The organism is Dyella marensis, from assembly GCF_049532885.1.
GTDB classification, from domain to species: domain Bacteria; phylum Pseudomonadota; class Gammaproteobacteria; order Xanthomonadales; family Rhodanobacteraceae; genus Dyella_D; species Dyella_D marensis.
Genome location: NZ_CP064029.1, coordinates 2,215,741 through 2,273,411, shown reverse-complemented (window position 1 = coordinate 2,273,411; position 57,671 = coordinate 2,215,741). Strand labels below are relative to the sequence as shown.

At 68.3% G+C, this 57,671-nt stretch carries 40 protein-coding genes (1 of these 40 running past the window's edge); 7 read left to right on the top strand and 33 right to left on the bottom strand.

Annotated elements, in window-relative coordinates:
- On the top strand, positions 1-2 hold a 2-nt sliver of the coding sequence (locus tag ISN75_RS10025; protein WP_343821194.1) for a LysR family transcriptional regulator. The gene continues 916 nt to the left of window position 1, outside the view; just 2 of its 918 coding nucleotides fall inside the window; its start codon lies off the left edge, out of view; its stop codon straddles the left edge of the window (only 2 of its three bases are visible, at positions 1-2).
- A 24-nt stretch (positions 3-26) separates the two neighbouring features.
- Here ISN75_RS10025 and ISN75_RS10020 read toward each other — a convergent pair whose 3' ends face one another.
- The 4 genes from ISN75_RS10020 to ISN75_RS10005 form a co-directional block, all read right to left on the bottom strand.
- A complete protein-coding gene (locus tag ISN75_RS10020; protein WP_343821195.1) occupies positions 27-1,406 on the bottom strand; it encodes a serine hydrolase in 1,380 nt (459 codons plus the stop codon).
- A gap of 900 nt (positions 1,407-2,306) precedes the next feature.
- Positions 2,307-3,068, bottom strand: coding sequence for a LytTR family DNA-binding domain-containing protein (locus ISN75_RS10015; RefSeq protein ID WP_343821197.1), 762 nt, complete (start codon positions 3,066-3,068; stop codon positions 2,307-2,309).
- The gene (locus ISN75_RS10010) at positions 3,065-4,153 is read right to left on the bottom strand and encodes a sensor histidine kinase (protein ID WP_343821199.1); all 1,089 of its coding nucleotides are present in this window, start codon (positions 4,151-4,153) and stop codon (positions 3,065-3,067) included. Before ISN75_RS10010 ends, ISN75_RS10015 begins: the two co-directional genes overlap by 4 nt.
- 2 nt (positions 4,154-4,155) lie before the next feature.
- Complete coding sequence (locus tag ISN75_RS10005) at positions 4,156-6,132, bottom strand: CocE/NonD family hydrolase (RefSeq protein ID WP_343821201.1); 1,977 nt, start codon at positions 6,130-6,132, stop codon at positions 4,156-4,158.
- Between the two features lie 278 nt (positions 6,133-6,410).
- On the opposite strand from ISN75_RS10005, the gene ISN75_RS10000 reads away from it, so the two are divergent.
- The 3 genes from ISN75_RS10000 to ISN75_RS09990 all read left to right on the top strand — a co-directional run bounded on the left by ISN75_RS10000 (position 6,411) and on the right by ISN75_RS09990 (position 7,982).
- Positions 6,411-7,163, top strand: a complete 753-nt coding sequence (locus ISN75_RS10000) for a hypothetical protein (RefSeq protein WP_343821203.1) — start codon at positions 6,411-6,413, stop codon at positions 7,161-7,163.
- A gap of 59 nt (positions 7,164-7,222) precedes the next feature.
- Positions 7,223-7,507, top strand: coding sequence for a hypothetical protein (locus ISN75_RS09995; protein ID WP_343821205.1), 285 nt, complete (start codon positions 7,223-7,225; stop codon positions 7,505-7,507).
- 184 nt (positions 7,508-7,691) lie between these two features.
- Positions 7,692-7,982, top strand: a complete 291-nt coding sequence (locus ISN75_RS09990) for a hypothetical protein (protein ID WP_343821207.1) — start codon at positions 7,692-7,694, stop codon at positions 7,980-7,982.
- Between the two features lie 29 nt (positions 7,983-8,011).
- On the opposite strand, the gene ISN75_RS09985 is transcribed toward ISN75_RS09990, so the two are convergent.
- Positions 8,012-9,271 (bottom strand): hypothetical protein, encoded by a 1,260-nt coding sequence (locus tag ISN75_RS09985; RefSeq protein ID WP_343821209.1) that lies wholly within the window; start codon positions 9,269-9,271, stop codon positions 8,012-8,014.
- On the opposite strand from ISN75_RS09985, the gene ISN75_RS09980 reads away from it, so the two are divergent.
- Positions 9,258-9,602, top strand: coding sequence for a hypothetical protein (locus tag ISN75_RS09980; protein WP_343821211.1), 345 nt, complete (start codon positions 9,258-9,260; stop codon positions 9,600-9,602). The genes ISN75_RS09985 and ISN75_RS09980 overlap by 14 nt on opposite strands.
- A gap of 494 nt (positions 9,603-10,096) precedes the next feature.
- On the opposite strand, the gene ISN75_RS09975 is transcribed toward ISN75_RS09980, so the two are convergent.
- The 20 genes from ISN75_RS09975 to ISN75_RS09880 form a co-directional block, all read right to left on the bottom strand.
- Positions 10,097-11,194, bottom strand: coding sequence for a M91 family zinc metallopeptidase (locus ISN75_RS09975; RefSeq protein ID WP_343821214.1), 1,098 nt, complete (start codon positions 11,192-11,194; stop codon positions 10,097-10,099).
- A 44-nt stretch (positions 11,195-11,238) separates the two neighbouring features.
- Positions 11,239-11,829, bottom strand: coding sequence for a hypothetical protein (locus ISN75_RS09970; protein ID WP_168647499.1), 591 nt, complete (start codon positions 11,827-11,829; stop codon positions 11,239-11,241).
- A gap of 45 nt (positions 11,830-11,874) precedes the next feature.
- Positions 11,875-13,008, bottom strand: coding sequence for a hypothetical protein (locus ISN75_RS09965; protein WP_343821216.1), 1,134 nt, complete (start codon positions 13,006-13,008; stop codon positions 11,875-11,877).
- A 19-nt stretch (positions 13,009-13,027) separates the two neighbouring features.
- Positions 13,028-13,609 carry a DNA/RNA non-specific endonuclease gene (locus ISN75_RS09960; RefSeq protein ID WP_343821218.1) on the bottom strand — a complete coding sequence of 194 codons (582 nt, stop codon included), beginning with the start codon at positions 13,607-13,609 and terminating at the stop codon, positions 13,028-13,030.
- Between the two features lie 25 nt (positions 13,610-13,634).
- Positions 13,635-14,780 (bottom strand): type VI secretion system protein TssA, encoded by a 1,146-nt coding sequence (tssA, locus tag ISN75_RS09955; RefSeq protein ID WP_343821219.1) that lies wholly within the window; start codon positions 14,778-14,780, stop codon positions 13,635-13,637.
- A 16-nt stretch (positions 14,781-14,796) separates the two neighbouring features.
- Complete coding sequence (locus tag ISN75_RS09950; RefSeq protein WP_343821221.1) at positions 14,797-18,813, bottom strand: type VI secretion system protein; 4,017 nt, start codon at positions 18,811-18,813, stop codon at positions 14,797-14,799.
- Entirely contained in the window at positions 18,810-19,577 is a 768-nt protein-coding gene (locus ISN75_RS09945; protein ID WP_167257417.1) for a DotU family type IV/VI secretion system protein, read from the bottom strand. Before ISN75_RS09945 ends, ISN75_RS09950 begins: the two co-directional genes overlap by 4 nt.
- Positions 19,574-20,980, bottom strand: coding sequence for a type VI secretion system baseplate subunit TssK (gene tssK / locus ISN75_RS09940; protein WP_168647504.1), 1,407 nt, complete (start codon positions 20,978-20,980; stop codon positions 19,574-19,576). The genes ISN75_RS09945 and tssK overlap by 4 nt, the downstream gene beginning before the upstream one ends.
- A 22-nt stretch (positions 20,981-21,002) precedes the next feature.
- A complete protein-coding gene (locus ISN75_RS09935) occupies positions 21,003-21,467 on the bottom strand; it encodes a hypothetical protein (RefSeq protein WP_343821223.1) in 465 nt (154 codons plus the stop codon).
- Positions 21,467-21,865 (bottom strand): DUF4150 domain-containing protein, encoded by a 399-nt coding sequence (locus tag ISN75_RS09930; RefSeq protein ID WP_167257420.1) that lies wholly within the window; start codon positions 21,863-21,865, stop codon positions 21,467-21,469. Before ISN75_RS09930 ends, ISN75_RS09935 begins: the two co-directional genes overlap by 1 nt.
- A 4-nt stretch (positions 21,866-21,869) precedes the next feature.
- Positions 21,870-22,421, bottom strand: a complete 552-nt coding sequence (locus ISN75_RS09925) for a DUF3540 domain-containing protein (protein WP_343821225.1) — start codon at positions 22,419-22,421, stop codon at positions 21,870-21,872.
- On the bottom strand, positions 22,421-23,500 hold the full coding sequence (locus ISN75_RS09920; RefSeq protein ID WP_343821227.1) for a pentapeptide repeat-containing protein: 1,080 nt from the start codon (positions 23,498-23,500) through the stop codon (positions 22,421-22,423). The genes ISN75_RS09925 and ISN75_RS09920 overlap by 1 nt, the downstream gene beginning before the upstream one ends.
- On the bottom strand, positions 23,497-26,115 hold the full coding sequence (locus ISN75_RS09915; protein ID WP_343821229.1) for a DUF2169 domain-containing protein: 2,619 nt from the start codon (positions 26,113-26,115) through the stop codon (positions 23,497-23,499). Before ISN75_RS09915 ends, ISN75_RS09920 begins: the two co-directional genes overlap by 4 nt.
- Positions 26,116-26,122: 7 nt before the next feature.
- The gene (locus tag ISN75_RS09910; protein ID WP_343821231.1) at positions 26,123-28,705 is read right to left on the bottom strand and encodes a contractile injection system protein, VgrG/Pvc8 family; all 2,583 of its coding nucleotides are present in this window, start codon (positions 28,703-28,705) and stop codon (positions 26,123-26,125) included.
- Positions 28,702-29,826 carry a type VI secretion system baseplate subunit TssG gene (gene tssG, locus ISN75_RS09905; RefSeq protein WP_343821233.1) on the bottom strand — a complete coding sequence of 375 codons (1,125 nt, stop codon included), beginning with the start codon at positions 29,824-29,826 and terminating at the stop codon, positions 28,702-28,704. Before tssG ends, ISN75_RS09910 begins: the two co-directional genes overlap by 4 nt.
- Positions 29,790-31,601 (bottom strand): type VI secretion system baseplate subunit TssF, encoded by a 1,812-nt coding sequence (gene tssF / locus ISN75_RS09900; protein WP_167257426.1) that lies wholly within the window; start codon positions 31,599-31,601, stop codon positions 29,790-29,792. The genes tssG and tssF overlap by 37 nt, the downstream gene beginning before the upstream one ends.
- Positions 31,602-31,609: 8 nt before the next feature.
- Complete coding sequence (locus ISN75_RS09895) at positions 31,610-32,002, bottom strand: hypothetical protein (protein ID WP_343821235.1); 393 nt, start codon at positions 32,000-32,002, stop codon at positions 31,610-31,612.
- Positions 32,003-32,192: 190 nt separating this feature from the next.
- Positions 32,193-32,759 carry an Hcp family type VI secretion system effector gene (locus tag ISN75_RS09890; protein WP_167257428.1) on the bottom strand — a complete coding sequence of 189 codons (567 nt, stop codon included), beginning with the start codon at positions 32,757-32,759 and terminating at the stop codon, positions 32,193-32,195.
- 49 nt (positions 32,760-32,808) lie between these two features.
- Entirely contained in the window at positions 32,809-35,169 is a 2,361-nt protein-coding gene (tssC, locus tag ISN75_RS09885) for a type VI secretion system contractile sheath large subunit (protein ID WP_168647512.1), read from the bottom strand.
- A 1,068-nt stretch (positions 35,170-36,237) separates the two neighbouring features.
- Entirely contained in the window at positions 36,238-37,230 is a 993-nt protein-coding gene (locus tag ISN75_RS09880; protein ID WP_167257430.1) for a sigma-54 interaction domain-containing protein, read from the bottom strand.
- Positions 37,231-37,423: 193 nt separating this feature from the next.
- On the opposite strand from ISN75_RS09880, the gene ISN75_RS09875 reads away from it, so the two are divergent.
- Positions 37,424-37,945 (top strand): SPOR domain-containing protein, encoded by a 522-nt coding sequence (locus ISN75_RS09875; protein ID WP_343821237.1) that lies wholly within the window; start codon positions 37,424-37,426, stop codon positions 37,943-37,945.
- Here the strand turns inward: ISN75_RS09875 and ISN75_RS09870 are convergent.
- Positions 37,937-38,221 (bottom strand): DUF6150 family protein, encoded by a 285-nt coding sequence (locus ISN75_RS09870; protein WP_167257432.1) that lies wholly within the window; start codon positions 38,219-38,221, stop codon positions 37,937-37,939. The genes ISN75_RS09875 and ISN75_RS09870 overlap by 9 nt on opposite strands.
- Positions 38,222-38,476: 255 nt before the next feature.
- Positions 38,477-39,316: an NAD(P)H-binding protein gene (locus tag ISN75_RS09865; RefSeq protein WP_343821239.1), complete on the bottom strand. Its 840-nt coding sequence runs from the start codon at positions 39,314-39,316 to the stop codon at positions 38,477-38,479.
- 102 nt (positions 39,317-39,418) lie between these two features.
- Here ISN75_RS09865 and ISN75_RS09860 point away from each other — a divergent pair, with 102 nt between their 5' ends.
- Positions 39,419-40,306: a LysR family transcriptional regulator gene (locus ISN75_RS09860; RefSeq protein ID WP_343821240.1), complete on the top strand. Its 888-nt coding sequence runs from the start codon at positions 39,419-39,421 to the stop codon at positions 40,304-40,306.
- Positions 40,307-40,315: 9 nt separating this feature from the next.
- Here the strand turns inward: ISN75_RS09860 and ISN75_RS09855 are convergent, their stop codons facing one another.
- The 6 genes from ISN75_RS09855 to ISN75_RS09830 form a co-directional block, all read right to left on the bottom strand.
- Positions 40,316-41,200 (bottom strand): type II secretion system protein GspK, encoded by an 885-nt coding sequence (locus ISN75_RS09855; protein WP_343821242.1) that lies wholly within the window; start codon positions 41,198-41,200, stop codon positions 40,316-40,318.
- On the bottom strand, positions 41,197-41,889 hold the full coding sequence (locus tag ISN75_RS09850) for a prepilin-type N-terminal cleavage/methylation domain-containing protein (RefSeq protein ID WP_343821243.1): 693 nt from the start codon (positions 41,887-41,889) through the stop codon (positions 41,197-41,199). Before ISN75_RS09850 ends, ISN75_RS09855 begins: the two co-directional genes overlap by 4 nt.
- The gene (locus tag ISN75_RS09845; protein WP_343821245.1) at positions 41,889-42,278 is read right to left on the bottom strand and encodes a prepilin-type N-terminal cleavage/methylation domain-containing protein; all 390 of its coding nucleotides are present in this window, start codon (positions 42,276-42,278) and stop codon (positions 41,889-41,891) included. Before ISN75_RS09845 ends, ISN75_RS09850 begins: the two co-directional genes overlap by 1 nt.
- A 134-nt stretch (positions 42,279-42,412) precedes the next feature.
- On the bottom strand, positions 42,413-43,687 hold the full coding sequence (locus tag ISN75_RS09840; protein ID WP_167257438.1) for a substrate-binding domain-containing protein: 1,275 nt from the start codon (positions 43,685-43,687) through the stop codon (positions 42,413-42,415).
- Positions 43,688-43,931: 244 nt separating this feature from the next.
- On the bottom strand, positions 43,932-44,255 hold the full coding sequence (locus ISN75_RS09835) for a hypothetical protein (RefSeq protein ID WP_343821248.1): 324 nt from the start codon (positions 44,253-44,255) through the stop codon (positions 43,932-43,934).
- Between the two features lie 194 nt (positions 44,256-44,449).
- The gene (locus ISN75_RS09830) at positions 44,450-57,550 is read right to left on the bottom strand and encodes a filamentous haemagglutinin family protein (RefSeq protein ID WP_343821249.1); all 13,101 of its coding nucleotides are present in this window, start codon (positions 57,548-57,550) and stop codon (positions 44,450-44,452) included.
- Positions 57,551-57,671 lie beyond the last annotated feature (121 nt).

Here is a 57,671-nt window from a genome sequence, read left to right as displayed (position 1 = left end):
GAGCGCTGCGCCGCGGCCGGAACCCTTCAGCGATATGCCTCGATCGCCGCCTTGATCAGCGCCAGATCGTCGCGCATGCCGTAGTACGGCGGTGCGGAATAGCCGAAGCGCGTGATCACCAGGTGCGCCGAAGGAATCACGTAGATGCGCTGGCCCATGGTGCCGCTGGCGTAGAAGCCTTCCTTCGGATAGCCGGAATCGATCCGCCACTTCGCCTCTTCGCTGCGTCCGTCGTTGGTCCAGAAGCCCGCGCCGTACGGGGAATTCAAGGTGGAGCGGCGCGACCAGTCCATCCAGCCTTCCGGCAGCACGCGCTTGCCGTCCGGCGCGATGCCGTCGCGCAGGTACAGCCAGCCGAGGCGTGCGTAGTCGCGGGCGCTCGCATACACGTAGGTGGAGCCGATAAAGGTGCCGGCGCCGTCGAATTCCATCGTCACGTCGCCCATGCCCAGCGGCGCGAACAGCTCGCGGCGCGCGAATTCGCGCATGCCCGGCGCACCGCCACCGACCACGCTGCCAAGCTTGCGCGCGAGCAGCACGGTGTCGGCCGAGGTGTATTCGAACGTACGGCCCGGCGGCTCCTTTGCCGGCTGGGCGGCAGCGAAGGCAGCCATGTCGCCGTGCAGGAATTCCATCTTCGCCACCGGGCTTTCGGCGGACTCCGCTTCCTCCACCGCCAGGCCGCTGCGCATGCGCATCAGATCTTCCAGCGTGATGACGCGGCGCGGATCGTTCTTGTCCTTCCATTCCGGCGGGTTCAAGGATTCGTCCACGCGCAGCTTGCCCTGGCGCACCAGGATGCCGAACAACGCGTTGGTGAACGACTTGGCCACCGAGAAGCTGAGCAGCGGGGAGTGTTCGTCGATGCCGTCGGCGTAGCGCTCGGCGACGACCTGGCCGTCCTTCACGATCACCACGGCCTTGACGCGCTTGACCGGCTGGCCCGCATGTTCGGCGAACACGTTGTCGATCGCGGCGGTGACGGCCGGCTTGCTGGAAGCGACGCGCCCCTTCGGCGCGAAACCATCGGCCCTGGGGGCGATGGGTGCGTCGGCGACCGCGGGCAAAGGCTGGTCGCCCGGCAGCACCAGGCGGCAGCCGTAGCCGGGCGTGAAGCGGGCGCGCGCCAGCTCGCTCAGCGGGCCGGACACTTCGACCGTGCGGGTGTCACGCGAGACGTGCACTTTCAGCATGCGGCCGAAGTCGCCGAGCACCGGCATGACGAGTTGGTCGAAGGTCTGGTCCGGGTCCTGCCCGCCGACGAAGGTCATCGAGCAGACGTGATGGGCGGCGACGCCGGCGGCCACCGGCAGGATCTGGCTGAGCTGCGTGGTGCCGTAGGCGCCGGCCGCGGCGGCGAAAGCCGTGGTGGCGAGGCTGGCGAGCACGATGGATGTCTTGCGCATGGCGGTCGGTCTCCGTGGGTGTGGCCAGAGTCTGCGGAGACCGGCGGGACGGAGGGGGACGGACTGGGACGAAGGCCGCGGGGGCGGGGACAAAACCCGGATGGGCTGGCAGAGAGGCCGGAAAACGGTGCCCGTTTGCCGCGGACTTCCAGGCGGGCCATGCCATCGGCGGCCGCCCCGGTGTCATAGGCGGCTATGGCTCAGCCCCTCCCCCCCATCTGAAAACAGGTGCCCGCATGATCGAAACCACGCATCGCACGAAAACGATGTTGCTTATCTCACTGTTCGCCTGGATGGCTTCGCCCGGGGCGCCGGCGCAGAGCGCGCCGCCCCCGGACGCTCCGGCCAAATCTGCAGCTTCCGCCCCAGCCCGCGGGCGAAAACCACGAAGCAAAAGAGCGTAGCGACTTGAACGGCAAGGCTCAGGCCGAACTGCGGCAGGAAATGCGTCGGGGCGTTCCGCGAATGCGCTTTACCGATCCGGAAGAACAGCGCCCGTCTTCCATCACTACGGCCGAACGGCAGTTCGAAGCCCACCGGAACATGTTCGACCGTCAGCCCGTGTGTCCCACGCTGTTCGGACCGCCGCAGGCGCCGACGACGATGTCACCGGAACGACAGCAGCCTCGATGCCGCACTTGGCGAAAATCCAGGAATGGCTGGCAAGACAGCCCATAAAACAACGCGATGCCCAGCCCCCTCTCCCCTCCGGGGAGAGGGTTGGGGTGAGGGGCCGGGCGGAGCGGAGAAGCAGGAGCGGAAAGCATGCGCTGCGCTGTCGATCTTCTTCCGCGAGCACCCGCCCCTCATCCGCCTGCCGGCACCTTCCTCGCTCCTCAATGCCGCGCACATCCATGTGCGCTCCCCGCGTGCTCCCCGGCGGGGAGAAGGATTCCTTCGTCAGATGGATATCGACATCCCCGGCGGCAGATTCTCCAGATACCGCTTCGTCCACGTCACCCGCGCCCCATCCCGCAGCAGCAGCCGCTTCTCCCCTTCCGGCCACGGCTGCACTTCGCGGATGGCATCGATCTGCACCACGGTGGAACGATTCACCCGCACGAACCGCGACGGATGCAGCCGCGCCTGCATCGCATCCAGCGTGCCGCGTAAACGGCGCGGCTCGCCATCGACGAAGACCTGCAGATAATTGCGATCCGACTCGATGCGGTCGATGCGCTCCACCGGCACCAGCTCCGCCGCATCGCCCACCGGCAGCAGCAGGCGTTCGAGATAGCGTGCCGGCGGCGGCGCGTTTTCCAGCAGGCCGTCGACACGGGTGCTCACGCTCAGCGAGGGCGCCACCTTGTCGCACAAGCGGCGGATCGCCGCCTGGAAGCGCTCGGGGCCGACCGGCTTGAGCAGATAGTCGAACGCATGCACTTCGAACGCGCGCACGGCCTGGTCGTCATGCGCCGTGACAAAGACGATCTCCGCCGGCAGCGGTTCGCCCAGCGCCTGCAATACGGCAAAACCGTCCATGCCCGGCATGCTGATATCGAGAAAGACCACGTCGGGATGCTCACGCTGGATCAGCCGCACCGCTTCGCGCCCGTCGCCGGCTTCGCCCACCCACACGACACCTTCGGCCTCGGCGAGATAGCGCCGCAGCTTGGCGCGGGCCGGCGCCTCGTCGTCCACCACCACCGCGCGCAGCGTCATGCCGCCTCCCAGCGCCGCGCGGGCAGCCAGACGGTGACCACGCTGCCGCCTTCCGGCAAAGGCTCGAGGCGAACACCAGCCTCGTCGCCATAGAGGTGCCGCAGACGGGCCTCCACATTGCCCAGCCCGATACCGTGGCCCGCGCGTGCGACGCCACCGCCGCCATCGCGCACTTTCACGGTGAGGCGGTTGGCATCGCGTGCGGCTTCCACGCGCACCAGGCGACGGTCGCCCTGCCCGCCATGCTCGATGGCGTTTTCCACCAGCGGCTGCAGCAGCAGGAAGGGAATGCGCAGGTCGTCCAGTGCGGCGTCGCCCTGCACGTCCGCGTCCAGGCCCGCGCCGAAACGCGCACGCTGGATGTCCATATACAGCGCCAGCAGTTTCCACTCGTCGGCCAGGCGATGCTCCTGCGCACCGGCCGACAGCGTCGCGCGCAGCAGCGAGCCGATGCGCGAAAGCATCTCGTCGGCGACGGCCGGCCGGTCGTACATCAGCTCGGACACCGCATTGAGCGTGTTGAACAGGAAATGCGGATTGAGCTGCAACCGCAGCGCCTCCAGCCGCGCCTCCGACAGCGCCGACTCCAGCTGCGCCGCGCGCAGCTCGCGCGCCCGGCCTTCGCGGTAGCGGTCGAACAGCCACAGGCCGACCGCGATCAGCACGTAGAAAAACAGCTGGGTCGGCACTTCCATCACGTAGCGCCATACGGTGGGCGCATAGTCGTCCGCCGGGCCCCCCACCAGGCCGAACACCAGCAGGCGCAGCCCCATCATCAGGCTGGTCTGCGCCACCGACAGGCCGGCGAACACGGCGAGGTGCCACGGCAGGCGCCAGCGGCGCCGGCGCAGCCAGCGCAAGGCGTAGAAAACCGGCGGCAGGAAGGCGCCGAAGCTGAGCGAGCCGGTCAGCTCCTCGATCAGCAGCGGCGGAAACGGCGCGACGTGGCCATAGGCCACGCCGACCAGGTAGCGGTTGAGCGCACGCATCGCGCCGATCGCCACCAGCAGCAGCACCCAAAGCACCAGCGCGTACCGCCGCCATACCGGCGGCGGCGCGGCCGCGCTGCCCTGCTCCGCTGCCATGCTCAGTGCGCGCCGGCCTGCTCGGGCACCACGGTCAGCACGATCTTCGACGGATAGGCGCTGCTGTGGTGCACGGCATTGTTGGCGATCACGCCGGCCGCCTCGTCGAAGTTGTTGCCGCCGGTGTTGAGGTTGCGGTCGAAACGCGGAAAGTTGCTGCTCGATACCGCGATGCGCAGCTTGTGCCCGGGCTTGAAGTAGTAGCTGGTGTCGATCGGCTGGAACGTCACCGGATACACCTCGCCGGCCTTCATCCACGCCAGCGGCTTGTCGTAGCCGTTGCGGTAGCGCATGCGCTGGATGTTCTCGGTGATGTTGAAGGCCTGCCCGTCCGGATAGACGTCGATCACCTTGAAGGTGAAGTCGGTGTCCTTGGCGCTGGAGGAGACATTCAGCGTGACCGTGATCGGCCCGCTCACTTCGGTGCCCTGCGCGAACGCCTCGCTGTCGTAGACCAGCACGTCGTTGCGGGCTTCTTCCTTGCGCTGGTCGAAGGAGCCGAACTTCACCGCATTGCCCTGGCAGCAGCCGCCGCCGCCATAGGTCATCACCGGATTGGCCGGGTCGTAGACGAACCGGTCCGGATGATCGTCGGCTTCCGGCTGGGCGACGAGCTTGCCGTCGCCGTACATGGTGTTGGCCTTGCCTCCGCTGGCGAAGTAGAACTCCCTGGTGATGGCGCCGGCCGGCGGCCACGTCGCCGACTTCTTCCACTCGTTCTTGCCCATCAGGTAGTACATGACCTTGGGCTGCTTCTTCACCACCTCGCTGTCCTCGCCCTTGAGGAAGCGGTCGAACCAGCCGAACACCAGGGCGTTGTAGTCGTAGCGCGCATCGCCCATGTCCAGGTCGCCGACCATGGTGTGCTCGCTGGCGCGGGTGTAGGCGCAATGCAGCACCGGCGCGATCACGGCGTACTGCTCGTCCGCCACTTCCTTCGGCGCCGTGCGGCGCACTTCGTTATACGCGGCGAGGTTCGGCGACACCGACACGTCGAACCAGCTCATGAACCACAGGCCCGGCTTGGCGATCTTCATGTTGTCGTGCCACAGGCCGCCCTTGTACCAGGCCGGGTCGTTCGGCGTGCGCGCGATCATGTTGCCGCCGGTGGCCACCGGCATGCGCGTGTCGAAGATGCCCGGCGGGCCGTCCAGCGCCTTGATCATGTCCTTCACCGGCAGGTGCCAGAACGCCTTGTCCCAATCCACCGGCGGCATCTGCGTGGCCAGGTCGAAATAGCGCGAGGCGTTGACCAGCTCGGCCTGGGTGGTATTGGCCGGGAAGTTCGGCCGCACCTGGTTCTGGATGCCGTAGTCGTAGATCCAGGCAATGAACAGCATCTGCACCGCGCCGCCGCGGTACCAGTTGCCCTGCTCATAGTAAGGACCGACCCGGCCGACGCCGGCACCGAAACCCTGCACGTTGAAGGTGGCCAGCGCCGGTTCGTTCTGCGCCACCACCGCCATCTGCCACTCGGCGGTGGACGAACAGCCGGTGGTGCCGACCTTGCCGCTGGACCAGGGCTGCGAGGAAATCCAGCGCACCGCGTCGACGCCGTCGGTGATTGGCGCACCGAGGATGTCGTAATTGCCCTCGGAGAAGAAATGGCCGCGCTCGTTCATTTCGACATAGGCGTAGCCGTGCTTCACCGCATCGAGCGCGCGCGTCATGTCGCGCGGGGCGCCGAGTTTCACGTCCCAGTAATTGAAGTTGTACGGCGTGCGCGAAAAGATCGTCGGCACCTTGCCCGCGCCCTTGGGCCGGTAGATGTCCGCGGCCATGCGCTTGCCGTCGCGCATCTTCACCATCACCTTGCGGTCGACCACCGCCACTTCCTGCAGCGACTGCTCGGTGGCATTGCGCTTGGCGATCTGTTCGGCCTGGGGATCCTTGGCCTGGGCGGCGGCCGCGAACGGCAGCGCGAGACAGAAGGTGGCGGCCATGCCGCCGAACATCGTGGGCAGGTGCTTGCGTAGCATGCGAGTTTTCCCCAGGGACCAAGCCGCGACTATACGCGAGCTTGCGCGGCGGGAATGGTGCGCCTGCACATCGCGGCGCCCACGGCGGATGCGCCGCTATCTCTTTCTGTCCTAAATGTCGGTCTTTGGCGGCAAGGAGCCAGGCCGCCTCGCCTACCATCGCGCCCAGAAATTCCCAACTGAAAGTTGCGCGCGCCCCGCTCAAGCGCGGGGCGTCATCCATCGACGTTCAAGGCGAGAGGGAGATATGGGAAGGACTTCGATTCACCCGGGAAAGCTTGCGCCGATTCACCGAGTGCCATGCCTGGATCGAATGCGCTAGCGGTACCGCAGTACAGGTCGCCTTTGGAATAGCCCTGCCGGCGGCCTCCCATGCACAGTCATCGGAAGATGAATTCTTCTATGTCATTGAGCATGTTGGACCAAGCTGGTATCGGCGTCGTTTATCACTGAGAAGCCACATGACATACCAAATAATCCAGCCACCTTTCAGCCTCCAATTCTGGGACATGCCTAAAGAAGAGTTGAAGGAATACTTCGCCTGGTTCAAGGCCGTGATCCCAGAGCGCATCGAGAAACTCACTGAATACATCAGGCAGGATCCCGCGTACGTAAACTGGAAACCAGACAATAGTACGTCATCGCTCGATGCACTTGGCGAGTGGCTGATTGGGCACCTGTCGTTGAGAAAGCGCACCGAGGCCGAGATGGAAGCCATGCGCAGCGATAGCCCGCACTCGATCGAGATGCCGAACTACGATCTGACGGATGCAAGCTATTCCTTGGCGTTTGATGCAGGGGTGTATTTCGCACAAATGCTCATGGCCCATCACCCATCGCTTTCCTGGACGCAGGAATTCAAGAGCCGGAAGAGCATGGACTATGGGCAACCACTTCTCGTTCCATTCGGACCGGTTCCGCTCAATCCGATCGGCGTCTCTGTCAGCATCGCGCACGGACTCGCTGATAGGAGTCGGCCTGCAAGCCGTCTCCGCGAAGTCTATGAAGAATGGTCGCGCCGAGCTCCATGAAGCGGCCTGGTGCCCACAGCGTCGTGCCTAAGCTTGAGTACCCTCGTTCAATCCGCCGAATGATCGAACAAGGGCTGGTCCACCTCACTCCTTGGCATATTCTGGAAAGTGAGGCGGCATTGGCTCGCGCACGCGGCTTGGCCAAGCGCCACCCCGGCCGCGAGCTGTTTCCATTCGCTTACAGGCAAGACAACGATGACCTGGCTTGCTTGTCAAAAAGCACAGGGGAAAGAGTGTTTGTCATCCATGATTTCGCTTCTCCAGGCTGGGGAGACGAGGCCGAGTTCGATGACGTGTGGGCGCGGTTCCGTTCGGCCGTTGAGGAAGCCATTGCGTGGGATTGAATCCGTACTCGCGATTCGGCGCAATCATGCAATCGCGACCTTTTGGGGAAGGCATGACCTACCAGATAATTCATCCACCCGTTACGAGGAGTGATCTCGCAGGGCTCAATCAGAGTGACGTAGGGAAAGATCATCAGGCACCAAGAAGTTTTGAAGATACATCTGCGACATCGGAAAAGCAGGCATGAACGAGCAAGCATCGATCGAGAAACTCAAACAAGCCGGGCAAGTGACCATCGAAGCCGTTACTCGATGGCGAGAGGCGGCAGAAATGCTGGCCGCTCTTGATGCCGCAGGACAAAATGGCGCAAACATAGTTGTCAAGATTGATGGCGACCGCTCAAAGGCATCCATCTACACGGTGGTCGTTGCCGGACCACTCTTCGGCGAATCATTCTTCAGGAAAGATGGAGAAGATCTTTGGCAGCTTCTACATGAAGCGATTGATTACTATGTAGCCGCGGCTCGAATCTAGTTCTACAACTCAATGGGGACGAGTCCGCACTAGGACGGCCCCTGGCCCCCCTTGCCCGTCGAACTGGCCGTCGAAACGTGCCGCGGCAAAGCACTGGTGCTGGAAGATGTAGTGCTTTGCCTCGCCCCCGTACTGTTCGCCGATAACGATGGCGGCGGCTGATGCGGTGCGGGTGCCGTAGGAAAATGTACGCCGGAAGCCATACTCGAAAGACTGAGCGAGCCAGGCGGCCTGGAGCTCGAGCTCTGCGCCGGCACCGATGGCGTGGGCCGGATACCTGGAGGAGGCGGGACCGCCAAAGGTGGAGGCATCGACGAGGCGGCGCTTGAGGATGCCGTGCGTAGCGTCGATGAAGAAGCTCCGCCCACACCCGCAAGCATCGAGCCCGGACTGGAGCTGCTGCCCATGCTCGACGCGGCGGCTGCCGGGGCTGGATTGAGCGGGATGGGCTTGGACATTTTCACTTCGTACCGCCCTGTTCCGCGCGGGAAGGCTCCGCTCTTGTCCTTGATTTCCCTGCGATAGAGAAACTGCGCCGAATCGGCCACAAATTGTCCCGACGAATCTCGATGCGCATCGGCGAAATCCCTGATCGCCTGCTTGCTCACTTTGTAATTGTGATTACCGCTGACCAAGTCGAACACCAGGCGTTGTTCGGTATGGGCAGGCATGCGTTCCCTGCGCTGCTCGAACTCCTGCTTGATGCCTCGTGCGCCGTCCGGTGGCTGGTAGAACTGCTGCATGAACGTGCCGGGCTTGTACAGCGGAACCTTGAGATCGAACGCGATGGTCTTGTAGCTGCCGTCGCCCTGCCGGGATCGGGCTACCCAATCCGGATAGGTCCGTCCTGTCCCGGCAAAATGTTCCTTCCCCTTGTCGATGCGCTGCTGCTCCAGTCCCTGGTACCGCCGTTCGGCATATAGAGGCTCCAGCGCTACGCTTCGCGAAGAGCCGCCACTGGCATTCGGCGCCACCAGGGCGGTGCTGAAGACCGGACTACCACCCAGACCGCGCCTGCGCTGGAGGAACTCCAGATTCTCCCTGGGCGCACCCGACGCGCCGGCAGGACGCGCGTCCAGCTCGCTCAACGCCCTGATGGAAAATCTGGCGGGGTCGCGCGTGCGCCTCTGCAGGTTGTTCTCGGCCAGATTCCGCTTGTCAGCATCTCCAGCGGTGGGATGCTCGAAGTTCTCCTTGTAGCGGGATCCCGGCGCAAAGCGCGGCTGCCCGCTCCACCACGACCAGCTCCTGGAAAACCGATGCTCGGCCGCGCCCTTGGATTTGTTCAAGTCCTCCCATGACGGCGGCCTGGACGGCGCGGACGACGTCGAAGGCGCGGCAAACGCCGAAACCGGCATCGGTGGCGCCGACGGCCCCGGCTGCAATGCCGAAGAAGATGAGCTGGCATGGGATACCGGCGCAAGGCCCGGATGCGCCGAAGACGGGTGCGCTACCGGCGATGGGGATCGACTGCGCCGGGATGGAGAATCGGCATCCTGGATCGGGTCGAGCTCGCCCATCGAAGGGCTGCGCTGGCGCTGGGGTGCCTCGTCGCGTGGCCGCGGCCGTGGCGATGACGATGACGAGAGCTGCAACGGCGGGATGCGGCTGCGGCGCTGAGCGCTCTGGGGAGTCCGCGACGCTGTCGACGACGATGCTGCCACGCCGCCATGGGACCGCACGCCGCGCGGTGGCGAGTCGTCGTCCTCGATCGGGTCATGCGCCAACGGATCGACCGGCGCCGGCAGAGAGTTGCGGAACATGGACGAGATAGTCCGTCCGCCGCCGGGAGGACGCGCCGAAGATGCCGCGACGCTCCCCATGCTGCCAGGTGCGGCAGCACTGCTCGACGACAGCGAAAAGCCATGCCTTGGGGCAGACATGGGCGACGGCGAACGCGACGGCGGCGGCGACGGGGAAAAGTCTTCGATCTCGTCGATCGGCGACGGCGGCGCAAGTGGAGGGTTGGTCGCGTTCCGGCTCCGACCGGCCTTTCTGCCGTCGTTCGGATTCGGTTCGCTGCCGCCCTGCATGTCACTGGACGAGCGCTTTCTCCAGCCTCTGGACATCGGGAACCCTTATCGTGGCCTCAGTGGAACCCGTCCATCCCGCGCTCAATCCTTGTACCGCTTCACCATATCCTGCACCGGCGTCGGCGCCGGATACCCGCCGAACACGCTGTGCCACAGCCGCTTGCCCCACCAGCGGTTGTCGAACAGCGCATCGCTTTGGGCGAGCGTGTCCTTGTCATGGCCGGGCTTCAGCTTGGAGTACTCGGTGCGCGCAGGCAGGTTGTGCTCCGCGCGCAGCATGTTCTCCGACGGGTTGAATGCGCCGCGCGGCGTCCTGGCCAGGCCGATGGTCTCGAATTCCTCCTGCAGCTGGTTGCTGTGCCCGACCACGTTTTTCAGATGCTGCCCAAACTGCGCGTTCCCCGCGGCATCGACCTGCGAACCCAGCGAGGCCGGGTTGGTGAACAAGGCGTGGTTCGCCTGATTGACCTCCGGTACACCCACTCCCTTGCCGTGCGCCAGGCGGTGCGCATGCACCATCTCATGCCCCAGGCCGATAAAACGGTTGGCTTTCGCCTCGTTCGGGTTGATCCGCACCTCGCTGCCCCAGCCCTTGCCTTCCTTGCCGTCGAAGCGGTAGCCCTGGCCCACGCTCTGCGCGAGTCCTTGCCCAGGCGCGATATGCGGGGCATTCATGTTCGAGGTCTCGCCGGGCTTGGTCGAACTGATATGCACGCCTGCATGCTCGCCCGCGTGCTGGCGGTTCTGCGTGATGCGTGCGTCGAGCTCTTTCATCATCTGATGCCCGCCCGGCTTGCTCATCAGCGTGTGCATGGACCGGCGGGCATCGGCAGCCAGGTCGGTGAACGCGGCCGCGCTCTCGCCGGCGCTGCGCTTCACATGCACATTGGCCAGCTCGCCGTGCACCTGCACCTTCTCCACCCGCTTCAGCTTCTGCGCCTGCGCCTGCAGCAGTTCCGGCGTGAATCCCGCCGCCGAAGTGCGCGCCACGCGCGCCACCACCGGCGCCCAGCGCTTGGGGATATCGGCGCGCTTGCCCTCGGCATTCGCCTTGGAAAGCTTGGACGTAATGTCCTTGACGAAGCGCTGTTCGCGCGGAGCCACTTTCGGTGCGACGCCTGCGCTGTTGGCCGCCGCGAACTTCTCGACCACCCGTGTTCTCAGACTGTCCTTGGGCATGGGGAATTCCTTGAATAATGGCCTTCGCTACGCAACCGCCGGACTCAGGTGCGGTTGAAAGTGAATTTGTGGAAAGTACGGTTGCCGGTGACCAGATGCTTGACGCTCACCATGTACAGCCGCCCGGTGGGCTGCCCCGCAGCGTTGAAGGTCTCCCTCACCACGATGCCGCCGCGCACCCTCGTAGGGTTCGTATTGCCGCCGCTGGCCGCGTGCAGCAGCCGCCCGATACGGTTCTCGATCACCTTGTGCCCGCGCAGATTGATCGAGCGCCGCTCATTGGAAAGATTGTTCTGGATGCTCGGCCCGCCGAACTTGTCGGCGATCAGATGCGATTTGTTGCGGGGCACCGGCAGGTGCCCGGGGTTAAGCACATTGGTCGCGGCCAGCAACGCCCGCGCGGCACCGGTCCGGCGCAGGCGCAGCTTGCTCGACGCATAGGCGCGCTGTATGCCAAGGCCGGGGCCGTGCGGTACCTGCCGATGGCCGAAGCGCGTGCCGGGCGCGCGCGCCGCATTGGCCTCGGTCTTGAACGCGCGGTAGCTGGCGCGGTCGGAGACGGCATAATTGACGCGCCCGAGGGTCTGGTTGCCCTCCTTCACCGGCGCCCAGGTCCAGTTGCGGTTCTTCGGCATGTCGGTCTCCTCTTTACGTGCGTCGCATGGACGCCGGGGCTGCGGTCAATGGCCGCGGCTGTTCTGCGGCGGCGCCACCGGCAGCATGCGCGCGTCGCTGAGCGAGCGTTGCCGGCGTCCGCTGGTATTGGTCTTGGTCGCCATGTGGTGCAGCGACTTGGTGGTCAGGTCGCGCGTATCCGACTCGACCGATGTATTGATCGGCGGCTTCTTGTTGGTGCTGTGCGCGTCGCTGCGGAACGCTTCCATGGCGGCGCGCGGCTGGTTGCCGTGCGCGTGCAGATAATTGCTTATCACCGGCGGCACCATCCCGGCCAGGCGCGCGTCGCCGCGCATCACCGCACCGACCTCCCATTTCTTGCGCTCGCGCTCTTCCTGCACGTGGGCGACCAGATTCTTGAAGTGCTTCTTCTTGCGCAGATCCTTGCTGCCGGTAAGCGCCGCGTAGCGCGCGCCCGGCAGCGCTTTCACATGCGGCCTGGCCAGCTTGAGCCGGGTCGACGGATCGGACATGTACTTGATGGTCGCCAGCGAGCCCATGATCAGCGTGTCGGTAAAGGGCTTGGGCGAATTCGCGTCCTGCCGGGTCTGGTCCACCGCCAGCTCGCGCAGGCCGTCGCGTCCGCTGCCCGGCCGGCCATTGCCATGGCCTTCGGTAATGGCGCCTGAGGTTCCGCCGACTGCCTTGGACTTGATCGCCGGCGTATGCCCGGCGATGGGCTGCCAGCTGCCCACGGCAGCGCCCTGGTTCGGCGGCGGGTTGTACCAGACCAGGTCGGCGGTACGCGAGCGCGTATCGAACAGGTTCTTCGCCTTGCGTTTGCTGACGCCTCCCCACAAGGCGCGCATCTTCAGCAGGCGCGTAGCCACGTGCTCGTCCAGGCCGATGCCGACGAAACTCTGCTTGGCGCCGGCGCGGCTGGTCAGTGTCTTGTCGGTGCGCACGCGGATCTTGCTCGAATACTGCCCGCCGCCGCCCTTCCTCACCCAGGGCACCCATTTGCCGCGCAGTTGCTTCAGCTCGGCCCTGAGCGGGCCGGCCAGGCCGCGGCGGGCCAGCTTGCCCAGCTCCTGTTTCTGCAGCGAAGGCTTGCCCGCCTTCTTGTAGCGCACGGTATTGCGCTTCTGCATGGACAGATGCAGCGGCGTCGGTTTGTCCTTGGCGGGATGGGATGGCATGCGTACCTCGCGCTCGGCGTCAGATCGGCTTGAATTCCAGCTTGTGATAGCTGCGCGTATTGGTCGTGTGGTCCTTCACGCTGACCATGTACGTGCGCCCCGTCGGCCTCCCGCCAGGCGAATAGGTTTCCCTCACGATCATGCCGCCGCGTGTCCGGTTGGCATTGGTATCGCCCGGCGCGGTGACGTCCTTGATCAGGCGGGCGATGCGGTTCTCGATGCGCTTATGGGCGCTGAGGTTGATCCGGCTTTTCTCGTTCACCAGGTTCTGCGCATTGCTCGGTCCGCCGAAGCGGTCCGAAGCCAGGTGGGCCTTGTGCACATTGGCCGGCACGTAGCTGGGATTGACCACGCCGATCCCCGCCAGATTGTCGCGCGGCGCTCCGGTCGGGCGCGTGCGCAGCTTTGCCGACACATAGACTTTCTTGACGCCGCCGCCGACGCCCGGATACGTGCGCTGCCGCTGCCCGAAGCGGTTCTGGCGCGCGATGTTCGCCTTCTCCTTCATCGAGCGGTAGCGCGGCTGGTCGATCTGCGCGTAGTGGATGCGGCCGATCGTCGTGCCGTTTTCCTTGATGTCTCGCCGTGTCCAGGCAGGCATGTCGTGTATCCCCCGTTGATCGCCGTCAGGCGTCCGCTTCGCCGCCGAGCAGCTCGAAGATCTCGATCCGCCCGCCCCCTTTCTGGAACACTTCCCGATACAGCTCCGCCGCGTTCAACCCGCCCCACGCCACCGCGCGGCGGATCAGGTACGGCACGGGGCTGTGCGGCTCCACCTGCATCAGGTATTCGCCGATCTGCGCCAGCACCTGGTAGGCGCGTTCGCGCTCGCCGAACAGATCGCCGGCCGCGTGCGGCGCGCCTTCCTCGTCCTGCTCATCCGCTTCCTCGTCGAACGGCATCGGCGCCACCGGCGGCAAGGCCGCCGGGCCGCGCCGGGTCAGTTCGCCGCGCAGCAGCGCCTCGATGCGCGCGAGGAACTCGTCGAGCCGTCCCAGCGGCGGCGTCTCCGGCCCCAGCCGTTCGCGCAAGGCGTGCTCGAAAGCGGCGATGGCGGCGCGGCCTTCGCCGATCTCGGCGTGGCGTCCGCGCAGGTCGCCGGCATCCATGCGCGCCAGCAGGCCTTGCAGGTCCTCCAGCGTGGCCGCGTCCTGCGCTTCCTCCGGCAGGTTGCCGTGCACCGCGCGCATGCGCTCGTGGTAATGCGCCAGCTCCCATTGCGACCAGCTGGCGACGTGTTCGTCGTCTTCCACCAGCGGCAGCAGGGCGATGGTGTTGAGCAGCTTCTCGTTGATCCAGCGCACGATATTGCAGCGCGCGTCGTAGCCGTCGCCGTCCTCGCGCGGATGCAGGCCGTCCCACCAGGTTTCGCACAGGCCACGCAGCAGCGCGAAGCACGGCCGCAGCGCGGCATAGCCGCCTTCGTGCAGTTCCGCCTCCAGCATCCAGGCGGCCAGCTGCAGGTCCTTGCCCACCGTGTCGAGCATGCCGGCCGCCAGCTGCGACACCTTCGGCCAGTTGGCGCGGCGCGGCTCGATCGCCCAGGCGCCCATCGGCAGGCTGGCGTCGTCGCTCTGGCGCAGCTGCTGGATCATGCGGAAACCCATGCTGCCGCGCGCGGAAGCGCCGGCCGGCTGCGGGCCGTCCAGCGGCGCGAGCAGCCTGGCCAGCGGCACGCCAACGCGCCGTTCGAAATAGCCGCCGTCGTCGCAGCCTTCGGCCACCGCTTCCGGCGTGGCCTCCAGGTTCCTGGCTTGGGCGTACTGGCTCATCGCATTGCTCCGTCGGTCACCACAGCACGGGCGCGTCGCGCGGGAACGCGGGCGCCTCCAGCGGCACCGGCGCCTTGGTCGTGGCGTCGGTGCCGGAAAGTTTCAGGGTCAGGTACAGGTCGGCCTTGTCCGTGGCCTTGGCATCCCTCGGCGCGCTGCCGTCGAGCACCGGCACGGCGAAATGCAGCATGCGCTGGCCCGGATCGAGCGCGCCGTTCTCCGGCGGCGCGGCATGCGCATCCAGCCAGCGCAGCAGCGCCCAGGAGCCGCCGGTGTCGAACACCGCGTGATAGCCGCTGGCCCGCAGCTCCGGCTGCGCGGCGTCGGGCACCGGCATATAGCGCGAGCGGTCGGCCCATTGCAGATCCAGCGACAGCGGCGTGCCCACGCTCCAGGCGAAGCTGTCGTCCGCGCCCGGCCATGCGGCACCCTGCGCGCCGCCCGCGCGCAGCGTCCAGCCGATCAGCTGGTTGCTGATCGGCGAGCGGTCCGGCAAGGCGCGGAAGCCCACCTTCACCTGGATCGGCAGGCTCTGCGGCTGCGCCGAGAGATTGCCGGCGAAGAATGCTTCCACCGCATCGAGCTGGCCGATAAAGGCCTTCATCCTGGCGGCGCGCGGGCCGGTGGCGTGTTCCAGCCAGGCCTTGAGCTCCGGCTTTTCCTTGCCGTAGTAGACGAAGAACGCCTTCACCACCGCCGGCGACACTTCGCGCGAATCCACCGGGCCGAACGGATAGCGCCCCGCCAGCTGGCTGTTGAACAGCATGCCGATGCGCGCGTAGTGCAGGTCCGAACTGGCCTGCCCGCGGCCCGAACACGCCGCCCTGGCCAGCTTTTCCATATCGCCGCGGCGCGAAGAGAACAGATCGTTGCCCACCGCGGCCGGCACATACGCGGCCAGGGTCGCCTCGCAGTTGGCATAGCTCAGGCTGGCCAGCTGCTTGAGGAAGAAATCGTTGAGGTGCGCCACCTGCCCCGCGGGGTCGGCGAACTGCACCGCGCGGTTCAACTCGTTGATGGTGCCGCCCCAGTAAGCGTCGACCTGGGTATTGATGCGCTGGCTGTTGTTGACGCCGCGCGTCTGCTTCAGCAGCGTCACGAACGGCGCCGCGTAGCGCGACAGCACTTCCGCGCGCTGCAGCTGGCGATCCAGGTAGCCCTGCAGCACCGGCACGCTGCCCAGATCGAACAGCGGCGCGCTGTCGTCGCCGCCGCTGGGCGCGGGCGGGTCGTACAGATGGCTGGCCGAGGCCAGCTCCGACACATCCAGCAGCATGCTCGAGGCATAGTTCTGCGCGCACTGCCCTACCTCGTCGGCCAGGCTGCCGAAGCCGAGCTGGCGCATGCGCTGCTGGGCCTGCAGCAGCGGCTCCACCGAGGCGGCCAGGCTGGAGCTTTCGTCCGCCAGCTCGCGATCGAGCTGCGAGGTCGCGTCCAGTCCCGTATCGATCGCCTGCACCTGCCCGCGCTGGTTGCGCGCCAGGCTGTCCTGCAAGGCGAGCTGCAGCTGGGTGCGCGCCAGGCGCTCGTACAGCGGCTGCCCCGTGCTGCTGCCGGTCTGGTCGATCTTCTCGTGGCTGGCGAATTCCTGGTATTCGCGCAGCTGGGTCAGCAGTTCGTCGAAGGTGCTCGGCCGCCAGCCGCCGGCGGCGCCGTTGCAGCTGTACTGCTGCGGCGACTTCACCTGCATGAAGGCGGTGCCGGCCAGCGCGCGCAGGCCGCCGACTTCGCGGCCCAGGCCGGGGCTGATGCCTTCGAGCTGGTGATTGCTGGGATTGACCACGAACAGCGCGCCATACGGCGCCAGCGTGGCGCTGCGCAGGCTGTCCACCGCGGGCTGGTAGCAGCTGTCCAGGTCGAAGAAGCCCAGGGTGGTGCGCAGCTCCGGGTCGTAGTGGTGGTTCTTGATCAGGTGCTCGATGCCCGGCGCGATCTCCTCGCCCATGCGCGTGCAGGGGTTGTCCTGCGGCGTGCTCAGCAGCCAGCTCTTGTGCACCCAGGCCAGCCAGCTGTTGAAGCCGCGCAGCGTATCGAGCAGCGGCGGCTTGCCTTCCTGCAGGGCCGACAGCAGCGGCACGCCGTCCGCCGCGCGGTGCAGCAGGTCGCGCTCGGCCTGCGCGGCCATGCGCTCGAACTGCTTGCCCAGCCGCTCGCGCAATTCCGGCGAAATCGCCGGCGCGTCCGCATAGGTGGCCACCGACAGCGCGTCGGCCAGCGGGCTGTCGCGCTTGATGGTGTCGGCCGGCAGCGGGCTGCCGTAGAGGTAATCGGCCAGCGCGCCGAAATCCAGCAGCTGGGCGTTGCGGTCGGCCATGCCCGGCTGGGCGATGCGGCCGAAGCGCATCAGGCCGCCTTCCAGCGCCGACAGCTGGTCGAGCTGGCGCTTTAGCTGGGCGAGATAATCGGCATACACCGCATCCGGCGCCACCGTGTTCTCCGACACCTTGAGCGTGGCGGCGGACATATCGTCGATGCGCTGCTGCAGCTTGCACGCCATCGAGGGCAGCACCACTTGCTGCAGCGCGTTCTTGGACACCACCTCGGTAATGCCGCGATGGATGCGTCCGTCCACCCACGACAGCGGAATGGCGGCGTAGCGCGTGTCCTCGCTCAAGGTGGTGATCTGCGCGATCAGCTTGTACACGCGCTCCTGGTCCAGGCAGCCGTGCTGGGCCAGCGAGCGGCTGTTGAGCTGGATGTTGAGCAGCGTGTCGCGCAGCCCCTGCGCATGGTGGTTCACCCGCGCCGCGCTCCACGGCAAGGCCACCGCCAGCAGCACGGCCAGGCCGACCAGCGCCAGCTGCAGGCGGCGGATCAGCCGGTTGCGCGCCAGCAGCCCCTTCTGCGTGCGCTGCGCCAGGCGCTGCTCGCCCAGCACCTTGTCGCGGACCAGGCTTTCGGTGAAGGCGACATCCTTGCGCGGCCCGGCCACCTCCGGTCCCTTGCCCGCATCCACCACGCCGCAGAAGTACAGGCCGCGGCAGAACGAGCGCGTCTCGTACACATTGGTCTTGAACAGCGTGGAGAGGAAATCCAGCGCTGGCGCCTGCAGGCTGCGCATGTGCTGCGGAAACAGGAAGAAGCCGTCGACGTCGTCGATATGGTCGTGGCTGGTGGCCGCTTCCAGCACCAGGCTGCGCATGCCTTCGATCACCTTGTCGAAGGCCTTGGGCACCCAGTCGGCCGGCAGGCCGTTGTCGTCGAGCGTGGGGCTGGACCAGCCCACGATCTGGCGCTGCAGCCGCGCGTCCTGCGTGCGCCAGAAACCGTCGAAGCCGGGAATGCTGTCGCAGTGGCTGAACACCACGTACACCGGCAGCGCATAGGCAAATGCATCCTGCAGCTCGTGGATGCGCGCATACGCATAGCGGCCCATCGCCGCGCGCTGCTCCGCCGTGGCCTGGCACAGGCGCTCGGCCGAGATCACCCACACGATGCCGTCCAGCGCGCGGTCCGGGCGCAGGCTGTCGATATCGGCCAGCATCTCGCTCCAGCGCGCGCCGGGCGTGTCGGTGGCGGAGCCGCCGATGCCGGCCGCGGGTTTCAGCGGTTCGCCCAGCACGCTGTCCGGATCGATCAGAATCCCCCGCTCCAGGAACAGCCACTGGCTGTTCGGCACGGCCTGGCTGAGATACGCCTCCTGCTTGGCCTTGCGCTGATGCGTGGCGCGCTGCATGTCCTTGGGCAGCGAAGCGGCGAGGCTGCTCTTGCCATCGCCGGGGAAGCCCATCAGCAATACCCACGAGCTCTTGTAGCGCCAGTCGCGGCGCGCCCACAGATAGCGCAGCGCGCGCTCGATCACCGCATAGCGCCGGCGCGCGCCGTCGCGGAAGCGCACCCACCCGCTCTGCCCATCGCGGTTCTGCGCCGGACGCGTGGCGATGGTCTTGGAGCGCGCGCGCCACATCAGCCAGGCGATCAGCAGAAACGCCAGCGCCGCCAGTACCGCCAGCACCAGGAACAAGGGATCGAAGCCGCCGCTGGAAGCAGCGGCAGTGCTGGAAGCCGTAGCGGGCGCGGGGTTCGGGCTCATGTCGCTCCGCTGTTGATCGCGTCCAGCAGCGACCAGGTGAGCAACAGCCAGACCAGCGACGACAGCACCAGGTAGATCGCCGCGCCGTAGGCCGCGGCGCGCAGCCACGGCGCCAGCGCGATGCGCGTGTTGTCGCGGTCGGACACCACCGTGTAGTCATAGGCCTGCGGAAACGCGCGCGCCTCCACGCTGCCGAGCTTGCGGCCGCTGGCCAGCGGATACAGCCGCGCGCGGTACTGGCGCAGTTTCTTCAAGCCTTCGGCGCCGCGGTACATGCCCTGGAAGCCAAGCTGCATGGCCAGCAGCAGCACGGCGGCCAGGTCCGCATCCAGCGTGCTGCGCTCGCCCGCGCCCATCAGGTCGTCGACCAGGTCGAAGAAGCGCCGGCCGGCCACGCGCGAGCGTTCCACCGTGTATTCGAGCAGGTGCTCGGGCCAGTGTTCGGCGCCGGCCCAGTGCAGTTCGAGAATGAAGATCTCGTCGGCCAGCGCCACCATCGCGTAGCGCGCGCGGCGGTAGGCCTCCAGCTCCGCGCTGGTGGCCGCGGCCTGCACGTCGCGCGACTGGCGGTCCAGCACGGCCAGCAGGCGGTGCGCGATGCGCTCCACGCTCTGGTGCGCCTCCAGCTCCCCGTGCGGGTTGTCCGGCTGCAGCAGCCGCGTCAGCTCGCCCTTCTGGATGGCGAGCTTGACCTGCGCGACTTCCTCGTAGAACGCCGCGAAGCGTCCCAGCAGGAAGTTGGAGGAGGCAACCGTTCCGTTCATGGCCGCGCGGTGGCTCCCTCGCGCGGCAGGTACAGGGTGATCGCGGCCGGCACGTGCTCGTCCGGCTCGCCGAGGATGACGAAGGTGTGGCCTTCGCTGATCAGCGGCCGCGCCGCGCCGTCCTCGCCCTCGATGGTGGCGTTGTTCACCTCGTAGACGAAGGCGCCGGGACGCAGGTTGATCGCGGCCACCTGCTGCGGCGTGGCCTCCTTCACCGTGGCGCCGGGATAGCGGCGGCGCACCAGCAGGTAGATCAGCTCCTCGTTGGCCATGCGCGCGCTGCCCAGCCACTGGCTCATGGTGGCGGCGTTCTGGCCGGCGCGCGGCGCCAGCTCGATCAGCAGCTTGCCGGTGTCGATGCCGCGCGGCAGCTGCAGGCGGAAGCCGGAATTACCCACGCGCTGGAATTCCAGCACGCGGAAGTTGGCATTGAGCCGGTTGAGCTGGTCGCGCACGTAGGCAATGGCGCGGGTGAAACCGGGCACGCAGTCCTCATGCTCGTAGGCGCCCAGCACCGGCGGCGGCGGCGCGCCCGGCGTGGCGGCGACGAAGCCCACCAGCTGCGACAGGCCCAGATAAAGATCGGCCGGATGCGTATGCGGCGACTGCAGCATCACGTCAAAAGTCGGCATCGCCATCACCAGATGGCGCGCGGCCTGCACCTGCGCGCTGCTCTCGCTGTCCAGGCGCGGCTGGCCGCGATCGTCCAGGCGCACGCCGAGCAGTTCGCGGTATTTTTTCCACAGCAGCTCCGACAGCGAGGCCAGCGAGCGCTGCAGGCTGCCGTCGCCCTGGAACGCCGAGGCGCCGATATTCAGCATCGGCGGATGGAACGGCGCCAGATGCACGCCGCGCGAATCGCCGTACAGCTCAAGCAAAGGCACCGAGCAATAGCTCTTGGCCACGTTGTCGCCCGCGGCCAGGCTGAGCTTGGGCCGCATGCGGTCGACCACGATCTCGTCCTTGCCGGTGTTCTCGTCCGCCTCCAGGTTGCCGCGCTCGATGGTGTAGCGCTGCATGTCGCCGATGTCGCTGGCCGCGCCCTTGCCGCGCACCGGCACGCGCAGATGCACGCGCACCTGCTTCTGCTGGTTCCAGTCGGTGCCGCTCAGGTCCAGCGACAGGCCCGCCGGCGCGAAATGGCCGGGATAGTCGATCACCAGCCCGTCGGTCATCACGCAGCGCAGGCGCTGGAACACCACCCGGCCCTTGCTCAGTTCCGTGGGGTCCAGCGCCATGTCCAGCACGCCCCAGGCATGCGGCTGCAGCATCACCAGGCGGCGGTGCAGCAGGTTGTTCCAGTAGATGTCGTTCTGCTGGAAGTGATGCGGCGACAGCAGCATGCCCTCCGACCAGGAGACCGGCTCCGGCAGGCTGTCCAGGGTGTCGACGGTGGCGTTCATGGCGCTTCCCCTGCTGTCGCGTTCATGGCTGTTCGGTCACGGCGAGCTGGGTGGCCTGCAGCCACACCACCGCCCGGCGGAATTTGGTGAGATCGGCGCGCGCTTGCCCGTCGGCCGACAGATAGTTGGCAAAGGCATACACGGCCACCGCCTTGCCCGCGCGCTTGGGCAAAGGCACCGGATCGATCACCTGCGCAGGCGGGATCTCCAGATGCACCGCATCGACCGAGGTGCCCAGCCCGTTGATCAGCGCGGTCTTCTGCGCGAACCACTCCGGCCCGGTCTTGGGCAGCATGGCTTCGTTCTTCAGGTCGTACAGGAACACCAGGTCCAGCTGCACCGCCGAATTGAGATTGGCGCCCGGCGGCGCGGCGACGCGCACGCTGGACAGCGTGGTGGTCGGCGTGCGGCCGAGCAGCTTGTTGACCGAGCTGCATCCGGCCGGCGCGGCCAGCAATGCCAACAGCAGGAGCAGGCGCGCGCGCATCAGCTCAGCACCAGCACGGTGACCTGGGCGGGCGTCAGCGACACCCCCACCATGTTCGGCAGCAGGCCGTTCTGGCCCACCAGCCCTAGCATGTGCGTGCAGGGAATGCCGCCCATGAACACCTTGAAGCTGCCCAGGATCGAGCGGAACGGCCCCATGAACAGATGCGAGACCACGCCGCCTTCCGCGCCTGGCTGGTCGCCGTTGCTCAGCGCGCCCACGGTGACCAGGTTTTCCGCCAGCCCGCCGCCGACGATCACCTCGAACTGCGCGGGGATGTCCGCGAACGACAAGGCGATATTCGGAAACGGCATCGGCGTGGGCACGCCCAGCACCGGCACGAAGCACACGTCCGGGAAGGCCAGGTTGAGCACGCCGAGATTGGTGTTGACGAACATGGGCTTATCCCAGGCTGATGCGCTCGGCATCGATCTTGGCGTCCTGCCGCGCGGTGATCATGGCCTGCTCGCCATGCAGCCGCAGGAACTGCCGCGCGTCGAGCAGGAACTGTTCGACCTGGCCGACATAGGTACGCGCGGTCTGCACCAGCGACTCCGCGGCGCTGGCGAACAGCTGCCGCCCGCTGAGCGCGAGCGCGCCCTGCACCGCCGTCACTTCCACGCCTTCGCCGGCGCGCAGCGCGATGTTGCGCGTGGCGGCGATATCTACCTCGGCCTGGCGGATCGACACGGCGTCGGCGCCCGGCACCGCCAGCGTGGCGCGGCCGCCTTCGGCGCGCGCCAGCACGTGCAGCACGAAGCATTCGCCGTCGGCGGTGGCGACCAGCAGCACGCGGTCGCCCGCCTGCGGCGTGACCAGGCAGGACACCGCCTGGCGCGCGCAGCGGCCGTCGTCCAGGCGCCAGCCGTCGCGGCCGGCGGCTTCGCGGATGGTGGCTTCGAACCAGGCGGGCGCGGCCGCTTGAACGGGTTTGGCTTGGCGGGCGGCGAACATCAGGCGGTCTCCAGGGCAAGGGCGCGGGCCTCGGCGGCGAGGCGGGAGGACGAGGTGCCGCGCAGGCGCTGGGTCTGCGCCGCGTGCAGGTCGGCTTGAACAAAGCGGGTGTTGTGGAAGCTGGCGTGGTCCAGCCGCGCGTGGCGGAAACCGACGCGTCCGCCGCTGGCATGGTCGAAGCGCGCATAGCTCAGCGTGGCGTGGCCGAAGTCGACCCCGGTCAGCCGCGCGTGGTCCCACACGCTGCCGGTGCCGCGCGCTTCCACCAGCGACACTTGCTGCAACTCGGCGGACTGGAACAGCGCGCCTTCGCAGGACAGGCCGGCCGCATCCACCTCGCTCCAGCTGGAGTCGAGCAGCAATGCGTTGTCGAGTTTCGCTGCGCGCAGGCTGGCCTTGGCGAAGACGGCCTTGCGCAGATTGGCCTCGCGCAGGTCGGCGCCGTCCAGCCGCGCGCCGGTGAAGTCGGCGCCTTCCAGCAGGCAGCGCTGCAGCACCAGGCCGCGCAGGTCCATGCCGCCAAAAAGCCCGCCTTGCAGCACCGCCGCCTGCGCGACCAGGCCGGTGACGTCGATCACGCGGAAGTCCGCGCCGGGCAGCACCGCCTGCGCCAGCGTGGCGTGCGCAAGCACCAGGCCGGCAACGTCGCATTGGGTGGCGACGGTGCGATGCAGGAGCGCATGCGCGAAGCTGGCCAGGCGCAGATCCGTCTGGGTGAAGGCCGACAGCGCCACTTCCGCCTTCGTCCACGACGACGCCGACAAGTCGGCCAGCGCAAACGAACACTGCTGCAGATTCGCCCCGCCCCAGCGCGAAGCGCCCAGCTTGCAGCGCGTAAAGCTGCAGCTTTCCAGGGTCGCGCCGCTGAAGTCCGCCTCGCGCAGATCGCAGTCGATAAAGTTCACGTGCTGCAAGCGCGCGCCATGCAGATCGGCGCCGCGCCAGTTCACCTGGTTGAACAGCAGCGATTCGATCGCGCGGCCACTGCCATCGAGCACGCCCAGGTCGACGCCGTTCACCGGACGCCCCAGGCGCTGCAGGTGGGCGATATCGTCCCAGGAGATCGCCGCCGCGCTCATGGCAGCCTCCGTCCCGGCTCCAGCCGCACGCCTTCCAGCCGCGCGTGGTCGAAGCGCGCCTCGGCGCATTCGGCCTGCACGAAGTTCGCTTCGCGCAGGTCCGCCTCGCGGAAGTCCGCGCGGCGGCACATGGCCTGGTAGAAGTCCGCCGCTTCCGCATGGCAGCCGGTGAGTTCGCCGCCCATGAACAGCGAGCGGTAGAACAAGGTGCGTTCCAGCACGGCATGCGGCAGGCGCGCCCCGCTGAAATCGCATTCGCGGAACTGCCCCTCAGCCAGGTTGGCATCGGCCAGGTTGGCGCCGCGCCAGCTGCTGTGGTCGGCGCGCACGCGCTGCAGGTCGGCGCGCGACCAGTCCGCGCCGCCGCCGCCCTGCACGCGGGCCAGGTCGGCGCCGGTCCAGTGGCTGTCGGTAAGCCGGCATTCCATCAGCACGCTGCGCGACAGGGCCGCCTCGCGCCAGTCGCTGCCGGCCAGGCTGGAACCCAGCGCCACCGTGCGCTGCCAGGCCGCATGCGCCCAGCGGCTGCCGTCGGCCTTGGCGTGCAGCAGCACGCAGTCGGCCAGGGTGGCGTGTTCCAGGTTGGAGCCTTCCAGCACGATGTTCGGCGCGATCCAGCGCTCGAAGCGCGCACCGGCCAGGTCCGCGCGGCTCCAGTCGGCATCGCCGGCCTGCGTGCCGGCGAAGCTGGCGCCGCGGAACACGGCGTCGTGCGCGCGGGTGCGGGCGAGGTTGGCGCCGTCGAAGCAGGCGGCGGCGCAATTGGCCGCATCCATGGTGGCGCCGGTCAGCGCCACTTCGCTCAAGTCCGCGCCGTCGAGCTGGGCGCCGCGCAGATCGGAAGCCTCCAGCAGCGCGCCACGCAGATCCGCACCGGACAGCATGGCGCCGCGCAGGTCCGCGCCGGCCAGATCGCAACCATGCAGCGAGCCGCCTTCGCGCACGCGCAGCAACAGCCATTGGCCGATCGCGGCCGCCACCGCCGGTTGCAGCGGCAGGCCCGGCACGCTCGGCTGCGGCGAGGCCAGGCGGCCCTTGCGCTGCAGTTCGTGGATCTGTTCCACCGCCACCGGCGGCACGCCGGCCAGCGCGCCGAACTCACCGAGCGCGCCCATCGCGCCGCCCTGCCCGGCCGCACGCGCCAGGGCTTCCTCGGTGGTGGCCGGCACCGCGGGCGGCAGCTCCGGCAACTGCGCCAGCTGCGCGGCGGCTTCGTCGCGGCGCGCCTGCGCCTGCTCCTTCGCTGCGCGGCCGATGCGTTCGACGGCGTCGAGCATCGGGCTGAGATCGAAATCGCCGCGGCGGATCGCGGCTTCGCCGGGCACCGGCAAGTCCACCGCCAGCGGCGCTGGCGCCGGCGGCGGCGCGGGCATGCCGGAAGACGCTTCGAATTCCGCGGCCAGGCCCGCTTCGCGCGCCGCGCGCACGGCGACGCGGCGCTGCTGTTCTTCCTGCACTTCCGTCTGCCGCGCGGCGCGCAGGGCGGCGTCGGGTTCCGGCGTCAGCTGCGCTTCGTTGAAGACGTGGCGCGCGGCGGTGTCGCGGTTGAGCCGCAGCGCCAGCACCTCGCCGTAGTGCGACAGCGCACGCGGCGCGTCGTCGGCATGTTCGTAGGCCACCATCAGCGCTTCCACGTCCAGCGCCAGGCTGTCCTCCACCTCGATCTCGCCGCGGTGGATGGTCACGCCCAGCTCCGCGTCGGGGAAGAACCACACCGTGTCGAACGACAGCGCCACCTCGTCCACCGCATCCGCCGGCTGGCCCGCGCGATGGGCAAACGCGCGCGGCCGGAACTCCGGCAGGCAGCCTTCGATCACCGGCAGGCGCGGATGCATGCCTTCCAGGCGATACGTCTCGCCGCCGGTGAAGAAGCCTTCGATGCGCTGGTCCAGCGGCGCCGCGTTGAAGAATTCCGGATGCGTATCGTCGGCCAGCCCCGGATACGCCTCGCTGCGCCAGCGCTTGCCGTAGCTGCCGATCCACTGCCGCCGCGGCGTCCAGCCCACGTCGAGCTGGCCGAAGCCGGCCGGCGCGTAACGCCGGCGGGGGCTCCGCACGGGCCGCTGCGGCTGTTCCACGTTCGGCATGTCGCCGTGGTTGCGGCCGAAGAATGCGGCGAGCGGATGGCGCGCGTAGCCGCGTCCTTCCGGGTTCGCCGGATGGCCCGCGCCGCCGTAGGCGCGGCTCCAGGTCAGCGGCATCTGGGTGAACGGCAGCGGCTCGGTCACCTGCAGCCAGGGCAGCATGCCGTACATCCACTGGCGGTCGCCGACCACGCGCAGGCGCTTGTCCACGCCACCCGATTTCCCGCCGTTCGACATCGCGCTGCCCACCACCAGGCGCACCATCTGCTCGGTCACCGCCAGCCCGTTCGCCGCATGCGCGCTGCCGGCCAGCAGCACTTCGCCGCGGGTCTTGGGCATCAGCTCGTCCAGCGGACGGCCCGGCGGCAGCGCGGACATCACCTTGCGCCACTGCAGGTTGTCGCGCAGCAAGGCATCCGGCCGCCCGCCCAGCGCAAAGAAACCCAGCGTCGCCACCAGCAGGCGGTCGCGCCCCTGCCAGCGGTACGGGCGGTGCATCAGGCCGAGGGTCATCGGTTTGACGATCTTCATGCGCGCCTCATACGTAGATATAGACCACCGGGATCGACACGCTCAGGCCGACGATTTCCATCGAGATGCGTGCGCCGGCGATGGTCACCGAGGTGCCCACGCCGGTGATGTCCACCGAACTGGACGAACCGTGGATGCTCATGCGCGTCTCGCTGCCGGTGACGCCGACTTCGGTGCTGTCGCCGGTGACGTTGATGCCGGTACTGCTGCCGGTGACGTTCATGCGGGTGGTGCTGCCGGTCACGCCGATCTCGGTGCTGCTGCCGGTGACATTGATGCCGGTGCTGCTGCCGGTGACGTTGATATTGGTGTTCGAACCGGTGACGCTGGTCTGGCTGGACGTGCCGGTCACCGAGATCACGCTGCTGCTGCCGGTCGCCGAGACCTGCTCGGAGATGCCGGTGACATTGGTGCTGTCGCTGCTGGCGGTGATCGCGGTCTCGGTGCGCACGCCGGTGAGCGACACCTGGTCGGCCAGGCCGGTAAGCGACACCGCCGCGCTGCGCCCGGTGCTGGACATCGTCGTGGTCATGCCCATCGTCTCCACCCCGTTGTTGATGCCGGTGGTGGTGAGGTTGCTCTGCATGGCGGTGGTGGTGACGCCGTTGACGATGTTCTGCGTGGTGATGCGCGTGGAGGTGCCCTCCACCGTGTCTTCCGCGTAGGTATCGCCGGTGACGGTGCTGTAGCTGGTGCTGTCGCCGATGGTGCTCTTGCTCCAGGTCACCGCCGCTTCCATGGTGCTGTAGGTGCTGCCATAGGATTCGCTGCGGCTGAGCAGGCCGCTGGCGCCGTTCTCCGAGGTGGAATAGCTGTAGCTGGCGCCCTGCGCATAGCTGGTGTCGCGGTACTGGCCGCTCTCGTAGGCGCCGTTGACGATACTTACCGCGTGGTCGAGGTTGTAGGCCGAGTGCAGGCCGTAGCGGATGCTCTGCCCGTCGCCGTAGGTGGTGGAGTAGTTGCTGCCCACATGGGTGTTGGCGGTCCAGCCCGAGGGGGTGACCACCAGGCTGCCGTTGGGCGCGATCAGCTGCTGCACTTCCGGCAGCTCCGACTCGTCGCTGGCGCGCGTGACCAGCACGGTGGCGCCGATCTCCGGCACGGTGTTCATGCTGGCCGACAGCTTCACCCACACCGGCCCGGTCGCCGCGCCGGGGCTGGAGAACTGCACGTACACGCCCTTGGCCATCAGGTTGGGCGGCGCGGCCTGGCTGTCGCGCAGGCGGCTGGTGGCCGGATCGAAATTGGCCGGCTCGTAGTAGCGCCAATCGGTGGGGCCGCGCCCGGCCATGTCCACCACCTTGGCCAGGATGCCGCCCTGCTGGGTGTCCTGCACCGAGAACGCGGTGAGCATGGCCGCCGCGTCGGTGGACTCGAACTGGTTGGTATAGCCGCCGTCCGCAGTGGCCTGATGGGTGACCTTGCTCAGCACGAAGGCCTTGTTCTCCAGCGACGGGCGCACCGGCGCGGGCGAGGTGCCTTCGGCCATGTCGCCGCGCATGGTGAACTGGGTGCCGACACGGAAGCCCGCGCAGGTGCTGCTGCCGGTGAGCTGCCGGCCGGAGGCGGCCAGCGTCGACGCGGTGGTGCGCACGTATTCGCGCACGGTGCCGCTGCTCATCCCATATTGGTAAGTGCGGTACTGGTTGAACGGCAGCTCGCCAGGGTCCGCCGGCGTGAACGCGCCGAAGGTCTGGAAGGTGGGAATCGGATCCTCGTCCGGCGCGTTCTCCTGGTGCGCGAAGCGGCCGCTGACGCCGGTGCTGGTCAGCGACTGCTGGTAGCTGTACTGGAACACCACGTCGTCCTGCTGCATGCCCAGCTCGTCCAGCGCCGTATAGGTGTAGCGCAGCGGACGGTCGAACGCCTGCAGGTAGGCCGGACGGTTGGCGAATACCACGGTATGCCCGTTGCCGGTGTGCTTGAAGTAGTAATAGATGTGCGCCTTGGACATGATCCGGCGCAGGAATTCGTAGTCGCTTTCGCCAGCCTGCAGCCAGTCCTGCACACGGGCGATGGCGATATTGTCCTCGCCGGAAACGGCATCGAGCGAACAGTCGATGTAGTGCTTGCGCATCAGGTCCGCGATCACGTCGCGCACGCTCATCTGCGCATGCACTTCGTAGCGGTTGGTCAGGTTCAGCCGCCACAGCGCGGGCTTCATGCCGACGCGGTACACGCCCGGCTCGTCCATGGCGAAGGAGCCGACGATGCCGTTGTAGAAGCTCATCGACGGCGCCGAACCGCTGCGCAGCGCCTGCGCGAAACGCGCGGCGGCGTCCGGCGCCTGGCCTTCCACCGGGCGGTTAAGCCCTACGGTGACGGGGCGGCCGATCAGCGCATCGAAGGTGAGCGGCGGATTGAGCTTCGGATCGGTATTGCCGCGCAGCTGCAGCTGGAAATCGAAGGGCTCGGACACCGATTCCTGGCCCTCGAACGAGAGCAGGCGGAAGGTCTCGTCGGCCAGCCAGCGGTTGCCCGGCAGCCCGATGCCGCAATGCAGGTACAGCAGCGGCGAGCTGGCCTGGCCCTGCTGGCCGATCGGCTGGATCGCGGTGCGGCCGGCGGTGTCGGTGGGCAGCGCGCTCATGCGGCCTCCTGCACATCGTCGGCGCGGATGGTGAAGGTCACTTCGCGCTTCGCTTCCGGACGGCCGCTGACCCACGCGGTCTGGCCCAGGCGCAGGCCGTGGCCGCTGCCGAAACCGGCGAGGCGGCGCGGCTTGCCCATCCAGGAGGCGGGGATATCGGCTTCGTCCACCTCGATGGTGACCACCGCATCGACGTGGCGGTCGAACAGGTAATGCACCATCGCCGCCAGCCCGCGATAGCCGTTGCCGAACTGCGCGTCGTGCGCGCCGCCCGGCAGGTGCGCGCGATCCGGCAGCAGCAGGCACAGGCGCGCATACGGCACCGGGCCGATGCGCAGGCCTATAGCCGCATGGTTCACCCATACGCGCCGGCCCAGCGGCGCGCCGTCGCCGAGCACGCGCCGGCCGAGCAAGGTGCGGTCGCGCGCTTCGATGTCGCGCCAGGCGCCGACCAGCGCCTGCACCTGCACCGGTGCCTGCAGATACACGCCCAGCACGATCTGCGCCTGCGCCGCGCTCTTGCGTCCGTTCGCCACCAGGCCGGCCAGGGCCAGCAGTGCGCGGCGCGGCACCGGTACGCGGCGCGCGAGGATCGCCGCGCCCTCGCCTTCGAAGGCCGACAGGCCCATCAGCGCGCCGGCCGCGTCGGCCTGGCGCGTGTCTTCCGGCCGCACCGCGTCGAAGGCCGGCACGCTGGCGGCCTTCAGTTCGTAGCGCAGCGTGCTGAGCCGGTGATTGAAGATGTCCAGGAACTGCGCCATCGCCGGATCGCGCTCGGCCAGGCGCTGGCGCGCCCAGTCGGCGAAGCTGTCCGGCATCGGCCCCAGCACGCCGGACAAGGCGAAATTGGCCACGAACAGTTCCAGCCGCGGATCGTCCAGCGCCATGCTGCGCTCTTCGCGCAGGCGGCCCTTGGAGATCTCGCTGCCGGGAAACACCGTCGACATCTCGCCGCGGAAGCGCAGGCGCGGCGACACGTAGCGCGCGCCGTCGCGGCGCGCAGGCGTACCGCGGCGCGGCCACGACTGCAGCCGCACCCACTGGAAGAAATCGAAGCTGGCCGGCCGCCGCAGCAGCCGGTCGGCTAGAGGCTCACCTGTGCGCCAGTCAGGGGTGGCCATGACTTGAGCTCTCCTCGGCGGTCGGAAGATTCGAGAATCAGTTCGATGACGGTATTGACCTCCGCATAGAGCGCCAGGAAACGGTGCAGCACGCTGCCGAACAGCACCGCGCTGCCGCCTTCGAAATGGCCCAGGTCCACCTGCAGGCGCACCTGCAGGCAGTCGACGAAGCCGCGCCAGGCATCGCGGCGCGGCATGCGTTTCTGCACGCGGCGGGTGGACATGGCGCGCAGGCCGTCGATCTGCCGGTAGCCGGTCAAACTCGCCGGCCCCACGTGCAGGCGCAGCATGTTCTTCAGCACCGGCGGGCCGCGCTGGCCGTCCACCAGGGACAGATGATTGAGCGACAACTGCGACACCAGCGCCCACGGCCGCTCACCCACCATCTGCGGCGGCTGGTTCGGCGTGGGCTTGCAGGCCACCCGCAGCGAAGTGACGGGGCCGGCGCCTTCCAGGAACAAGGTGGTGCCCACCACCAGCTGCGACGGCAGGCGGCGGTTGGTGCACAGCGCGGTGCCGCCGATCATTTCCTCCGCCGGCAGCACGGTGTCGAATTCCGGATCCAGGAAGGACACGAAGGTTTCCGTGCCGTGCACCGCGCCGGTCTGGTTGACCTCGCGGCGGGTGGCATAGAAATAGTCGATTTTGTCCAGCCGCTGCATCTCGTCCAGCGCGAAGTACGGCGCGATCGGGCGCGGGCTGCGGTCCGGGCGGATCGAGACCAGCTCGTCCAGGCTGTAGATCTCGCAGTAGCGGTGGTTCTGCTCGTCGGCGACCAGGCGGTATTCGTACTGGCGCTGATCCAGCACGAAGGGCTCGATGCGCTGCGGGAACAGATTGATCAGCGGCAGGCAGTTCAGCCGCAGCAGGTGCTTGTCGTAGTGGTGGTCCTTGGACGGCGGCACGTCGAGCAGGAACAGCAGCTCGAAGTCCTTGTCCACGCCGGTCAGGTCCATGCCGGCCACGTCGAAGAACAGGAATTTCTGCGGAAAGGCGAAGTATTCCTGCACCAGCCGGTAGCCCGGATGGGTCAGCGGGTTGGCGCCGAGCACCGCTTCCTTGTCGTCGAAGCCGCGCCACTGCAGCTGCGCGGCGTCCAGATAGCGCAGCTCGCCGGTGGCGCGCACGCGCACCGCCATGCGCACCAGGTGCATGGCCAGGCCGTCGTACAAGGAATAAGCCAGCTTGTGGTCGGCATGGATGCAGAAGCGCAGCGACTTCATCTGCATCGCATGCACCGGCTCCTTGCCGGTGCGCGTGATGGTGGCGCTGAGGATGGACGCGGTGCGCGTGTCGTTCGGGTCCAGCGGATAGGCGTTGGCCGCCATCGACTCCACGTGGGTAATCTTCAGCGGCCACAGCGGCGTGTCGTAGCAGGTGCGGAAGCGGCAGCGCACCTGCTGGCCGAATTCGTTGGTGGCCAGCGCGTAGACGTAGCGGCCGCGCTCCAGGGTGGCGCCGTGCGCGAAGTTGGCGCCGTCCGGGCGCACTTCGATCTCGCCCACCAGCATCGACGGCAGCGGTGCCTCCAGATGCGGATACAGCAGGCCCATCAGCGCATTGGGCAGCACCGCCTGGTCGGTCTCCAGCTGGTAGCGCAGGCGCCCCGCCATCCAGGCGAAGGACTGCACCAGCATCTCCACGTGCGGGTCGCTGCTGCGCCCGCCGCTCAGCTCCAGCGCCTTGGCGATGGCCGGGAAGGACGCGCCGAAATCCGCCGCCTCGTCGCGCAGCGACGCCAGCTCCTGCTCGAACCACATTTTGAGGCGGGGCACATCGGCATTCATGCCAGGTCGTCCGGGCAAGGCAGTTCGAAACGGAACGTGCTGGGCTGGTCCTCCACCTGCACGGTGCCGTGCACGACCAGCGCATACGGCTTGAGCGCCCTGCCCGTCGCCAGCCATTCCAGCCGCGGCGCGCGCAGGCGCGGTTCGAAGCGCGCGATCGCTTCCAGCAAGCGCGCGCCAAAACGTTCGTGGTCAGGCAGGCCGATGCCGGTGTCGACGATCGGCGGCATGCCGAACTCGCACACCCGCGCACCGCCCAGGCCTACGTAGGGCCGGCATTCGACGATGCGCTGGATCTGCGCGGCCACCGCGCCGATCGGATCGAACGGCGGCGCCTGTCCCATGTCCGGCTCGCTGCGATTGACCAGCCGCTCCATCAGGAATCGCACGACGATCTCCCGCCCTATGACTCGACACACCTAGTGAACCCTTCTCCCCCCGGGAGAAGGTGGCGGCAGCCGGATGAGGGTACGGCCGGAGCGGTGCACATCGCTCTCGCGCTCCGCCCGCACCCTCACCCCAACCCCTCTCCCCGTGCACAAATTGGTAAACGGGGACAGGGGCTCAAGCAGATCATGCTCAGGTAGTGAACTGCCCGATCGGACGGTTGCGCGCGATACTCCAGCCCGCCGCCAGGTTGCCCGAGGTATTCATGTCCGCCTCCTGCACCGTGTACGTCCACAGCACTTCGGTGAAGTTGAGCTTGAACTGCTCGGTGGGCATGTCGTCCGGGTTGGACTGGAACTGGATCTCGCTGATGATCGCGTCGCGCAGCTCGATGGTGAGGATGTTGGCGGTCTTCTCGCCGGAGTTGCGCGCGATGTAGATCTTGGTCGGGTTCTTCTCGCCCTTGCCCAGCGGCTGCGCGCGCAGGCAGTACTCGTAGAACTTCACCGAGGTCTTGTCCACGTACTTCACGCAGGTGAACTCGGTGATGATCGGGCGGCCCGAGGTACGCGCCGAATTGCTCACGTCGGTGGTGATCTGCTGTTTCATGCCCTGGTGCACCGAGACCAGCTCCAGGCACTGCCCGAGCTTGAGCACCTCGTCGCGCCATTGGTCGTCGATCAGGCTGCCGCCGCCTTTCCAGCCGTTGGGGCCGCCGAAGATCGACGAGTCGCCGGGTTGCAGAAGTATGAGGTCCATGGTCGCTCCAGGTTCTTGATCGGGTGGCGTGGCGGGTCGCGGCTATGCGTCAGCCCGCCGGCAGATCCGCCACCAGGCGAATCGACGTGGTGAGTTCTTCCAGCTGGAAATGCGGCTTGATGAACACGGTGGCCTTGTACGAGCCGGGCGAGCCGGGCACGTCGGTCACGGTGATCTGCGCCGCGCGCAGCGGATAGCTGGCCTTGACCTCCTGCGAGGCGTTGTCGTCCAGCAGCACGTACTGGGCGATCCAGCTGTTGAGGTAGGCCTCGATATTGCCGCGGGTGAGGAAGGCGCCGATCTTCTTGCGCATGATCACCTTGATGTAGTGCGCGAAGCGCGACGCGGCCAGGATGTACGGGAGCATGGCCGAGAGCTTGGCGTTGGCGTTCGCCTCGTCGCTGATGTACTGGCGCGGCAGGTTGGCGGTCTGGCCGCCGAAGAACGCAGCCTGGCCGGTGCCCTTGCAGTTGCACAGCGCGATGAAGCCCAGGTCGTTGAGTTCCTTTTCGCGGCGGTCGGTGATCGACACCTCGGTCGGGCAGATCATGTTCACCAGGTCCGCATCGTCGCGGTAGGTGAATACCGGCAGCCCGTCGACCAGGCCGCCGCCTTCCACGCCGCGGATCGCCGCGGTCCAGTGATACAGCGCGAACGAGTTGGTGATGCGCTCGGCCAGCGCGTAGGCGGCATTGCCCCACAGGAAGGCGTTGTGGTCCGGGCCGTCGGGACCGGTCACCGTCTCCTCGTAGCGCAGGCCTTCGGCCGGGCGTGCGTCCTTGCCGTACGGCAGGCGCAGCAGGACGTGCGGCAGGGCCAGCGCCACGTAGCGCGAGTCCTCGCTGCCGCGGAATTCCATCCACTGCGCCAGCTCGGGCGACTCGAACAGCTGGCTGAGATCGCGCGGCTTGGCCAGCTTGTCGAAGCCGTCCAGGCCGAACAGACCGGGCGCCGCCGCGGCCAGGAACGGCGCGTGCGCGGACGCGGCGATCCTGGTCATATTGGTCAGCAGCGACATGCTGGCCGGCGAGTGGTCGAATTCGTAGCCGCCCAGCAGCAGGCTGTAGGGTGAGCCGCCGTAGGTGCCGAATTCGGCCTCGTAGATCATCTTGAAGATGCAGCTCTGGTCGAACTCGGCCGCCTTCTCCAGCTCCTTGCGCAGTTCGTCGGCGCTGGCGTTGAGCACGCGCAGCTTCAGCAGGCGGCCGCTCTCGGTGCGCGACACCACGTAGAACAGGCCGCGCCAGGTGGCTTCGAGATCCTTGAACGACTTGGTGTGCAGGATCACGTCGAGCTGCCCGCCGATCTGCACGTCGATGCCGCCGGCGCGCTCGTCCATCAGGCCGTTGGAACCCAGCGCCACCTGGTGCAGATCGTTGTTGCCCAGCGGCACCAGGATCTCGTTGGTGAAGCGGCCGGCGAGGCGGCGTGCCTTGCTCAGCGGATCGATCGCAAGAAAGGCCTGCTGCCGCTCGGCCGCGACCGCCGCCTGGCGCTTGGCCAGCTCGGCGGCGGCATCGGCCTGCGCCTGCGCGGCAAGCGCGGCGGCGTCGGCATCGTTCTTGGTCTTGGTCGCATCGACCACCGCCTTGTTGGCGTCGGGCACGGCGTCGCCCTTGGCCTTGCTGGCGGCGTCCTGCGCCTTGGACAGCGCGGCGGCGGCATCGCTGGCGGCCTTCTGCGCGGCGGTGAGCGCGTCCGTGGTGGTCTTGATGTTCGCCGTGGCCGTGACCGATGCGGCGGCCGCCGCATCCGAAGCCTGCTTGGCCGCAGCCGCGGCCTGCGCATTGCCGGCCATCTGCGCGGCCAGCAAGCCGACCAGCGCGCCGGGAATATCGGCGCCCGCCGCGTTCGGCGGCGGGTTGTCCTTGGCGTCGACGGCCGCGCCGGCCCAGTTGTCGGTGGCGTCGGCCGCGAAGCCCGCCTTCAAGGCGGTGATCGCCGCGCCGTCGGTAGTCGACCGGTCGAGCAAGGCGCCCAGCGCGTCGTTGCATTCGGCCATCGACTGCAGCGAGCGCAGGTCGGCGCGCGCGTCGTAGCGCTGGCGCAGGCTGGGCACCGCATTGACCACCGCCAGCGGCTCGAAGTCCGACAGCGCGCTGAAATGCAGCTCGCCGGCAAGCACCTTGCCCCCGCCCGCGATGGTGTCCGCGATGCCGTTGAGTTTGATCATGGGCGAGCTGTCGGCCAGGATCTTGTCGAACGACTCGGCGTCGATATCGCGCATGCGCCGATCCTTGAGCGCCGGCAGCTCACTGGCCGCCAGCTCGCCCGACAGATTGGCGAACATGCCCACGATAAAGGCCAGCTCCACTTTCTCGCTCGAGCCGCCCGTTTCGACGTCGTAGGTGATGCGCACGCGCGGCGGCCGCACGCGCAGCAGCTTCTGTTGAATGCTCTCGACAGTCATGTACAGGCCTCGGTTCGGTGGGCGGCTGCAAAGTCCCTTCTCGCTAACGAACGCTGCCGCACGCGTTGCGGGAGGGATTATTCAAGAGGCGTGCCAACGGAAAGGAATGGCGCCGCGGCGCGATTCTCCGGTGATCGCGAGCAAAATCGCGCACATCGAGCGTGTGCTTTTTCGCACGGCGACAGAGGATGCAAATGCGTTAATTCAAGTGCAATGCCTTGAATTGAAGGCGCGTGCAATGCGTTGCATGCGGGCGAGATAAAAAGATCACGCCGTGGCCGGAATTGCACGGCGGCACCATCGCGCACACGACGCTGTGCGCTTTTTCAGCGCATCGCATGCAAATGAATGCTTCGATGAGGAATTATCGCGAGCACCCGCCCCTCACCCTGCCCTCTCCCCGGAGGGGAGAGGGGTGAAGTCGTGAGGTGTGCAGGAACGAAGAGCAAAAGCTGGCCTCGGTCCTTGAAAGTCCTCTCGGCCACGGCACGTTGAAGCAGCCGCTACGTAAACGCACTGCCGTTTCGTGTAGACCCAGGTTAATCAGGTTACCGCGGCCGCCCACCGCTCCTTCTAGTCGCGTCGCGAGCAGTGGCTCTTAGGCCATTCTCTCTTTGGTTACTTTCTCTTTGGGCCAGCAAAGAGAAAGTGACTCGGGCGCCGGCAGGCGTCCGAAATGCCCGCTGCATAAGCGGCCAAGTCGCGTCACCGCGAAAACCGAGCGATACCGTTACTGGATCCCGGCCTACGCCGGGATGACGAGCAGAGAAGCCGACGACATCATTGCGATGCCGCCACCCAAAGAAGCGTCACTCAGCCACGCGGCGCAGCCGCCAAATTTCGCGAGCCCCAAGCCGTCGACACTCGACAACCCCCTCCCCCTCCAACACCCTCAACCCCTCAACCACCACATCAAGCGAAACCTCCACCCCGCCTGGCCTCAACCACCACTGCTGAATCCCTTCCGCAGAATCCGCACACCCCGGACTCGCCTCCAGATAGCGAGCAATCGCATCAGCCACGACACGTACGGAATGACCAGTCACTCGCCCCGCCCGATGGATGGCATCACTCGCCGGAATCTTGCTCCTGTCCGACCACGGAAGCGAGCCTGTACTTGCTCACCAGCTTGCTGAACGCACTGCGGTCCTGCCCGGCCATCCGCGCCGCCTGCGTGATATTGCCCCGCGCCCGCGCCATGGCCGAAGCCACGTAACTGCGCTCGAAATCGGCGATCGCCCGCGCCTTGGCCTGCTTGAAGGCGGCATCGTCGGCGGCCTTGGCCGGCGCCTCGGCCAGATCCTGCGGCGGGCCGCCCTGGATCAGCTGCCCCTCGCACATCAGGTATTCGCGCTGCACGAAGTGTTCCAGCTCGCGCACGTTGCCGGGCCAGCTGTAGCGCTGCAGCGAGGCAAGAAAGCCCGGATCGAAACTCTTGCGCGAAGTCTGCGCGCCATACTGGCGATTGAGCCGCGTAAGGAACGCTTCCGCCAGCTCCATCACGTCGCCGCCGCGTTCGCGCAGCGGCGGCATCACCAGCGGCATCACCTTCAGGCGATACAGCAGGTCGCGGCGGAATTGCCGCGTCTTGACCATTTCATCGAGATTGGCATTGCTGGCCGCGATCAGGCGCACGTCGGTCGAGCGTGTCTGCGTGCCGCCGACGCGCCGGTAGGTGCCGTCCTGCAGGAAACGCAGCAGCGAGGCCTGCGCTTTCGGCGAGAGCGTGTCGATCTCGTCGAGAAACAGCGTGCCGCCCTCGGCTTCGCTGACCAGGCCGGGCGAGGCCTGGCGTGCATCGGTGAAAGCGCCGCGCTCGTGTCCGAACAGTTCGCTTTCCACCAGCGAATCGGCCAGCGCGCCGCAGTTGACGGCGATGAAAGGGCGGGACGCGCGCGCACTCAGGTAGTGCACCGCTCTTGCCCCCAGTTCCTTGCCCGTGCCGGTCTCTCCCCCGATCAGAACGGTCACGTCGAATTTCGCGATACGGCGTATCTGCGCAATGACGTGAGCGAACTGCGGCGAAGATCCAAGCAAGTTGGACTCCGCGATATCGACCATGACGCCCCCTGTACGGGGCATCGCGTCCTTTGCTCCATGCGACTCCCCGGACCGCGGATGTTGCCCCTCGCGGTGCGCGACCGCAATATGCATCGGCCAGGAAAAATTCGCGGATGCCGCGCGTCACGCTGGCGAAATGTCTTTTTCATGTGAAGACGCACAGGCAGATCGATGCGGCAGGGGGCCGTCCATCATGTTCGCCAAGCTCGGCTTGATCTTGCTGATCCTGTTGTTCGGCGCGCTCGCCTTTGCCGGCGGCATGATGGCGCCCGACGACTGGCGCGCACCGATGCAGGCGTTCGCCGCGCGCTGGCGCGATCGTCCGGTTCTCGCAGCGCCGCATCTTCCTGCGGCAGCCGCTTCCGCCGCGGCACCGGCAGCGGCCGCCAGCGTGGTGTCGACCAACGCCTTGCTGGTCACCAGCGACGTGACCGCAGCAGCTCCCGCGCCCGGTCAACCCGCCTACGCCTTGCAGCTGGGCCAGTTCGTCGATGCGGGCGATGCGGATGCGCTGGAGCGCTCGGCGCAGGGGCTTGGCCTGCCGCTGCGGCGCATCGCCGCCGTCGATCCCGACCATGCCGCATGGACGGTGCTTGCCGCCGGCCGCTTCCCCTCGCCCGCCGCCGCGCAGGACGCGGCGCCGCGTGTACAGGCGGTGCTCAAGCTCGCCAGCACGCCGGTGATCCGGCTGCCGGAGAGCAAACCCTCATCGTGAAAAGATGCCGGGCCGCGCGCGCGCCGGGTCGCGCCAGCCGGCTTCGCCCAGGGTCGGCACGAAGCACACGGTGATCTGCGCCATGCCTTGCGAGGTGAAGAACACGCGCTTGGTGGCGGACTGGCGGTCCGGCGTGACGAACCAGCGTTCGTCGCCTATCGCCAGGCCCCAGGACGAGACGCGGCACACCCACAGGTCGGCGATGCCGCGCGCGCTGACCAGCGCCACGCGCACCTCGGCCTCGCCCATCGTGTCGGTAACGTAGATGCGAGCCATGGCTTCCCCTGTGCGAGGGCGAGACATTGAGGTGCAATGGAGTGGACGTCAACTGCCAGCACCGAAGCACGCGGTGGAATCCTTCTCCTTCTGGCGACCCGAAGGTAGTCCCCGTGGGAGAGAAGGTGGCGGCAGTCGGATGAGGGTTCGGGCGGAGCGGTGCACATCATCCTCGCGCTCCGCCCGTACCCTCACCCCAACCCCTCCCTACCACGGGACTACCTTCGGGTCGCCGATGGGAGATGGGCTTAAGCACTAAGCAAAGCGAGCAGTGTTTGCGCGAGCCCACGCATCGAACGAACGCGGCGCCACGCCAGTGACACGCTGCACCGTCGGCGTCATCGCCCGCCCGCGTCCGTCGCGCACCGCCTCCAGCGACTGCGCCACGCCACGTGCAACCGGCTCGGGAATTCCGCTGGCAACCAATCCCTGCACCGTGTCCTCGATGCTTACGTCCACGCTGCGCAGCGTGCGGCCAAGCAACCCGGAAAGAATGTCCACCTGCTCCGGCACGTTCAGCAGCTCGCCGCCGGTGAGTTCCAGCGTCTGGCCCGCCAATGAAGCATCCAGCAGCGCGCGCACCGCCACCGCGGCAATGTCTTCCGGCGCGATCATCGGCGCCCTGCCGGTGCCCATGGCGTTGTAGACCACGTCCTCGGCGCGGATCGAATCGGCCCAGCGCAAGGTGTTGGTCATGAAGCCCGAGGGCCGCAGCACGGTGTTGCGCAGGCCGGATGCGGCCAGCGTTTCCTCGTTGGCGCGATGCATTCTTCCCAGGAAGAACTCGGGATCGCCGGCAAGAATGCTGGAGAGAAACACCACGCGCGGCGCGCCGTTCGCTTTCAGCGCCGCGAGCAATGCCGGCAGCGCCGGCGGGTTCGGCCCGGTGTTGAGGAATACCGCCTTCGTGCCCAGTGCCGCGGCGCCCAGGCTGCCGGCATCGCTGAAATCGCCGCGGGCGATTTCGACGCGGTCAGCCAGTTCGCCGAGCTTGTCCGGATCGCGTGCGAACACACGCACCGCGTGTCCGGCTGCAAGCAATTGCCGCGCGATATGGCCGCCGATATTGCCGCTCGCGCCAGTGACCAGATACATGTCCGTCGCCTCGTTGTGGGTGGGGTGCGCGGACGATAGGCTCCGTCCTACAATGGAACAATCCTTCGTTTTGAAACGTTCTGTTGCACAGGCGCAACAATCATGATCGACCTCAACGAGCTGCAGTACTTCGTGCAGGTAGCGCAGGCGCGCAGCTTCACCGCGGCGGGCGCGCACTTCGGCGTGCCCAAGTCCAGCGTCAGCCGCGCCATCGCGGCGCTGGAGCAGCGCCTGGGCGTGCGCCTGATCGAACGCACCACGCGCAGCATGGCGCTGACCGAGGCCGGCGAGACCTACCTGGAGCGCTGCCGCCGCGTGATCGAGGAAGCGGAACTGGCCGACCTGTCGATCGGCACCATGCAGGCCGCGCCGCGCGGGCGCCTGCGCATCGGCGCGCCGATAGCCTTCGCGCGCTTCATGCTCGGCCCGCGCCTGGCGGAATTCGCGCGGCGCTATCCGGAACTGCGCGTGCAGCTGCAGATCACCGCGGGCGAGTCCACGCCGCAGCAGGCCAACCTCGACGTGCTGATCCGCCCCGGCCCGCTGGAGGATTCGTCCTTGCTCGCGCGCCCGCTCGCCACCATCGAGCTCGGCCTCTACGCCAGCCCGTCGTATCTCAAGGGCCGGAAACTGCCCAAGACGCCGGCGGACCTGAGCCAGCTCGACGCGCTGATCACCGCCTGCGGCCCGCTCGGCCAGCCGGCCGAACAGACCATCTGGCGCCTGCACCGCGGCAAGGACGTGCAGGAAGTGCGCGTCGAGGCGCGCCTGTCCGTACCCGACCCCACCATCAATCACCAGCTCGCGCTGGACGGCGCCGGCGTGGCGATCCTGGCGCAGCATGGCGCGGCGCAGGCGGTGGCGAAGAAACAGCTGGTGCGCGTGCTGCCGGCATGGGAACCGGAACCGGTGGAACTGTTCGCGCTGTATCCGGCGCGGCTCAATGCCTCGCCGAAGGTGCGCGCGCTGCTGGAGTTCCTGCGCGGCTGAGTTTCGCGCTCAACCCGCGCCGTCTTCCTGCCAGCGCAGCACGCTGTAGCCCAGGCCGCCCTTCAAGGCCGTCAAGCGGAACGTGACGATCACGCTTGCCGCCGTGCCCTGCCCGTCCGTCGCCGAAGCCACGATGGTGCGCACCAGCCCGCCGCGCCATGCGCCGGCGGACTGGCCGTTCGGCAGCGGCGGCGGTGTGCTGGTGGAAGTCATCGCGCGCAGCGCGGCGTAGCGTTCGGCCTTGGGCATGTCCATGTCCGGCTGGCTGGCCAGCACCAGCGGCGGCGCCAGCGCCAGGGTCGGCTCGGGGCGGCGCGACCACACCGTGATCGCGGGCGCCAGCTTGCGGTACAGCGCGGGCGTCATGCCCAGCACCGTCTGCAGCTGCTCGGGCATGTCGAATTCGCGATAGCGCGGTCCGCCGGCCAGCCCCGCTTCGGCGTAGCGCCTGGCGCCTTCCTCGCGGAACAGCTTGGCGTTCGTGTCGCGCGTCTCCTGGATATTCGCGGCGAGCTGCGTCGCGGTGGCGTCGTCGGCGCCCGCGGCGACGAACAGCCGCTGCAGCACGCGCGGATCGGCCGCGTTGATGTCGACCTTGCCCAGCTCGTCCTGGATGCGGATGTCGATGTCGTGGTCCTGCAGCCGCAGACGGTAGCGGCGCCCGTCGCCGACCCAGCGCCCGCCGCTGCGGCTGACGCATTCGGCCAGCGCGCGCATGGCGCCGGCTTCGGCGAGATAGCGCAGCTGCACGCGGTTGGAGAGATAGCGGGTCTGGATGGATTCGGTGCGCGCCAGCGTGGCGAAGCTGCCGAGCAGGATGGCCAGCAGCGTGCAGGCCCACAGCACGACGAGCAAGGCGATGCCACGATTGCGACGGCGGTTTGTCGCGCTCATGGCTTCGCTCCGTCCAGCGCCTTGGCCAGGGCGCCGACGTTCAGCGCATACGGGTTCTGGCGGATCGGCGCTTGCAGCCACAGCCAGGCGGTGGCGTCCTCGCGCCCGGCCTTGTTGCCCTCGTCGGCCTTGCCGCGTTCCAGCTCGATGGTCACCAGTTCCGGCGTGCGCCCGGCCACGTTCCAGCGATCGCGCCAGCTCGCTTCGGCGCCTTCGCGATCGCGGCCGTAGTAGCGGAATCGCCCGCCGCGCACACCTTCCGCCAGCGATTCCGATTCGAACGCCGCGCTGGCGCCGCCGGAAGTCAGCGGAGCGCTGCCCAGCTCCAGCTTCAAGGCGCCCTTGCCGTCGTCCACCAGCGCGAGCGCCTGCAGCTGCGGACCGGCACGATCGAGATAGCCCGGCAGCGGCGCGACGAAGCGCATGCTGCGCGGCTCGCCTTCGAACACCACGCCGTCGCCTTTCGCATCCAGCTTCCACGGCAGCGCGCGCGCCTGCATCAGGTCGCGGCGCAGGAACTGCTGCAGCGAACGCGCCTCATCGTTGCGCTCCAGCGCGGCGGAGCCGGTGTTGACCGAACGCGTGGCCGTCCGGATGCCGTAGAAAACGCCAAGCAGCAGCAGGCTGAGCAGAGCCAGCGCGCTGAGCACTTCCAGCAGGCTGAAGCCGCGCGGCGCGATGCGCTGCATTACGGCGCGCCCCGCCGCGCGGTGCGCAACGTGACGTAGGTGAGCTCGCGCGGCCGCCGCGCGTCGCCCCACAGCACATGCAACTCCACGCGGTACAGCATCAGTGCCGCATCCGGCGGCAGCTCGCCGTCCTGCCAGGGCAGCACGCGCAGCCGCCAGCGGTAGTCCTTGTCGAACCTGCCTTCGTGTTCGCCGGGCGCCAGCGGTTCGGCGATGCCCAGCGCGTCGAGCTTGCCCTGCGCGAGCATGTCCGCGTGCGTGGCCTGACCGAGTTTGTCGGTGAGGTTCAGCGAGGCGCTCGCCACGCGCATCAGCGCGGCGACGGCAATCGCCAGCAGCAGGATGGCGGCGATGGTTTCGAGCAGGCTGAAGCCTTGTTGCCGGTTCATAGGCGCACCCTACGCCGCACGCATGACAGCCAGACGCACGAAAAAACACCAGAGAACAAACCTCTGACACACCAAAAAACACAGGAGAGGCAAGCCTCTCCCGTGCGTTCCACGGCAAGTGGAACCGTCGTCGATCAGTTGATGCAGCCGTTGATCTGGGTCTGCGTGATCGAGGTGGCGCTGACGTCCAGGAACGCCAGGCCGGTGCCGGCGCCGATGGTGCCCGTGGCGGCGACGATCGAGCTGTTGTACGGGGCGCCGATCAGCGCGCGCACCGAAGCGGCGTCCGCGCCGTTGTTGGCGCTGTTGCCCAGCAGGTAGGACACGGCGACGATCGGATAGCCCGCGGCCGGGGTGGCATACGCGTCCGGCTTCACCAGGGCGATGCAGCTGGTGGACGGGGCGCCGGCGATCGCGGCGAAGGTCGGACGGCCGGTGTTGGCGTCCACGCCGGTGATGGCGTTGTTGTAGACCACGTCGGTGCTGCCGATAGCCACCTTGTGGTTCGTCGCGTCGCCGAGATCGGCCACCGGATCCTTGCCGTCCACCGTGGCCACCGAGCCGAACGCAGCCTGCGCGTTGGCGGCTTCGGCGTAGCCGATGGCGCCCGGCACGCTGAGGATCTGGTTGACGACGTTGGCGTTGCCGCTCTGGCCGTTCCAGTTCGGCGTGGTCGAGGTCAGCGTGAAGTACTTCTGCACCACGTTGACGTACGACTGGTCGGTGACGAAGTGCTTGGCCGGCGTGCTGCCCGGGCAGTTCTTCGACAGGAAGTTGGAGAAGCCGAAGCTGGTGCCGCTGCCGTCGGAACGGTAGACCACCGTGATGGTGTCCGGCGAGGAACCGGCGACGCCCAGGTCGCTCCACTTGGTGATGGCGCCGCTGAACACGCCGCAGACCTGCGCGGTGGTCAGGGCCAGCGTGCCGGACACGGCGGAGTTGTTATAGACGATGGCGATGCCGCCAGCGACGGCCGGGAACTGCACCGGGAAGCTGGAGGAACGGTTGGCAACGTAGTTGTTGTAGTCGGTGGTGGACAGCGGCGAATCCGAGCCGGCGAAGTTCGGCTGGGTCAGCGTGGTGCGGTTGATGTGCGAGTCGCTGGCGCCGAAGCCGGTCGGCGCGGTCGAGCCGTTCGGGCAGGCGTTCTGCACGCTGGTGCCGCTGACGCCGGCGAGGATGTTCTTGCCCGCGCCGCTGCCGGTCTGGCAGTACGAAGCGCCGGTACCCGTCACGCTCTTGTAGGCACCGAGCAGGGAGTTGGCATCCGGCGCATAGTTCAGGCGATTCGACACGTCACCGACGTAGCCCACCGCCGGCAGCGTGGCGCCACCGCCGACCTGGATGGCGGCATGAGCCGAGGAAGCGGCGGCGAAAGCCAGCACCAGGGCGCCCGCAAGCTTCTTCATGCGGGTATTTCCATTAAACCCGAAGATCATGACATACCCCTACTTTGAAAATACCTCCGGAGTGGAGGCCGTGGATTTTGTACAGGCCTGGAATGACGCATCGATTAAAGCTAGATGTAATCGAAAATTTCTTTCCGATGACTCGGTTTTTCCAAATAATCCAAATGACACGGACGAAGACTTATTAGACACCGCCGTCACGCCGCGCATACGGATGCGCGCGGCGCGCGCGTAAAAAGCGTGATCAGGCTCGCGCATCGAATTCGTGCAGCATCGAGACGACTTCCGGATCGAGCTCGCGCTCCTCGCGCAGCGCGCGCAGGTCGGCGCCGCCGAGTTCGCGCAGCACGCTGCGCACCGAGGCGCGGCGCCCCTCGCGGCACCACACGTTGAAGACGCCCACCAGCAGCGGCGCGGCGCTGTGCACGCCGCGCTCGCCCGGCGGCGCGCGGCGGCGCAGGCGCGACTTCAGCAGGTAGGAAAGGCGGGCGTTGAGCGAGGCGATGGGCGATTCGCTGATCTGCCGGACCAGCTCGGGACTGCATTGATCGATCAACCGCTCGGCCATTTTCTCCTGGCGCGCCTCAAGTAATTGGCGCAATGCCTCGGATAATGCGAAAGCCCTGCCCCGACCAGGCTGCTGCACGGTTATTTAACTCCCTGTCGAATGGATTTTCCCGAAAACCACAATAAAACTCCGGACAAAATCCCGCCGCGGCGCTTCCATGATGGAAACGCCCCATTATCGATGGCGCTGTCGATTTACTCCGCCAGCCGCTTGCGCTCGTCCGCGGTGAGCTGCTGCCTGGCGCGCGTGCCCAGCATGCCGCCGCCCAGCACCTGCACCGGGCTGCTCGGGTCGTACGGCCGCGGCGCACCGCGGCCGTTGTCCAGGCTCGCGCTGCCGTCGCCGTAGCCGAGCACCTGTACCGAGATCACCGAAGGCTGCTTGCTGCGCGCGTCGTCCTGCTGCTGCCTGGCCATGTCCTCGGCGGCCTTGCTCACCGCGCTGGCCGCGGCGCTGGCCGCATTCAGCGCGCCGACGTTGACCGCCTGCACCACCGGCACACCGACTTTCTCGCCCTGCACCTGGATGTTGTCGGCGTTGACCACGCGCGCCGCCGCCACGATCAGGTTGCCCGACACGCGGATGCCGGCGTCGCCCGCATCCACCGTGCCGCGCGGCGCCACCAGGTACACGCTGCCGCTGGGCGCGCCCGGCACGGTCTGCAGCGTGGCGATGCCCGCGCCGCTGACCTGGCCGCGTGCATCCAGCCGGCACCAGGCGTCGATGGTGCACAGATAGGTGGGCGGCGGAATCTCGGTGGTGGTCTTGGCGCCCTGGCCGGCGTTGATGTCGCCGTTGGAACTCCACAGCACCAGGTCGCCGCCTTGCTCGGTGAACACGCGGCTCTGCGCCAGCAGCACGCTGCGGTCGGTGAACAGGTTGATGTTGCCCTGCTCCAGGGTCAGCACGCCCATGGTGTTGGGACCGGCCACCACCTTGCCCGCGCTGTCGGTGATCACCGGCGGCGCCGAGGCGCTGCCGAGCAGCGCCTGGCCGCCCGGCCCCAGCACGGTGACGTCGCCGCCCTGCTGGGTCTGGATGGTGGTGCTGCGCAGATCCAGATCGCCTGTATCGACGGTGTGCTGCGCGCCGTTCAAGCCGCCCTGGCCCGAACCGTTGGCGGTGTAGCCGAAGCCGGCCGGGAACAGCGTGTCGATCGCCGCATAGCCGCGCGCGTACTGGTTGAAGTACGCGCTGCTCTTGTCGTTGTAGTCGGCGCCCACCTTGGCCAGGATGCCGAACAGCGCCTCGGACACGAACTGCCGCTGCACGTAGTCCGGCTCCTGCGCGAACAGGCGGCGCGCATCGGCCGGCGCCAGCGTCACGCTGAGCTGGTCCTGCGCATAGCCGGTATCGACCGCGCGCCCGGCCACGCGGCGCTGCATGAAATCCACCAGCTCCGGCATCAGGCTGTCCAGGCCCGGCGCCGCGGCGTCCACGTACCTGGCCAGGAAGTCGGCGGTGGCCATGCCCGGCGCGATGCCGAACAGCACGCTGACGTCCGCGCTGGCATGCGGCAGGTAAGGATTGAAGCGGTTGCCGATCGCCTCGATGCCGGTCTCGCCGCTGCTGCGGATGGTGATGTTGTTGGCCACTTCGCCCTGATTGGTGAGCGGCCCGATATTGCGCCCGGCCTCGATGAGGAAGCTGCCCGGCCCGCCCAGCAGCAGGGCCGGCGCAAGCTGGTACGCGCCCGGGTCGTTCTTGACGTCGGGACGGAAGGTCTTGCTCACCGCCATGTCGTAGATGTCGCGGCCGGCCGAGACCAGGGTGACGTCGGCATCGTGCACGTGCTGGCCCAGCAGCGACAGGTTGACGATGTCGCGGCCGGCGCGGATCAGCGCGGGCTTGGACGGCGTCAGCTGCAGCGAGCGGTACGGGAAGCCGGAAGCCGCGGTCACACCGTTGGCGATATCGCCATGCAGCGCATACACGCGCACCGGCTGGTAGTCGCCGCCGTGCAGCGCCACCTGCGGATGCAGCACGCTGCTGTAGACGCTGTTGAGGCTGTCCAGGTAGCCCATGCTCCACAGCGCGCCGAAGTTCGACGGATCGCCCTCGCCCTGCGGATGCAGCGCCGACGGCAGCAGCCCCGCCGCCGCTTCGATCAATCCGAAGCCGTAGGTGTTGTCGCCGGTGCCCAGCTGCATGGTGTAGACCTGCTGGCTCAGCGCGATGTTCTGGTCGGCCAGCAGGCTCAGGTTGCCCAGCGCCGACGGATACAGCGCACCGGCGCCGCGGATGTCCAGGCTGCCGTCGAGCGCGCTCAGGCTGAGGCTGGCCGGCAGGATCGCGCCGGGATTGCGCACGGTGTCGGCATAGCCATAGTCGAACAGCGCACCCGGCAGCCGCAGGCTGTCGAACACCACGTTGCCGGCGACCGAGCCGGCGCTGAAGGAGGAACCGGTGCTGTAGCTCTGCGCATCGCCGCGGCCCGCCGGCAGCACGGCCAGCGCCAGCGGGTTGGCATCGGCCAGCACGTACGAGGGGTTGTAGACGCCGCCGATATCCACGCCGGCGCGCGCCCGCACGTCCAGCTGCGCATCCTGCAGCGCGAACAGCGTGGACACCGGCGTGCTCAGGCCGCCGTACTGGCTGTCGGAAGCCGGCGCGGTGAAGCTGAAGTCGGCGCCGATCGCGCCGCCCGCGGCGATGCTGCCCTGGCCCTTGGCCACGAAATACGTGCCGCTGAGGATGTCGCCGCCGGCATGCACGTCGAGGTTGCCGCCGCCGTAGGTGGTCACGCCCTGGCCGCCGGTATTCGCCTTCCAGGTGGTGGGCAGCGACACGGAGAGCTGGCGGATATCGCCGCCCGCGTCCACCGCCACGTTGCCGCCGGCGCTCATCACGCCCTGGCCGAAGTTGGCGAAGTTGATCGACGAGGCCGAGCCGTCCGCCGCGTTGGCGGTCTGCATCCACGGCCACCAGTACTGCGAGATGTCGGTGCCGGCCACCGTGGTGGCCGCACCGCTGGTGTCGACCACGCGCTGGATGCCGTCGATGTCGCCGCGCGCATCCAGGCTCAGGTCGCCGGCATGTTCCGGATTCACCTGGCCGGTGCTGAGCATGTACGGCGTGGTGGCCAGCGGCGAGTTCCAGTTCGGCCGGATCACGCTCACGCCGGTGGACGTGCCGGTGCCTTGCGCCGGCGTGCCGGCGGTGTAGATCGCCGCGGGTGCCGCCGCATCCAGCCAGCTGATGTCGCCGCCGCTGGCGATCTCGATCGAGCCGCTGCCGGTGCGCACCGTGGTGGGCAGCAGCACGGCCTTGCCGTTGGTCTTGCTCTGCTGGCCGGTCGGCGTGGTGGGCGTAAGCGTGTCGACCACGGCGAAGTGGCCGTCGAGGTTGACGTCGCCCGCGCCGGCCAGCGTGGCCAGCGGATCGACGGCGTCGACCTGCGCGCCGGCCACCAGCCGGTACGAGGTGCTGGAACCGCCCAGCAGCGTCGCCGAAGCGAGCGAGGCGGGGCTGCCGAGCGAAGGCATGTTCGACGGGCTGTTGTTCGCGGCGCTGGCCGGCACCGGCACGGTGGTGCCGCCGCCGGGCTTGAACGGATCGGACTTCGGCGCGAACGGCGCGTAGAACAGCTGGCTGCCGGCGGTGACGTTGCCGACGCTGCCGGACACGTACTTGAAGTACGCGTTGTGGCCGTTGACGTACAGCGCGTAGTCGGTGCTGTACTTGCTGTAGTCGCTGTCCAGCGGCAGCAGCAGCGGCGGCGGCGTGACGATGCGCTTGGCCACCGGGTTGGTGGCGAAGTTGGCCTTCAGCCAGGTCTGGTAGGCGCCGACGTAGTCCTGGTAGACCGGGTAGTCCGCGGGGTTCACCGGCGTCAGCGTGCTCGGCTTGTAGACCAGGAAGCCCTTGGCCGTCGGTCCGCCGATGCGGTTGAAGGTGTAGGCCCAGGCATTGGCGGTGGTGCCGTCGCCGACTTCGCCGATGTATGCCTCGTAGTTGCTGTAGTAGTCGCTCGACTGTCCGGCCAGCGGCGCCTGCAGCGCCTGGTAGTACGGATCGCTGGCGATGCTGACGGTGCCGCCGCCGGGCGTATAGCCCTGCGCGGCGGCGCCGTCGCGCAGCTTGATCGAACCGTTCCACAGCCCGTTGGCATCGAGGAACTGCTGCGACTTCTGGTAATCGGCCAGCGCCTTGCCGTACAGCGGATCGCTCGGGTCGGACTTCGGCGCGAACGGCGCGTAGAACAGCTGGCTGCCCGCGGTGACATTGCCCACGCTGCCGGACACGTACTTGAAGTACGCATTGTGGCCGGTGATGTAGATCGCGTAGTTCGAGCTGTAGCTGGCATAGTCGCTGTTCACCGGCTGCAGCAGCGGCGGCGGCGTGACGATGCGCTTGGCCACCGGGTTGGTGGCGAAGTTGGCTTTCAGCCAGGCCTGGTAGGCGGTGGCGTAGTCCTGGTACGCGGCGTAATCGCCGACATTGAGCGGCGTCAGCGTGCTGGGGCTGTAGACCAGGAAGCCCTTGGCCGTCGGCCCGCCGATACGGTTGTAGGTATAGGCCCAGGCATTGGTGGTGCTGCCGTTGCCGACTTCGCCGATATACGCCTCGTAGTTGGTGTAGTACGCGGCGGTCTGGCCGGTCATGGGCGCCTGCAGCGCCTGGTAGTACGGGTCGCTGGCGATGCTGACGGTGCCGCCGCCCGGCGTATAGCCCTGCGCGGCCGCGCCGTCGCGCAGCTTGACCGTGCCGTTCCACAGCCCGTTCGCGTCCAGGTACTGCTGCGAGACGGTGTAGGCGGCCAGTGCGGTGCCGTAGCCGTGGTCGTCCACCGGCGGCGGCGGTGCCGGCGGATTGGCCAGGGCCGCGCCGTTGTTCTGCTGATAGAAGCCGTCGGTGATGCTCGCGGCCAGATCCAGGTCGCCCGCGGCGCGCACCGTCAGCATCGGCGCCATGCCGTTGTAGCGGTAGGCCAGCGCGATGCTGCCGTCGCTCTGCGTGGTGCCGGCGCCAAGGTTCCAGTGGGTCAGCACCGCGATGTCGCCGCCGCGCGTGCCGTCGGCCGGATTGACCAGCTCGATACCCGGGCGCAGCTGCAGGTTGGCGATGCCGGCGTAGCGCGCGCCGAAGGCATAGCCCGGCTGCTGCACGTAGCGCATCAGCGTGCCGGCGCCCTTGCTGGCGTCGCCGCCGACGTAGCCGTAGAAACCGGCATGGTCGCCATTGGCCTGCTTCGGGACGAAATAATTGTTCTGCAGGTATTGCTTGAGCTGCGCATCGTCGGCAGGCGGCGGCAGGATCTTGCCGCTGGCATCGGTCCAGGTGCCGGCGACCAGCGACGGCGTGACGCCGGTGCTGGTGGCATACCAGCCGGCCGGATCGATCAGCCCGTCGAAGTGTTTGGACGGATCGGCCGAGGCGTCCTTGGTGCTCCAGCGCGCGTAAGGCTCCAGCGTCACCACGCGCGCGCCCTTGACGCTGGCGCCGCCGCCGTCCAGCGCGATGCGCACGTCGCCGTTGGCGAGCAGCGGCGCGCGCAGGCTCAGCGAACCGCCGGAGAATGCATCCGCCGAACCGCCGGACACGTCGATCAGCGCCTGCGCGCCCAGATGGATGGAACCGGAATCGGCGTACTGCACGTTCTGGTAGCCGTACTGGCTGTTGAGCGTGCCGTCCGTGTTGCCGCCGGTGCCGATCACCACGTCGCCGCCGCGCTGCGCGGCGACGCTGCTGGTGGCGATCAGGCTGCCTTCGACATCCACGCCGCGCTCGCCGTACAGCTCGATGCGGCTGCCCGAAGGCGCCGACGCATCGACGCGCCCGTCGATCGCCACCGTGCCGCCGGCCGCGGTGAGGAACACCTTCTGCGCGCGCAGCGTGTTGCCGGCCGACAGATGCAGGTCGCCCGCGCCGGTGGTCAGCTGGAACAGGCCGGTGGCGCCCGCGGCCGCCGCCATCTGCGCGGCGGCATCCAGATCGATCGCGGTGCCGCTGCCCAGGGTGAGATAGCCGCCGCGGTAACCGTCCTTGGCCTGGCCGCGCAAGGTGCCGGCCAGCGACAGCGCCGCGCCCGCTTCAGCATCGAGGCTGCCCGCATCGCCGCCGCCCGCGGCGCCGGAGAAGTCCAGCGTGGCGCCCTGCGCCAGGCCGATGCCGCCGTGGTCGGCCAGCAGCGTGAGCGTGCCGCCGGCCGCATACGTGGTGGTGTCGAAGAAGGTCTTGTTGATACCGCCGACCGTGAGCAGCGCGCCGCTGTTCATGGTCAGGTCGCCGCTGGTGGCATGCACGCCGAGCTGGCCGGCAGGCGCCGCCACCGTGGTGCCGATCGACACGCTGCCGCCGGTGAGATTGAGCGCGCCGCCGAGGTGTTCGCCGCCGATCGCGCCCGGCGTACCGACGATGCGCAGCGCGCCGGTGGTGATCAGCTGCGTATTGGCGCCGTCGCCGGCAAGCAGCCACGGCGTGCTGAGGTTGACGTCCAGGCTGCCGAAGTCGAAGCGGCCGGTGCCCAGGCCCTGCATGCCCTGCGCCGCCGTGGCGGAGAAGCCGCCGAAGCCGCGCAGGCCGGTGTTGCCGGCGCCGAAATCCACTTCGCCCGCATGCGCCGTGAACTGGCCGCTGCCGGCCGCGAACGTGCCGTTGGCCGCGCCCAGGTCGTTGGACAGGCCGAGCTTGCCGCCGGCCTGGATGTCCACCGTGCCGCCGTCGCTGGCGAAGGCGCCCGCGCTGAGGTTCAGGTCGTGCGCCAGGTCGATGCGCACCTTGCCGAGGAAATCCATGTCGCCGCGGCTGCGCAAGGTGACGCTCTGCGCGCCGCGCAGCAGGTTGAGCGTGTCGCTGCCGATCACGAAGCCGCTGGTGCCGCCCGGCGCGCCGGCGCCGTCGCCGTCGCCGAGGAAGCTGATGCGGTTGCTGTTGGCGTCGATCGCCTGCGCCGAGAGTTCCGCGCTGGCATCCACATGGGTGTTGCCGGTGGCATCCAGGGTCAGCGCCGCGCCGCCGTCGATGCGCGCATCCGCGGCGATACTCAGCGCGCCGCCCGGGTTCGCCGAGACGTTGTTGCGCACGATGCCTGCCGCGCCGTTCTGCGAGACGCGCAGCAGCGCGCCGTCGCCGCTGACCGCGGCGATCGCCTGGCCGTTGGCGCCGGTGCCCGCGACGGCGCCGAACACCAGCGGCAGGCTGGCCACGCCGGTGCCCTGCCCGCTCGCGCGCAGCACACTGCCGGAAGCCAGCAGCACGCCCTGCGCGCCGCTGTTCGCACCGCCATTGGCGGTGAGCAGGATTTCCGCACCCTGCAGCGGATGCGCCGCGTCGTTGGCCAGCAGCACGCTGTCCGCCACCACGGTGACGTGGTCGCCGTCGGTGCCGCGCTGGCGCGTGCCGCCCAGCAGCAGGCTGCCGGCGCCCAGCGTGCTCAGGCCGTCGGCCGAGAGTGTGAGATAGCCGTCGCGCGCCGTGCTGTCGGCACCGGCGATCTGGATCGCCTGCGCCGCGATATCCACCTGCGAGCCGCGCCCGCCCTTGGCCGGCGCGGCGGTAAGCGTGGCGCCGAGATCGAGCGTGCGGGTGGCGGCCAGGCTCAGCCGGCCGGCATCCGCGGCCAGCGCCGGCGCCACCTGGGCAGCCTTGCTGGCGAGATTGCCGAAGAAGGTGTCGGCATCGCTCAGCGTGTATTGCGAGTACTGCTGCCAGACCTGGCCCGACTGCACCAGGAAGCTGGTGTTGCGTGCATCGCGCGCGCCGCTCAGCGCGTCGGCGAAGTAGCCGCTGATCGCCAGCGTGCCGTCCGGCCGCACTGCGTTCGCGCCGAGCACGCTGTCCGTCGCGCCGGTGTCCTGCACCACGCGGTAGGCGCCCGGCAAGGTCGCGTAGCGCGCCGGCAGCAGCGTGTAGTAGCCCGCCGGCAGGCCGGGCGCACCCGAGAGATAAACCGTCTGGCCCACCGAGGGACCGGTGCCGCCCTGCTTGGCGAACGCGGCGTCGTAAGCCGACACCGGCGCCTGGTAGCCGGGCAGGATCGCGTAGATCGCGCGGCCGTCCGCGTACTGCGGCACCTGCGCGGACGCCGTGCCGCTGTAGCTGGTGCCGTACTGCGCCAGCACGTCGCGCGTGCCGCCGGTGCCGCTCACCCATTCGGCGGCCTGCAGATGGCCGCCGCCGGAAAGATCGATGCCGGCGCCCGCATCCAGCGCGAGGCCGGCGCCGTTGAGCGCGATCTGCTTGGACGGCGGCGCGGTGAGATCCGGCGTGTCGTTGGTGGGGTCGGCGTCGTAGCGCCACTGCACGCCGTCGATGGTGCGCCCGTAAGGCACGGTGGCGCCGCCGAGCGAGACCGAGGTGAGGCTGCCCGGCGCCAGGTGCACCGACTGGGTCACGGCCAGCGGGAACAGCTTCGGGTCCGCACCGAGCGCGCCGGCCTGCGCCGCCGCATCGGTCACGCCGAGGATCAGGCTGCCCGACGGCGCGCGCAGCGTGCCCTGCTGCTCGATATGGTTGGCGCTGAGCAGCAGCGTGCCGCCGGCGGACAGCGGCGTGGTGCTGCTGCCGTCGGGCAGGATGCTGAGCGTGGTGTCGATCGCGCTGCCGTTCGCATCCTTCAGCCCCGCACCGTTCGCCACGATGGCGAAGCGGTAGTCGGTGGCCGGATACAGCTGCGCCGCCTTGAAGCTCAAGTTGCCGGTGCTGTACAGCAGGCCCGGCTGCGCCTTGCCATTGGCATAGGCGAGCAAGGCGGGCGCCTGGAAGCGGATGTCAGAAGCGGACTCAAAATCCGCCGCACCCCAGCGCTGCAGATTCAGCCAGCCGCCGATATCGATGAAGTTCGCCTGCACCGACAGCGTGCCATCGCCGGCCATCGCCACCGGTGCCGCGCCCGGCACCACGCCGCCGGTGAGGTTGACGTACGGCGCGGCGATGCTGACGTGGCCGTTGCCGCTGGCATAAGCCGTCGCGTTGCCGGCCAGGCCGGTCGCGCCTGCCGGCAGCGCCTGGATCGCGGGAGCGTTGACGATGAAGGCGCGGCCCAGCGAGAGATGCACGTCGCCCGCGAAACCGAGCGGCACGGCGGTGGCGAAGTCGGTGGTGCTGCCCTGCGACGCATCGGGGCCGATCGCCAGCGTGCCGATGCCGGAACCGGCAAGCCGGTCGGCGGCGAAATGCAGCAGGCCCGAAGGCGCCGCCGCTTCGACCGCGCCGCCGCTCTGCGCGCCCTGCGGCAGCAACATGCCGGACTGCTGGATCAACACGCCGCTCGCCTGCGGCGCACCGTTCTGGCCCTGCTTGTGGCCCAGGCCGACCAGGCTCAGCGTGCCGCCTTCGGCCTGCGCCGCGCCGCCCGTGGCCTGCAGCTGTCCGTCGAAATACAAGCCCGCCGCGGCGGCCAGCCGGATGCTGCCGGCGTCGCTCCATACCGGCGTGCCGAGGTAGCGCGTGGCATTACCCAGGCCGCCGGGATCGCTCGCCGGCAACTGGAAGTTGTCCGCCGCGCCGGCGACGTCGATGCGGCTGCCCTGCTCGGCCACGACGTAGCCGCCGTTGCCCTGCAGCGTCACCGCGCCGCCATCCAGCACCGTGCCGGTGCGCGGCAGCTGCGGCGTGCCGTCCGCACCGGCCACCGCGGCGGCCCAGGGATCGATCAAGGCCACACCGGAAGCATCCAGCACGGCCGATGTGCCCAGCCACACGCGCGGCTTCACCTTCGGCAGGCCCGCATTGCGCGACAGCGCATTCGTGGAAACGCTGATGCTGCCGCCCGGTGCGCTCAGCACGCCCAGCACGGTGGTGGCCTGCGTGCCGGCCAGCGCGATGCTGCCGCCCGCATCCACCGCGATCTGCGCGCCCTCGCCCACCGACACCGAACCGCTCACGCCGGCGTACTGCGGCGCGCCCTTCGATGGATCGTTGGGATTGACCGACCAGTCGAGGTACTGACCGCCGCTCAGCGAGAAACCCGGGCCGGCGCTGCTGTCGCGCGTGGCATAGCGGTGATACGCATCGAGCACGCCGACCGTGGCATAGATACCGGCCGGATGCGCGGCATCCCGTGCATACAGGTCGCTGCCGGTGGGCGCGGTAAGCAGCGCCTGGTAGTCCGCCAGCAGGTTGCCGCGCGTCACGCGCACCTGGGTGCCCGGCGCGACGATGCCGTCGGTGAGCGCGGTAAGCGCGTAGCGGTCGAAACCCTGGCCGGCGAAGAAGCCGGCGTCCAGGTACAGGCCATTGGCCATCGGCATCGCCGCGCGATCGCCGCCGACCTGCACGTAGCTCGCCTGCAGGGTCAGCGTGCCGCCGCCGCTGAAGCCGTAGCCCAGCAAGGTGCCGTCCAGGCGCAGCGCACCGTGGTCCAGCGCCTTGGCCTGCTGGAATTCCGCCTTGACGTTGCCATAGGTGACCAGGCTGATATCGCCGCCCTGGCCGGCCGGCACGCCGTTCTTCAGCTGCACGCGCGCATCGGCGCCGACATAGCCGCCGCCGGAAACATCGAGCGTGCTGCCCGTGTCGAGCAGCACCGAGCCGGTGGCGTCGGAGTTGTTCGGGCCGATCGAGGCATTCGCGGTCAACGCGATCTTGCCGCCGTCGACATAGCGGTTGCCCACGCGCGCATCGGCGGCCAGGCCGCTGTCGTTCACCCACAGGCCGCGCGTGCCCAGCGTCGCACCGCTGCCGATGGTGATGTCCGGACGCAGCATGCTGCCATCGGCCGCCTGCATGGCCGGCGTATCCAGCCCTGGGCCGTTCGAGGTGAGGCTGATCGAACCGGACGGCGTGCTGATGTTGCCGAGCACCGTCACGCGGCTGGCGGTGTACGCCACGCTGCCGCCGGGACGCAGCGCCAGCGTGGCGCCGGCCTGCTGCAGGATCTGCGAGCCGCTGTCGCCGGTGGACAAGGCGATGCTGGTGAAGCCCGCGCCGCTCAGCATGCCGGTGGAGATCGGCAGCCACCAGCGCAGGTCGCTGTCGTGCGCGGTGCCGGCCGGCTGCGCGGCCGTGACCGTATCCCACACGGTGTCCGCGTCGAAGCCCGGCGCGAGCTGGTCCAGCGCCAGCGTGGACTGCTGCAGCAGGATGCCCGGCGCGTAGCTGTAGCGCGTGTCCAGGCCGATCGGCGGCACGCTGAAACGGAACGTGCCGCCGGCCGGCTGCTTGCCCTGCCCGACCTGGTTGCGGCCGGCGAAGGACTGCGCCGAGATATCGCCGTCCAGCACCAGCGCATGGCCGGCCTGCACGTCGAGCGTGCCGGCGTCGCCGCCGGCGATAAAGCCGGGATCCCAGCGGCGCGAGCCGGCCAGCATGCCGTTGTTGTAGGTCTGGCTGATACCCCAGCGCACGTGGTCCTGCGTGTACTGGCCGGCATAGCCGACATACGTCATGTCGGGATCGGCCGCGGCGATGTCGTACACGCGGCCGTTGGCGCCGAGCAGGTTCGGCGTTTCGATCCAGCCGGCCTGGTAGGAGAGAAAGCCGCCGTCGAGATTGAGCTGCGAACCGGTGCGGACGATCACTTCGCCGCCGTGCAGCGACACCGCGCCGCCCTTGGTCATCAGCTGGTCGACCGTGCGCGGCACGTTCTCCACATAGCCGGCCACGTTGAGGATGGGGCTGCCCACCCAGTCCAGGCCGTCCGCGCGCGTGCCGCTCTGCGTGCTGTCGACCAGCACGTTCTTCTGCGTGTACAGAAAACCGTTGCGCAGCAGCGGCGAATTGGCCAGTTCGTTCTGGCCCACGCGCGCCACGTTGACCAGCAGCGCCGACATCGGCAGCACCACGTTGGCCAGGCCCGAGACGTTGATCACCGCGCCGTTGTCTACGTAGACGCGGCCCGCCGTGGGCGAGGTATCCTGCGCATAGGTGTGCGCGGCGATCGCCACCGCGGCGCCCGGCGCTTCCAGCAGCGAGCCGGATTGCAGGTTGACGGTGGCGCCGTCCAGGGTCAGCGTGCTGCCCTTGAACGCGGCATTCGCCGCGGCGCTGGACGAGGTGGTGCTGCCGTCCTTCTCCGGCAGCACCGTGGTGACCGAACCCGGTGCCAGCAGCAGCACGCCGCCGCGCACGAAATCGAGCAGGCCGCCCGCACCGCTGGCCTGGTCGCGCGCATTCAGCTCGACGCTGCCCGGAAAGGCCACGCTGGTCGAAGCCAGCGCGACGCCGGCCTGGGTGACGTCGTGGCCGAGCATGTGCACGCTGCCGCGGCGCGCCTGCACCAGGCCGGTGTTGATCACGCTGCCCATCGGCGCGTTCGGGCCGGAGCCGTCGTTGATGCCGGCGATGCCGAGCGCGGCATTGACGCCGTCGGCGCCGGCCGGGTTGTAGAACGCGGTGCCGCCGGCCAGGAAGGCCTGGCCGTCGTCGGCGACGATGGCGCCGGCGTTGGACACATGCGGCGCGGCGATCAGGGCAAAGCCCTGCTTGCCGGTGGTGATGCTGGCGCCCTTCTCGATCACCACGTCGTGGCTGCGGCCATCGGTGAACACACCGTTGACCAGCAGGGCGGTGGTCGAAGCCTGGTCGGCGATGCCGCCGTTGAGGAAGCGCGCATTGCTGGTGGCGATGTCGCTGCTGAACAGGCTGAGCGAACTGGCCAGCAGCGAATGCGTATTCACCTGGCTGCCGGCGCCGAACAGGATGCCGTTGCGGTTGAGCAGATAAACCGAACCCTCGGCCTTGATCTGGCCGAAGATCCTGCTCGGCGCGCCGCTGGGATCCTGGATGCGGTTGAGCGCGATCCAGTCGTTACTGCCGTTGGACTGATTGCCGCCGCTCTGGTTGAAGTACAGCGTGGTGTTGCGGCCGACGTTGAAGCTGTCCCAGGTGAGGATGGCCTTGGACGAGGTCTGCTTCACTTCCACCGTGGTCCTGCCGCCGGCCGCGCTCTGCACCGGCGCGTTGGCGTTCTGCCACAGCGCGGGATTGCGCACCGCGTCGGCCGCCATCTGCAGGCCGCCCGCGGCGATGCCGTCGGGCACCGGCGACACCAGCTGCTGCGCCGCCTGCTGCGCCGCCTGTTGCGCGCTGAGCTGCGCGGCCACCGCCTGCGCGGCTTGATTGAGGTTGGCGATGGACTGCTGCACCACGCGCTGCTGCAGCAGCTGCGGCGCGTTCTGCACGGACAGATTGTTCGGCGTCGGCGCCGGCGCATTGCCGTTGGGCGCGCCGGCCTGTCCGCCACGCTGCGCCGCCAGCCAGGCCTGGCTCAGCACCGGCGGATTGCCCGCATGCGCCTGCATCGCCGCGCCCATCGCCAGCGCCGCGGCGATCCATTGCGCCAGCGGGCGGCGTCCGGGGACGCTGCGTGGAGTGATGATGCTTGCCTTCGCCGAATCGACCGCCTTGATCACGCGTTTGCCTCGTTAGCTTTGCCGCGCGGCGCGCGGCCGCGGCTTCTTCCGGTTAGACCTTCACGGAGCTGAAGGACTGAACTGGTGTCATGGAAACTTCATATGGACGGCCGAATTGCTA

Excerpts from the sequence above, each read along its gene's own strand:
- ISN75_RS10020 (WP_343821195.1), bottom strand. The coding sequence starts at position 1,406 with ATGCGCAAGACATCCATCGTGCTCGCCAGCCTCGCCACCACGGCTTTC.
- ISN75_RS10015 (WP_343821197.1), bottom strand. The coding sequence starts at position 3,068 with ATGACGCTGCGCGCGGTGGTGGTGGACGACGAGGCGCCGGCCCGCGCC.
- ISN75_RS10010 (WP_343821199.1), bottom strand. The coding sequence starts at position 4,153 with ATGGCAGCGGAGCAGGGCAGCGCGGCCGCGCCGCCGCCGGTATGGCGG.
- ISN75_RS10005 (WP_343821201.1), bottom strand. The coding sequence starts at position 6,132 with ATGCTACGCAAGCACCTGCCCACGATGTTCGGCGGCATGGCCGCCACC.
- ISN75_RS09995 (WP_343821205.1), top strand. The coding sequence starts at position 7,223 with ATGATCGAACAAGGGCTGGTCCACCTCACTCCTTGGCATATTCTGGAA.
- ISN75_RS09990 (WP_343821207.1), top strand. The coding sequence starts at position 7,692 with ATGAACGAGCAAGCATCGATCGAGAAACTCAAACAAGCCGGGCAAGTG.
- ISN75_RS09975 (WP_343821214.1), bottom strand. The coding sequence starts at position 11,194 with ATGCCCAAGGACAGTCTGAGAACACGGGTGGTCGAGAAGTTCGCGGCG.
- ISN75_RS09970 (WP_168647499.1), bottom strand. The coding sequence starts at position 11,829 with ATGCCGAAGAACCGCAACTGGACCTGGGCGCCGGTGAAGGAGGGCAAC.
- ISN75_RS09965 (WP_343821216.1), bottom strand. The coding sequence starts at position 13,008 with ATGCCATCCCATCCCGCCAAGGACAAACCGACGCCGCTGCATCTGTCC.
- ISN75_RS09960 (WP_343821218.1), bottom strand. The coding sequence starts at position 13,609 with ATGCCTGCCTGGACACGGCGAGACATCAAGGAAAACGGCACGACGATC.
- tssA (WP_343821219.1), bottom strand. The coding sequence starts at position 14,780 with ATGAGCCAGTACGCCCAAGCCAGGAACCTGGAGGCCACGCCGGAAGCG.
- ISN75_RS09950 (WP_343821221.1), bottom strand. The coding sequence starts at position 18,813 with ATGAGCCCGAACCCCGCGCCCGCTACGGCTTCCAGCACTGCCGCTGCT.
- ISN75_RS09945 (WP_167257417.1), bottom strand. The coding sequence starts at position 19,577 with ATGAACGGAACGGTTGCCTCCTCCAACTTCCTGCTGGGACGCTTCGCG.
- tssK (WP_168647504.1), bottom strand. The coding sequence starts at position 20,980 with ATGAACGCCACCGTCGACACCCTGGACAGCCTGCCGGAGCCGGTCTCC.
- ISN75_RS09935 (WP_343821223.1), bottom strand. The coding sequence starts at position 21,467 with ATGCGCGCGCGCCTGCTCCTGCTGTTGGCATTGCTGGCCGCGCCGGCC.
- ISN75_RS09930 (WP_167257420.1), bottom strand. The coding sequence starts at position 21,865 with ATGTTCGTCAACACCAATCTCGGCGTGCTCAACCTGGCCTTCCCGGAC.
- ISN75_RS09925 (WP_343821225.1), bottom strand. The coding sequence starts at position 22,421 with ATGTTCGCCGCCCGCCAAGCCAAACCCGTTCAAGCGGCCGCGCCCGCC.
- ISN75_RS09920 (WP_343821227.1), bottom strand. The coding sequence starts at position 23,500 with ATGAGCGCGGCGGCGATCTCCTGGGACGATATCGCCCACCTGCAGCGC.
- ISN75_RS09915 (WP_343821229.1), bottom strand. The coding sequence starts at position 26,115 with ATGAAGATCGTCAAACCGATGACCCTCGGCCTGATGCACCGCCCGTAC.
- ISN75_RS09910 (WP_343821231.1), bottom strand. The coding sequence starts at position 28,705 with ATGAGCGCGCTGCCCACCGACACCGCCGGCCGCACCGCGATCCAGCCG.
- tssG (WP_343821233.1), bottom strand. The coding sequence starts at position 29,826 with ATGGCCACCCCTGACTGGCGCACAGGTGAGCCTCTAGCCGACCGGCTG.
- ISN75_RS09890 (WP_167257428.1), bottom strand. The coding sequence starts at position 32,759 with ATGGACCTCATACTTCTGCAACCCGGCGACTCGTCGATCTTCGGCGGC.
- tssC (WP_168647512.1), bottom strand. The coding sequence starts at position 35,169 with ATGACTGTCGAGAGCATTCAACAGAAGCTGCTGCGCGTGCGGCCGCCG.
- ISN75_RS09880 (WP_167257430.1), bottom strand. The coding sequence starts at position 37,230 with ATGGTCGATATCGCGGAGTCCAACTTGCTTGGATCTTCGCCGCAGTTC.
- ISN75_RS09875 (WP_343821237.1), top strand. The coding sequence starts at position 37,424 with ATGTTCGCCAAGCTCGGCTTGATCTTGCTGATCCTGTTGTTCGGCGCG.
- ISN75_RS09870 (WP_167257432.1), bottom strand. The coding sequence starts at position 38,221 with ATGGCTCGCATCTACGTTACCGACACGATGGGCGAGGCCGAGGTGCGC.
- ISN75_RS09865 (WP_343821239.1), bottom strand. The coding sequence starts at position 39,316 with ATGTATCTGGTCACTGGCGCGAGCGGCAATATCGGCGGCCATATCGCG.
- ISN75_RS09860 (WP_343821240.1), top strand. The coding sequence starts at position 39,419 with ATGATCGACCTCAACGAGCTGCAGTACTTCGTGCAGGTAGCGCAGGCG.
- ISN75_RS09855 (WP_343821242.1), bottom strand. The coding sequence starts at position 41,200 with ATGAGCGCGACAAACCGCCGTCGCAATCGTGGCATCGCCTTGCTCGTC.
- ISN75_RS09850 (WP_343821243.1), bottom strand. The coding sequence starts at position 41,889 with ATGCAGCGCATCGCGCCGCGCGGCTTCAGCCTGCTGGAAGTGCTCAGC.
- ISN75_RS09845 (WP_343821245.1), bottom strand. The coding sequence starts at position 42,278 with ATGAACCGGCAACAAGGCTTCAGCCTGCTCGAAACCATCGCCGCCATC.
- ISN75_RS09840 (WP_167257438.1), bottom strand. The coding sequence starts at position 43,687 with ATGAAGAAGCTTGCGGGCGCCCTGGTGCTGGCTTTCGCCGCCGCTTCC.
- ISN75_RS09835 (WP_343821248.1), bottom strand. The coding sequence starts at position 44,255 with ATGGCCGAGCGGTTGATCGATCAATGCAGTCCCGAGCTGGTCCGGCAG.